This window comes from Fulvimonas yonginensis (assembly GCF_037137055.1).
Taxonomy (GTDB): Bacteria; Pseudomonadota; Gammaproteobacteria; order Xanthomonadales; family Rhodanobacteraceae; genus Frateuria_A; species Frateuria_A yonginensis.
Window position 1 is genome coordinate 1 of record NZ_JBBBNY010000009.1, and the last position, 56889, is coordinate 56889.

Below are 56889 nucleotides of genomic sequence, written 5' to 3' on the forward strand. Positions count from 1 at the left end.
CCATCGCGGGTTCTCTTCTTTTCCTTTTCAGGAACCCCCCCCGGTGGTTTTTTCTTTTTTTTTTTTTTGGGTTTTCCTCCCCTCCCCTCCCCCCCCTCCCCCCCCCCCCCCCCCCCCCCCCCCCCCCCACCATTTTACTTGGCCAGGCTGACCGTGCCCTTCATCAGGGCGGCATGGCCCGGGAAGGAGCAGAAGAAGCTGTAGTCCTGGCCCGGTTTCAGGGCGGCGGTCCCGAAGGTGGTCGAATCGGTTTCGCCACCGCCGAGGATGCGGGTGTGCGCGATGATGCGGGTGTCGCCCGGCTGGACATAGTCGTTGTCCAGGCCGGCCTTGGAGCCGTCGCCGAGCACGCCCTGCTCGTCCGCCGCGGCGGCGATCACGAGGTTGTGGCCCATCGCCGCCCTGGGCAGCTTGCCCACGTGCTCGAGCGTCACGGTGAACTGCTTGCAGGTGGCGGGCACCGTGATCTGCTTCTGGTTGAACTGCATGGCATCGTTGCCCTCGACGGTGGTCGAGCAGCCGGACGCGGCCCAGCTCGGCGCGGCGGCCAGGGCAAGCAGGGCGAAGGCCAACAGGCGTCGTTTCATCGGGTGTTTCCTCGTTTCTCGGGGGAAGCTGTGGTGGGCGTGGCGTCGGCCGATCCGGGCCTCGGGTCGGCCTCCATCAGCGGCAGCACCGCGGGGCTATCGAGGTCGTCGAACTGCTGGTGGTTGGCGGCCCAGAAGAACAGCGCCACGCCGATCAGCACCACCAGCCCGGTCACCGGGATCAGCACCAGCAGGATGTTCATGCGCGCAGCGCCGGGGCGCCGCCGGGGCGCCCCACGCGCAGGGCGTTGAGCACCACCGCGAGCGAGCTGGCCGACATGCCGATGGCCGCCAGCCACGGCGGCACCAGGCCGGCGGCGGCGAGAGGAATCGCCAGCAGGTTGTAGCCGAGCGACCAGCGCCGGCCTTGCGCCACCACCCGGGCGAAACGGCGGGCCACCGCGCGGGCCTGCCAGAGGCCGTCCAGGCCGCGGGTCAGCAGCAGGTCGGCGTGCGCCTGGGCCAGGTCCGTGCCGGTGGCGAGGGCGGCGGAGACGTCCGCGCCGGCCAATGCCGGGGCGTCGTTGCTGCCGTCGCCGACGGCGAGCGTCAGGTGGCCCTGCGCACGTGCGGCCTGCAGCAAGGCGAGCTTGTCCTGCGGCGATCGCCGGCCGACCCAGTGCGTGATGCCCAGCGCATGCGCCGTCGCCGCCACCCGCGCATGCGTGTCGCCGCTGGCGAGTACGGTGTCGACGCCATCGTCGCGCAGTGCCCGCAGCGTGGCGCCTGCCTCGGCGCGTGGCGCTTCGTCCAGATGAAAGGCTGCGACGGGCCCACGGCCATCGGCCAACAGCAGCGTGGCGGCGACGCTGGCCGGCACCGCACCGTTGCAGGCGGCCAGCGCGAAGTCGGGGTGACCCAGGCGCAGCGCCTGTCCGCCCACGTCGCCGCAGATGCCGGCTCCCGCGGCGATGCGCGGCGCGTGCACCGGCGGCGTCTCGCCGCTCCAGGCGGCGGCCAGTGCGGCGGCGAGCGGGTGCGTGCTTTCCCGCGCCAGCGCGGCAGCCAGGCGCAGGGCGGCGTCGGCCCCCAGACCTTCGCGCAACGGCTCGACCGCCTCGGGATCCAGCCGCGGCACGGTCAGCGTGCCGGTCTTGTCGAACAGGGCGTAGTCGACGCGGGCCAGCGCGTCGAGCGCGCCGGGCTCCGCCACCAGCACCCCGTGTCCGGCGAGCACGGCAAGCGCCCGGGTGAGCGCGGCCGGGCGGGTCAGTGCGAACGCGCAGGGACAGGCCACCACCAGCACCGCGAGTGCGGCATCGAACGCGCGGGCCGGGTCCAGCCAGAGCCAGGCCAGCGCCGTCGACGCGGTGAGCGCCAGCACACGCAGCACGAAGCGGGTGGCCTCGCGGTCGCCGCTCCGGTCGGAGGCGCGCGCCAGGCGTGCGCGCCCGGCCAGGCGGCCCAGACGCGCCGCCGCGGTGTGCTCGCCGCTGTGTTCCACGCGCAGTTCCGCCGCTACGCCGAGCACGACGCTGCCGGCGACCAGCCGGTCCCCGCGGCGGCGCCGGCACGGGCGCGATTCGCCCGACAGCAGCGCTTCGTCCAGTTCGGCCTCGACGCTCTCCAGCACCCCGTCGGCCGGTACGGTGCCGCCCTCGGCGACGCGCACGCGGTCGCCTGGCAGCAGTTCCAGCGCCGGCACGGTTTCCAGGCTGCCGTCGGCGCGCCGGCGCTCGGCCAGCAGGGGCGTGGCGTCCCGCGCGGCTTCGCCCAGCGCACCACTGGCGTGGCGCGCGCACAGCTCGACGTGGCGCGCCGCCAGCAGCAGGAACACGAACATGGCGACCGAATCGAAGTAGACCTCGCCGTGGCTGCGGACGGTGTCCCACGTGCTGGCGCCGAAGGTCAGCAGCACGGCCAGCGCCACGGTCAGGGCGACGCCGGGCCGGCACGCACGCAGCTCGCGCCAGGCGCCGACGAGGAAGGGCTGCGCCGAGTAGGCGACCACCGGCGCGGTGGTGAGCAGGCTGAGCCAGCGGAACAGTCCGCGCGTGGTGAAGTCGACGAAATCGACCACGCCGATGTACATCACGAAGGCATAGGTCATCACCTGCATCGCGCACATGCCGGCGACCAGCAGGCGCTTGAGCGCATCGGTCGCCTCGCCGCTGCGGGCATCCTCGACCTGCTCACGGCGCAGCGGGCGCACCGCGCAACCGACGGCGGCGAAGGCGTCGAGCAATTGCGGCAGGGCGAGGCGTTCGGGGTCCCACACCACGCGCGCACGCTGCGCGCGGGCATCGACCGCCACGCGAGTCACGCCGGGCAGAGCATGCAGGCGCTCGTCCAGGCGCAGCACCTGGCGCGGATCGGCCAGTCCTCCCACGCGCAGGGCGATCTCCGCCCGGCCATCGCGGCGGGCACGGATCACCTGCGCCGCCAGGCGCGGGTGCAGCCAGGCGGCGTGGGCGCCCAGGGCGTTCACGGCATGTGCTCCGGCACGGTGTGCGGCGTGGCAGGCCGGGGCGCGCGCGCAGCCGCGCCCCGGTCCGCGGCATGCACGGGCATGTCCAGCAGCGTGTGCGGGCGGGCCCCGTCGAGCGGCAGGTCGGCATGGCGCGAGCCGAGCACGACCGTCCACACGCAGCCGGCCAGCGAGGCGGCCAGGATCGCCGCGCCGAGCCACAGCACGGGCTGGCGGTACCAGGCGTCGGCCACCGTGGCGGCCGACGGCTCAGAGGGTCGTCCGGGTTGCCGCATCGCCTTGGTGTGAGAGGTGGTAGACGTAGGCGGCCAGCACGCGGATCTGGTCTTCGCTCAGGCGCGTGTTCCAGGCCGGCATGTGGCCCTGGCGGCCGCCGCCGATGGTGCGCACGATGTCCTCGTACCTGCCGCCGTGCAGCCAGATGCGGTCGGTCAGGTTGGGTGCGCCCAGCGCCGGATTGCCCTTGCCCTGCTCGCCGTGGCACGCCGCGCAGGTGGCGAACAGCGGCTTGCCCGCCGCGGCACGCGCCGCGTCGTGCGGCGAGCCGGACAGGCTCAGCACGTAGCTGGCGAGGTTCTTCACGTTGTCCTCGCCCAGGCTGGCCCACGGCGGCATCAGGCCGCTGCGGCCGTCGTGGATGGAGGCCAGGATGTCCTTGCCGCTGCCGCCGTAGAGCCAGTCGTCGTCGATCAGGCTGGGCGCGCCGAGCTTGACGTTTCCGTAGCCGCCGCGGCCGTGGCAGGCGGCACAGTTGTCGACGAACAGGCGCGCGCCCATCTGCTGCGCGGCCGGGTCGTCGGCCAGCTGCTCGATCGGGTATTCGCGGAAGCGCAGCACCAGTTCGTCCAGCCTGGCGTTGTTGGCCGCCTCGGCCTTCGCCAGCTCGCCGTGCGCGGTCCAGCCGAGCGCACCCTGGTGGTTGCCGAAGCCCGGGTAGAGCACCAGGTAGATCGCGCCGATCACGAACATCGCGCCGGAGAGCAGCAGCCACCACAAAGGCAGCTTGCGTACCGCCTCGCGGATGGTGCCGTGCGCCCACACGTGGCCGGTGGTCTGGTCGGGCAGCGTCGGGATCTTCACCCGCGGGCCCCACAGGAACAGGAAAAACGTGATGCCCATGTTCAGCACGATCAGGAACATCACCCACAACGACCAACCCGCGCTCACGGCTGCCTGCCTTTGCTGTCGTTCTCGTCTTCGCCCGGAATGCCCGTGTCCGGGCCCTCGGGCTTGTCTTCCATCGGAAGCTCGCTCATGCGCCTGAAGGTGGCGCGGTGGCGCTTGCGCCAGGCCCAGATCCAGATGCCGATGAACACCGCCATCAGCACCACGGTGACCGCGCCGCTGAGGTGGCCCCAGAACGGGTCCATCATCGGATGGTTCACGGCGCACCCCCGTGCCCGGCCGGTACCGGCACCTGGCCGACTGGCTCGTTCCGTATGCCCAGGCCCTGCAGGTAGGCGATCAGCGCGTCCATCTCGGTCTTGCCGGCCAGCGCCTGCCTGGCGCCGGCGATGTCGGTGTCGGTATAGGGATCGCCCAGCTTGCGCAAGGTGCGCATGCGCGCCTGGATGTCTCCGATGTCGAGCGTGGCGCGCTCCAGCCACGGGTAGGCCGGCATGTTCGACTGAGGCACCACCTGGCGCGGGTTCTCCAGGTGCAGGCGCTGCCACTGGTCCGAATACTTGCCGCCCACGCGCGCCAGGTCCGGCCCGGTGCGCTTGGAGCCCCATTGGAACGGACGGTCGTAGACCGATTCCTCCGCCGTGGAGAAGTGGCCGTAGCGCTGGGTCTCGGCGCGCAGCGCGCGGATCATCTGCGAGTGGCAGAGGTAGCAACCCTCGCGCACGTAGATGTCCTTGCCGGCCAGGCGCAGCGGATCGTAGGGCCTGACGCCCAGCGGCGCCTTCACCGCGTGCGCTTCCATGAACAGCGGTGTGATCTCGGCCAGGCCGCCGATGGAGACCATGATGGCGATCAGCATGCCGAGCAGGCCGGCATGTTTCTCGATCGCCTCGAAATGCTTGTATGCCACGGTTTTCGCTCTACTTGAGGAGTGCGGCCATGGATGGCCGCGGTCGGGCTTGCAGGGTCGAACGGCCTTTCCGTTGCGGGAGCCGGTTCGAAGCGGCGATCACGGACGAGCGCATCAGGCAAGCCCCGGCAGCGGTTGCGGGACCTGGTGCGGGTCGGGCTCGGGAACCGGCACGGGAATCGGCTTGATCAACCGCGCGCGGGCATCCTCGGCGGTGCGCCAGAGGTTCCACGCCATCAGCACCATGCCGCTCAAGATCACCACGCCGGCGACCCAGCGCGTCCAGTACGCCGGCTGGATCGCCAGCAGGCTGTCGATGAACGGATACTTCAGCGAACCGTCGGGCAAGGTGGCGCGCCACATCACGCCCTCGGTGACGCCGGCGACCCACATCGAGCCGACGTACAGCACCACGCCGAACACGTGCAGCCAGAAGTGCCACTCCATCAGCCTGCGCGAGTACATCGCGGGACGGCCGAGCGCGCGCGGTGCCATCGCGTAGAGCGAACCGATGGTGATCATCGCGACCCAGCCCAGGGCGCCATTGTGCACGTGGGCGACGGTCCAGTCGGTGTAGTGCGAGAGCGAGTTGACGGTCTTGACCGCCATCATCGAGCCTTCGAAGGTCGATCCGGCGTAGAACACCAGCGCCAGCACCATGAACTTGGCGGCAGGATCGGTCTTGAGCCTTGGCCAGGAGCCGTTGAAGGTCATCAGGCCGTTCGCCGCCGAGCCCCAGCTCGGCATCAGCAGCACCAGCGAGAAGGCCATGCCGACCGACTGCACCCAGTCCGGCAGGGCGGTGTACATCAGGTGGTGCGAGCCGGCCCACATGTACACCGAGATCAGCGCCCAGAAGTTCACGATCGAGAAGCGGTAGCTCCACAGGGGCTGCTGCGCCTGGCGCGGCACGAAGTAGTACATCATCCCGAGGAAACCGGCGGTCAGGAAGAACGCCACCGCGTTGTGGCCGTACCACCACTGCACCATCGCGTCGACCACGCCCGAGTAGATCGGGTAGGACTTCCACATCGAGACGGGGATCGCCAGGTTGTTGACGATGTGCAGCAGGCCCACGGCGATGATGAAGGCGCCGTAGTACCAGTTCGCCACGTAGATGTGGCGGATGCGCCGGCGCGCCAGCGAGCCGAAGAAAACGATCCCGAACGCCACCCACACCACGGCGATGAGTACGTCGATCCACCATTCGGGCTCGGCGTATTCCTTGCTCTGGGTGATGCCCAGCGGCATGGTCACCATCGCCAGCACGCAGATCAGCTGCCAGCCCCAGAAGGTGAACTCCGCCAGCCCGGGGAACGCCAGCCGCGCGTGGCCGGTGCGCTGCACCACGTAGTAGCAGGTACCCATCAGCGCCGAGCCGCCGAAGGCGAAGATCACGCCGAAGGTGTGGTCGGGGCGGATCCGGCTGAAGGTCAGCCAGGCCGTGTCGAAGTTGAACAGGGGCCACGCCAGCTGCGCGGCGGCGAGCACGCCGACGCCCATGCCGACGATGCCCCACACGGCCGCGGCCAGCAGGAACTGACGCACGACCCTGTCGTTGTAGTACTCGGTGTTCGGCATGGGGGAGTCCAGGAAAGCCTGCGCGTATTCTCCGGACGCCGTGCTCCGGCCCGCTTGACCTGGATCAACCCGCTGCGGCGAACCGCCGCTTCGAGAGTGTGGCCGGTTGTCGCAGCATCGCGCCGGCTACCTGGATCGGAAGCCGGTACCGCATGGGATGCGGGGCGGCGCGATGGTCGCGGGCCGCCGTGCGCCAGCGGCCGGCGAGGCATTGCAATCGCTTGACTCGAGGAGTCCCCGTGGGCCCGATCTGCCTGAGCTGGACATTCCCCTCGGCCAGGTCGGCTCCCCGGCGCCCATGCCGAACGGCGCGCGAATGCCCGCGATCACGACGCCGGCCTCGGCGGCGCAGGGCCGGCAGCCGGGACGGCGCGCCGCAGCCGTGGCGCCCGTCCTCACGCCAGATGCGATGGGCTCTCTCCCAAAGGGGAGAGGGCGAGCATGCCTATCCCTGCTGCGGCGTGCGACGCAGGTTCAGCGCATAGCCCGTCGCGAGCACCAGCGCCACCACCGCCTGCGCCAGGACCGACTGCCAGGTCGGGTAGATGCCCAGCAGCTCGATCCGCGGCAGCGGCGCGACGTGCACGCCGATCCAGCCGGCCTCCTGCAGCGCGGCGATGCCCTTGCCGGTGAGCACCACCGCGAGCAGCGCGATCAGCACCGAACTGGCCGAGAAGAACTTGCCCAGCGGCAGCCGCCGGCTGGTACGCAGCAGCACCCAGGCCAGCACGGCGAGCGTCAGCGCGCCGACGGCGATGCCGCCGAGCAGCCAGGTGCGGGGCCCCTCGTTCCACATGGCCACGTAGAACAGGATGGTCTCGAACACCTCGCGGTAGACCGACAGGAAGGCCAGGCCGAACAGGAACCACGCGGAGCGGTCCAGCGTCGCCGCCATCTTCGCCTTGAGGTAGGCCTGCCAGCGGCCGCCCACGCTCTTGCGGTGCATCCACAGGCCGACGCACAGCAATACCGCGGCGGCGAACAGCGAGGAGAGTCCCTCGGTCAGCTCGCGGCCGGCGCCGCTGATCGCCACCGCATAGCTCGCCACCGCCCAGGTGGCGAAGCCGGCCAGCAGGGCCAGGGTCCAGCCCGCGTGCACGTAGCGCAGCATGGCGGGGCGCTCGGCCTTGCGCAGGAAGGCCAGCAGCGCGACCACCACCAGCAGCGCCTCCAGGCCCTCGCGCACCAGGATGGTCCAGGCGCCGACGAAGGCCGAGGCGGCGTCCGCGGAGCCGCCGGCCAGGGTGGCCTGGGCGCGCTGCAGCAAGGCGTCGGCGGCCTGCTGCCGGGCCAGCACGTCGGCACCGGCCGCGCCGCCGCCGACCGCGCTGCGGTAGGCGCCCATCGCCGTCTCCAGTTGCGCGCGCAGGGGACCGTCGCGCGCGTCCAGCTGCGGCTCGACCGGCTCCACGCCGTCGAGGTAGGCGGACAACGCCAGCCGTTGCGCCTCGTCGCGTTCGCCGCGCTGCCACGCGGCCAGGCTCGCGGCCAGCTTCTCGCGTGCCAGGACGAGGCCGCCGGCGGATTGCGGCAGCGCCTGCGGATGCGCGCGCAGGTAGCCCAGGATCGCGCGCGCCTCGCGCTCGCCCAGGGCGGGCGCGAGCTGCGCCACGCGGGCGCGCGAGAGGTCGTCGAGGTTGGCCAGCCGGGCGCGCGCCGGGGCGTCGCGCTTCCAGGCCTGCGCCCCTTCGGCCGCCTCCCCGGCATAGGCCAACGAGCCCACGTAGTAGGCCAGCGACCAGCGGTCGTCCACCGGCAACTGGCCGGCATAGCCGGCCATGGCCGTGCCCTGGACTCCCTGGCTGATCGCCTCGAACAGCGAGAGCGTGCTGCGCTGGTCGGCACGCGCGCGGTCGGTGAAATCGATCGGCGGCGGATCGAGCGCGGCGGCAGCCGGGCCGTTGCCCTCGCCGCCGGCGCCGTGGCAGGCGGCGCAGGTCTGCCCGTACAGCGCGGCGCCGCGGGCGAGGTCGGGTGCGTGCGCCGGTGCGGTGGGGACGGGGTAGGCGGCAAGCAGGCCGTCGGCCAGCGCATGCGCCTGCGCCGCCACCTCGCGCGTGCCCGCCCTGGCCTCGATCAGCTGCACCAGCCGCGCGGCCTGCGTCTGCAGCTCGGCCGATGCGGGTCGCGGCGGCAGTTGCGCCAGGCGGCGCTGCACGGTGCCGGCGAACTCGCGCATCTCGGCGTATTCGGAGGCACTGCTCACCTGGCCGTCGCGGACGGCGCCGGCGTAGTCGGTCGCCAGGTAGTCCAGCATCTGCCAGGTCTGGCTGACCGTGGCCGGTGCCGGTGCCTCGGACGGGCTGTCGCTACGCGAAGGAAGCGGCTGGGCGTGGAGGGGAAGGCCGAGGGCGAGCACGGCGGCCGCCAGCCATCCTGCCGGTTTGTTGAGAATGCCTATCATTAGCCAAGTATAGGCCGCAAACGAAGCGCAGGGGCAGGACACCGGGAGGACGGGTGTGCACTCAGGCCGGCCGTCCTTCGCTTCCGCTTTGTTGCGAGTTCTCCGCGATCGGGCTCGCCTGCGGCTCCCGCTGGCCGCCGGCGGGTCACTTGTCCTTGCTGGCGCAAGGAGAAGTGACCAGAGCCATGGCCTGGCGCCACCCGATGGGAAATAAGAGCCGGGTGCCCTCGGGCGTTGCCGGGTGGGGTGGTCGTTCCTGCTGCCGCTGCACCGCGAGCCAGTCGCTGGTGGGCGGCTCCGGCCGAGTGCTTCTCTGCTGGCGGGGGGCGGGCGCCTTCCGGAGCCTCGGCACGCACCCGTGAAAAAAGGCCGGGCCCATGGCGGGGCCCGGCCTTCCGTGTCTTGGTCGATACGGCCTGGCGCCGCCCTACTTCGCGACCACCCGCACCATTTCCAGGCACTTGTTGGAGTAGCCCCACTCGTTGTCGTACCAGCTGACCAGCTTGACGAAGGTGGGGTCGAGCGCGATGCCGGCGTCGGCGTCGAAGATCGAGGTGCGCGCGTCGCCGCGGAAGTCGGTGGCGACTACCTTCTCCTCGGTGTAGCCCAGGATGCCCTTGAGCGCGCCCTCGGACTGCGCCTTCATCTCGGCGCAGATCTCGGCGTAGCTGGCCGGCCGCTCCAGCTCGGCGGTGAGGTCGACCACCGACACATCCGAGGTCGGCACGCGGAAGGACATGCCGGTGAGCTTCTTGTTGAGCTCGGGGATCACCACGCCGACGGCCTTGGCCGCGCCGGTGGAGGACGGGATGATGTTCTCCAGGATGCCGCGGCCGCCGCGCCAGTCCTTGTTGCTCGGTCCGTCCACGGTCTTCTGCGTGGCGGTGGCGGCGTGCACGGTGGTCATCAGGCCGCGCTTGATGCCCCACTTGTCGTTGAGCACCTTGGCCAGCGGCGCCAGGCAGTTGGTGGTGCACGAGGCGTTGGAGATGATCGCCTCGCCGGCATACTTTTCGTGGTTCACGCCGTAGACGAACATCGGCGTGTCGTCCTTCGACGGGGCCGACTGGATCACCTTCTTCGCACCCGCGTCGATGTGCTTCTGGCAGGTCTCCTTGGTCAGGAACAGCCCGGTGGACTCGATCACCACCTCGGCGCCCACCTCGTCCCACTTCAGGTTGGCCGGGTCGCGCTCCTGGCTCAGGCGGATGCGCTTGCCGTTGACGACCAGGTGCCCGCTCTCCACGGCGACCTCGCCCTTGAAGCGGCCGTGCACCGAGTCGTAGCGCAGCATGTAGGCCAGGTAGTCCGGCTCCAGCAGGTCGTTGATCGCGACGATCTCGATGTCCTGCGCGAAGTTCTGCACGGCGGCGCGCAGCACATTGCGGCCGATGCGGCCGAAGCCGTTGATGGCGACCTTGATGGCCATGGGCAAGCGTCCTCTTGAGGTTTCGATGAAACGGCGGGGCGACGCGTAGTCGCCGAAACGCCCATTTTAGCGCCGAAAGGGGTCACGACGCCGTACAACGTCCCGCCCGCTTGCGCCGCAGACAGGCTGCCTGGGCAGGTATCGACGCGGCACGACGCCGCGGTCGCTTGCGCCGCGCCGAGGCGCGTACTACTTGTGGCGGCAGGGCGTCCCGCGACGAGGGAGGCAAGGCCATGCAGGCAAAGATCACGCCGTTCTTCCATGCGGCGACCTCGACCTGGTCCTACCTGGTGCGCGACCCGGCCAGCGGCGAGGCGGCGATCATCGACCCGGTGCTGGATTTCGACTCGGCCAGCGGCGAGGTAGGCCATGCCAGCGCGGCGACGTTGCTGGCCGCGGCCGCGAACGAAGGGGCGACGCTGCGCTGGCTGCTCGAGACGCATGCCCACGCCGACCACCTTTCGGCCGCCGCCTGGCTGCGGGAGCGCACCGGCGCGCAAACGGCCATCGGCGCCGGCATCGTGGACGTGCAGGCGACCTTCCGGTCGCGACTGGGGCTGGCGCCGGACGAGCCCTACCTGGACGGCCGCGCCTTCGACCGCCTGCTGCACGACGGTGACGTGCTGCCGCTGGGCCGCCTCGCGATCCGGGTGATCGCCACGCCCGGCCACACCCCCGAGAGCGTGAGCTACCTTGTCGGCGACGCGGTGTTCGTCGGCGACACGCTGTTTTCCCCGGCCGCCGGTGCGGCACGCTGCGACTTCCCGGGCGGCGATGCGCAGGCGCTGTTCCGTTCCGTGTGGCGACTCTACGGGCTGCCGGCCCGGCGGATGTTCCTCGCCCACGACTACCCGCCGTCGGGGCAGGCGCCACGGGCCGAGGTGCCGCTGGACGAGCAGCGCAGGGACAACATCCATATCCGCGAGGGCGTCGAGGAGGCCGCGTTCGTCACCGCGCGCCGCCAGCGCGACGCCGGCCTGCCGGCGCCGCGCCTGCTCTGGCCGGCGCTGCAGGCGAACATCCGCGGCGGGCGCCTGCCGCCGCCCGAAGCCAACGGCGTGCGCTACTTCAAGCTGCCGCTGCGGGAGGCGTGAGGACAGGCTGTGGCACACTCGCCGGCCTTTCGCCAGCGTGTGTCGCGATGACCCTGCCGTTCCGCTCCGTCGCCTGCCTGCTGCTCGCCCTGCTGCGGGTTCCCGAGGCGCATGCCTGGGGGCCGGACGGCCACCGCATCGTGGCCGAGCTGGCGCAGCGCCATCTCAGCCCGGCAGCCGAGGCGCAGGTCGAGCGGCTGCTGGCGCCGGAACACACCCGCCGACTGGCGGACGTCGCCACCTGGGCCGACGAGCTGCAGGACGATCCCTCGCAGCAGCGCTTGTGGCACGCCACCCGCGCGCTGCACTACGTCAACTTCCACGACCGCAGCTGCGATTACCAGCCGCCGCGCGACTGCCCCGACGGACGCTGCGTGGTCGCCGGCCTCGCCCATTACGTGGCCGTGCTCGGCGACCGCCGGCAGAGCGACGCGCGTCGGCTCCAGGCGCTGAAGTTCGTGGTGCACTTCGTCGGCGACATCCACCAGCCGCTGCATGCCGGCTACCGCGACGACAAGGGCGGCAACCTCTACCAGGTGCGATTCGAGGGCCACGGCAGCAACCTGCACAAGGTGTGGGACTCGGGCCTGCTGGGTACGCGCAGGCTGGCCTGGCAGGACTACGCGCGGCAGCTCGACGCGCGCGGACCGGTCGCGCTGCCGCCAGCCGCAGCCGCGTCGTACGCCGCCTGGGCGGAAGCATCCTGCCGGGCGACCCGCGACATCTACCCCCCGGCCCGCACCCTCGGCGACGCCTACGTGGCGCGCTGGAGGCCGCTGGAGGAGCAACGTCTGCGCGAGGCCGGCCGGCGCCTCGCCGAGCTGCTCGAGCGCACGCTCGACTGATCCGGCGAACGACCCGGTTGCGCTGCGCTGCGCGCCTCCCGTCGCACGCCGCCGGCTCGCGCGCCGGCGCCGTGGCCCGAGAAGGCCGGGGCCGGGCGGTTGCGCCCCGTCACACTGCATACGATTGCACCCCGACCGCGCCGTCACCGGCATCTGCTAGCCTCGTGGGATGAACGCCGAACAACCCCTGCGCCGTACCAAGATCGTCGCCACCCTGGGCCCGGCCACCGATGCGCCGGGCATGCTCGAACGCCTCATCGCCGAAGGCGTGGACGTGGTCCGCCTCAACCTCTCCCATGGCCAGCCGCAGGACCATCGCGCGCGGGCCATGGCCGTCCGTGCCGCGGCGGAGGCCGCCGGACGCGAGGTCGGCATCCTGGCCGACCTGCAGGGCCCCAAGATCCGCATCGAGAAGTTCGCCAACGGGCCGGTGGAGCTGCAGCCGGGCGATCCGTTCGTGCTCGATTGCGCCCCCGGCGCGCCGCCCGGCGACGCCACGCGCGTGGGCGTGAGCTACCACGAGCTGCCGAACGACGTGGCGGCCGGCGACGTGCTGCTGCTGGACGACGGACTGGTCGCGTTGCGCGTGCTCGCGGTCGAGGGTGCGCAGGTGCGCTGCGAGGTGCTGATCGGCGGGCGGCTGTCCGACCGCAAGGGGCTCAACCGCCAGGGTGGTGGGCTCTCGGTCGCGGCGCTGTCGGACAAGGACCGCGCCGACATCAAGCTGGCCGCGGAAATCGGTGCCGACTTCCTGGCGGTGTCGTTCGTGCGCTCGGCGCAGGACATGGAGCAGGCGCGCCGGCTGCTGCGCGAGGCCGACGGTCACGCCGCGCTGGTCGCCAAGATCGAGCGCGCCGACGCCATTGCGGTGCTGGGCGAGATCATCGACGCCTCCGACGCGGTGATGGTCGCGCGCGGCGACCTGGGCGTGGAGATCGGCGACGCCGAGCTGCCCGGCCTGCAGAAGAAGATCATTCGCGAGGCGGTGGCGCGCAACCGCGCCGTGATCACCGCCACGCAGATGCTGCAGTCGATGGTGACCGCGCCGATCCCGACCCGCGCCGAGGTGCTCGACGTCGCCAACGCGGTGATCGACGGCACCGACGCGGTGATGCTGTCGCAGGAGACCGCCGCCGGCGCGCACCCGGACATCGCCGTGGCGGCCATGCGCCGCATCTGCCTGGGCGCCGAACGGCAGTTCGAGCCGAAGGAGGAGCTCAACGGCATCGCGCACCGGCTCGACCGCGCCGACCAGGCGATCGCGCTGGCCGCGATGGTGCTGGCCGGCCAGCTCGGCGTGCGGGCGCTGATCGCGCTGACCGAGTCGGGCGCCACCGCGCAGTGGCTTTCGCGCTACCGCAGCGCGGTGCCGATCTTCGCGCTCTCGCCCAGTGCCGATGCGCGCCGGCGCATGCTGCTGCTGCGCGACGTGCAGCCGGTGGCCTTCAACGAGGTCAGCCAGAGCAGCGCCGCCAACGCGCGCGAGGCGGTGCGCCAGCTGTTCGCGCTGGGCAAGCTGGCCGAAGGCGACCGCGTGGTGCTCACCCAGGGGGACCGTGTCGGCGCTGGCGGCGGCACCAACACGCTCAAGCTGCTGCTGGTGGGCGCCGAGGGCATCGTGGAGAGCCTGCGCGACCTGTAGCGCGCCGTTGCCGGTGCGGCATGGAAGGGTGGCCACCAGCGCCCAGGTAGGAGCGAGCTTGCACGCGATGCTTTTTCTTCACTGCGGGGCGCCAAGAGCCAAGAGCATCGCGAGCAAGCCCGGTCCTGCAGCGTTGGTGCTCAGGGCGGGTCCACCGGACGCTTCTGCTCGGGACGACCGCCTGCCATCGGCGCGGCACGGCCCAGGGGTGTGGGAGCATCACGGGCCGCCCGGTCCCCACGGCGCTACACTGCGGCCCCACGTCCAGGAGGTTGCCATGAAACCGACCGTCCGCCGCCTCGCGTTCGCGACCCTGCTGGCCGCCGGCTTGCCGGTGGCGGCGCAATCGCTCCAGCGGGTCGATCCGCAGCATCTGTACGACTACTGGATCCTGCTCAACCAGAAGGTCGACATCGACATTCCCAACAGCGCGCGCATCAACGAGCCCGGCTGCGCCGCGGTCAGCTACATGATCGGCTCCGACGGCGTGCCGCGTAACCTGAAGGTGGAGAAGGCGGTACCCAACGCCGACTTCGGCAAGGTGGCGCTGAGCGCGGTGTCCAACTTCCGCTATGGCCCCGCGCTCGCCAACCGCAACAGCGACCCGGTGGCCACCTACTACGTGGTGCCATTCAACGCGCCGGACGACAAGGCCGGGCAGCAGAAGGTGATGGCGCCCTGCCACCTGCCGGGCTACGAGGGCTGAGGCGCCCGGCCGGGCCGTCACGACGGCTTCGGCACATCTGGCTATAATCGCGCGCTTTGACCGCCGCCGGCCCGCCGGGACGGCCGCATCCATAGCGGTGACACCGCCTCGTACGCACGGAGTCGTTCATGAGCATTGAAGATCTTGAGAGCATCGCCCTGGCGATGGTCGCGCCAGGCAAGGGTATCATCGCGATCGACGAATCGACCAACACGATCAGGAAGCGCTTCGAGGCCGTCGGCATCGAGAACACTGAGGAGAACCGCCGCGCCTACCGCGAGCTGCTGCTCACCACACCGGGCCTGAACGAGCACATTTCCGGCGCCATCCTCTACGACGAGACCATCCGCCAGAAGACCCGCGACGGCGTGCCGTTCACCGAGGTGATGAAGAAGAACGGCATCATCCCCGGCATCAAGGTCGACAAGGGTCCGGTGCCGCTGGCCGGCTTCCCGGGCGACGTGGTCACCGAGGGCCTGGACGGCCTGCGCGAGCGCCTGGCCGAGTACGTCAAGCTCGGCGCGCAGTTCGCCAAGTGGCGTGCGGTGATCAACATCTCCGAAGAGAACCCGAGCTCCACCGCGATCGAGGCGAACATGCACGCGCTGGCCCGCTACGCGGCGCTGTGCCAGGAGGCCGGTCTGGTGCCCATGGTCGAGCCGGAAGTGATCATGGACGGCGACCACACCATCGAGGTCAGCTACGAAGTCCACGAGGCGGTGCTGCGCAGCCTGTTCAATGCGCTGTACGAGCAGAACGTGATGCTGGAGGGCGTGATCCTCAAGGTCAGCATGGTCATCCCGGGCAAGAATTGCGCCGAACAGGCCCAGGTCGAGGACGTCGCCGAGGCCACCGTGCGCGTGCTCAAGAGCACCGTGCCCGCTTCGCTGCCGGGCATCGTGTTCCTCTCCGGCGGCCAGACCGACGAGCAGGCCACCGCGCACCTCAACGCCATGAACCGCATCGGCCCGCACCCGTGGCCGCTGTCCTTCTCCTACGGTCGCGCCATGCAGCAGGCCGCGCTCAAGCTCTGGGCCAAGGACATGAAGGGCAATTACGCCGAGGCGCAGAAGACCGTCGCCGCGCGTGCCAAGGACAACGGCCTGGCGGCGCTGGGGCAGTGGAACGGCTGACCCGACCGCCGAGCCGTTTCGGCAGAGGGGCGCCATCGGGCGCCCTTCTTTTTTTTCGCGTGCCGTGACGCGCTCCCGCGATCGTGTTGGAGCGAGCTTGCTCGTGATGCTCTTTTTCCTTGTGCTTCGCTGGGGGCTTGCTTGCGGGGCGTTCCGTTCTTCTGTGGCGCTGCCGCGGCTCGCCTGCGGCGGGCTTTCGATCGCCTGCCGGCGCTCGAGTGACTTCTCTTTGCTGGCCCAAAGAGAAGTCACCAGGAGAAACGGCCTGGGTGAGCCCGGGGTGAGGCAAAAGCTAGGAGCCGTTGCGGCCAGCAAGGTGCGCCTGGCTCTTAGAGGGGCTATAGCGGCTACATCGCGGGCGCTCGGGAACCGGGGCCAGGGCGGCGCCCTGCCGCGTGGAGGCTGAGGGCGTGCGATGCGCAGCGAGCCTGTCCATCGCCTCGGTCATCGAGCGCTCGCGGGTCGCCGCAGTAGCTCCTCTGGAAGCGACCGCGTCGCCCGGCAAGGCGTACGGGCGCCTAGCTCTTCTTCCTCATCGAGTTGCCCCAGGCCATTTCTCTTGGTGACGTCTCTTGGGCCCGCGAAGAGAAGTGACCCGCTGGCCGGCAGGCCAGCGGAAGCCCGCCGCAGGCGAGCCCGGTCGCGGAGAGCCACGGAAGAACGACACACCCCCGCGAGGCAGGCCTTCCGCGAAGCGAACAAAGAGCAAGAAACATCGCGAGCAAGACTCGCTCCTACAGGCATGCGGTGCTCGGCGGAGAGGGACCAGCAAGCACATGGGTGAGCGAACACGGCAAGACCAGCCACGGGCGCCCTGGCGCGCAAATCATTGCCATCGCGAGCCCACGCCTCACCCCAACTCTCCCCGGCAAGGAGAGGGAGCCAATAGCCTGAGCGGCGAAGCCAGTGGACTGGCAGGCAAAGGAAAGCCGCCGCAGCCCCATGTCGCGGAGCGCACGAGGGTGACCACTGCCGGCGCGTCGGTGCAAACAAGGCGAGCCGCACATGGGTCGTCCCCGAGGGATGCGCAACAAACGAAAGGGGCGCCAATCGGCGCCCCTTTCATCCGGGTACGAGGGCGCGTCCCTGCGCCATGGTCTCCATCAGAACCGGTATTCGGCACTCACCGAGACCATGTTGGTGCTCAGGTCCACCTGGCTCTTCTTGGCATCGTAGTGGTCGTAGTTCAGGCCCAGGCTCACGTTGTTGCTGAAGTCGTAGCCCACGCCCGCACCGGCGTACCAGCTGGTGTCGTCCAGGCTCTTGCGGACCGGGTTGACGTCGTTGCTCAGGCCGTGGCCCTTCCAGCTGTACAGACCACCGCGCGCGCTGACGTACCAGTTCTGCGCCAGGTTGAAGTGGCCGTTCACGCCGGCGGTCCAGCCGTGCAACTGCGAGCGGCCCTGCTCGATCACGTCGTTGCTGTTGAAGATGTTCTTGACGTGGATGTTGCCCAGGTCGTTGTAGCCGGCTTCCACGCCGATCGCCACGAACGGGTCGACCGACCAGCGGTAGCCGCCGCCAATGGCGTAGCCGGTGTCGTGGTCGTTGTAGGGGCCCTTGTCGATCGAGGTGCGGCCCACGTTGCCGTTGACGAACCAGCCGTCGGTGTGGGTCGGCGCGCTCTGCGCGAACGCGGCGGGAACGGCCAGCAGGCCGGCGGAGGCAAAGGCGAGGGCAAGCAGCGTCTTCTTCATCATGGAAGATTCTCCTGTTGTTGTCGGCGGCCGCGGGGAGGACGGCCGTGCGCGCCGGTCGGGGGGAAGGCGACGCGCAGTTCCTTGGATGCGGTCGTCGGCCGAAAGATTCAATGCGCATGAGCGCTTCGGTAATTTGTCGTTAAGCTTCGCGCCGCCTCGTCAAACAGACGTCCAGACATCCAATCGCCAGGAGGTTCAGAAGCGATACTCACCGGTGAGCGAGACGATCCCGGTGGAACGCTTGGGTCCGTCGACCCGTGCGCCCGTGGCCGGATTGGTGTAGTGGCCGGCGTTGGCATGGAAGTAGTCGTACTGCACGCCGATGCCGAAATGCTGGTCGATGTCCCAGCCGGTACCGATGCCGGCATACCAGCTGCCGCGCCCGGCGCGGTCGCCGTCGGTGAAGCCCAGTTCCTGGGCGGCCGTGTCGTAGTAGCGGTGGTTGTTGTCGTTGGCCCGGAACCAGCCGGCATGCGCCCCCAGGTACCACTGCGGGGTCAGGGCGAGGCGCGCGTTGGCGCCCACCAGCCAGCCGCGCAGCGCGTTGGTGGTCGAGCGCTGGTTCACCGGGTCCGAGTTGAACGCGTTGCGCAGGCGGTAGTTGCCAAGATCGGTGTAGCCGGTCTCGACGCCGAGGCCGATGTCCTGGCCGACCTTCCAGCGGTAGCCGCCCAGCACGCCGTACCCGGTGCGACGTCCGCGATGGCCGTTGAAGAAGTTGAAATCGCCCGCGTCGCTGCCGAAGCCGCCGTTGCTGTTGCCGCTGGTGCGGCCCACGTTGGCGTCGATGAACCAGTTGCCGCTGCCGACTGCCTGGTCCGGCTGGTACTTGCCTCCCGCCGCATCCTGGGCGTGGACCGGGGTCACCACGAGGCCGGCGGAGGCAAGGCTGAGGACTAGGAGCGTCTTGTTCATGGAATTCTCCTGCGCTTGGGGATCAGGACGTCCGGCCGTCGGGGGGCACCGGACGGCGCGCACGGGGCATGCGCGCCGGGGATTGAACCCACGCGAGCCTGAAGTTCCGCGGTATCGGCGGCCCGGCGGTTAAGGGCGAATTAATCGCGCTGCCGCTGCGCCGCTCGCCTGAGCACGCGACAGTGACCATGCGATCGGCGACAATTGGCGCTTTGCCGCTTGCCCGGAGACTCGACCGATGACCACCCGCCGCGAACTCGCCAACGCCGTGCGCGCCCTTGCCATGGACGCCGTGGAGGCGGCCAAGTCCGGCCATCCGGGCATGCCGATGGGCATGGCCGACATCGCCGAGGTGCTGTGGAACGATTTCCTCAGGCACAATCCGGCCAACCCCAGGTGGTTCGATCGAGACCGCTTCGTGCTCTCCAACGGCCACGGTTCGATGCTGCAGTACGCGTTGCTGCACCTGGCCGGCTACGACCTGCCGATGGAGCAGTTGAAGCGTTTTCGCCAGCTGCACTCCAAGACCGCGGGCCATCCCGAGTACGGCCACACCCCCGGCGTGGAGACCACCACCGGCCCGCTGGGCCAGGGCCTGGCCAACGCGGTCGGCTTCGCGCTCGCCGAGAAGGTGCTGGCCGCGCACTTCAACCGCCCCGGCCACACCATCGTCGATCATCACACCTATGTGTTCCTGGGTGACGGCTGCCTGATGGAAGGCATCTCGCACGAGGTCTGCTCGCTGGCCGGTACCTGGGCCTTGGGCAAGCTGGTGGCGATCTACGACGACAACGGCATCTCCATCGACGGCGAAGTGCACGGCTGGTTCACCGACGACACCGCCAAGCGCTTCGAGGCCTACGGCTGGAACGTGATCCGTGGCGTCGATGGCCACGATCCCGACGCGGTCAAGCGCGCGCTGGCGCAGGCCACGGCGCAGCAGGACAAGCCCACGCTGATCTGCTGCAAGACCATCATCGGCTTCGGCGCGCCGCACAAGCAGGGCAAGGAGGAAAGCCACGGCGCGCCGTTGGGCAAGGACGAGGTCGCCGCCGCACGCGAGCAGCTGGGCTGGCATCACCCGCCGTTCGAGATCCCGGCCGAGATCTACGCCGGCTGGGACGCCAGGGCCAAGGGCGCCGAGCTCGAGCAGGCCTGGAACGCCAGGCTCGAGGCCTATGCCCAGGCGTACCCGGAGCTCGCCGCCGAGTTCCGGCGCCGTCTGGCCGGCGAGCTGCCGGCCGATTGGGCGGCGAAATCGCAGGCCTACATCGCCAAGATGCAGGCCGAAGGCCCCGAGGTGGCCTCGCGCAAGGCCTCGCAGATGGCGCTGGACGCGTTCGGTCCGCTGCTGCCCGAGCTGATCGGCGGCTCGGCGGATCTCGCCGGCTCCAACCTGACCAAGTGGAAGGGCAGCAAGGACGCCGGCAACGGCGACGCCAGCGGCGGGCAGGGCAACTACGTCTACTACGGCGTGCGCGAGTTCGGCATGACCGCGATCGCCAACGGCCTGGCGCTGCACGGCGGCTTCATTCCCTACGACGCCACCTTCCTGGTGTTCTCCGACTACGCGCGCAACGCGGTGCGCATGAGCGCGCTGATTCCTTCCCACACGATCCACGTCTACACGCACGACTCGATCGGCCTGGGCGAGGACGGCCCCACCCACCAGCCGGTCGAGCATCTGGCCAGCCTGCGCCACATCCCGAACAACCAGGTGTGGCGCCCGTGCGACGCGGTGGAGTCGGCGGTGGCGTGGAAGGTCGCGATCGAGCGCAAGGGCAACCCGGCCTGCCTGGTGTTCTCGCGCCAGAACCTCAAGCACCAGCAGCGCACGGAGCCGCAGGTTGCCGCCATCGCGCGCGGCGCCTACGTGCTGGCCGACCCGGCCGAGGCGAAGTTCAAGGCCATCCTGATCGCCACCGGGTCGGAGGTGGAGCTGGCCATGGAGGCAATGCGCACGCTCGCCCAGCAGGGCGTGCCCGTACGCGTGGTCTCGATGCCGTGCACCGAGGTGTTCGACGAGCAGCCGCTGGAGTACCGCGAGGGCATCCTGCCGTCCTGGTGTCGCGCGCGCGTGGCGGTGGAAGCGGCCAGCGCCGACTACTGGCGCAAGTACGTGGGCCTGGACGGCGAGGTCATCGGCATGACCGGCTTCGGCGCCTCCGCACCGGCGCCGCAACTGTTCGAGCACTTCGGCTTCACCGTCAGCCATGTGGTGGACGCAGTCAAGCGCGTGATCGGCTGACCACCGCGGCCCGGCGAGCCTTTCCCCGCCGAGCGGGGAGAGGTGCCGGCAGGCGGATCAGGGAGTCTTGCCGCAAGCGCGGCCCTCTCCCTGGCAGGGAGAGGGCGCCGTTCCTCGCACGACGGGCCGGCGGTGCTCCCCGTGCTTCCGGGGAGGCGCACGTCAGGCGCCGAGCAGCGTGCCCAGCTCGTCCGGGGTGGCGGCGATGGCCGTGGCGCCGGCCTGTTCCAGCTCCGTACGGCTGCCGAAGCCCCACAGCACGCCGATGCCGCGCACGCGGTTGGCGACCGCGCCTTCGATGTCGAAGTGGCGATCGCCGATCATCACGGTTTCCTCCGCCCGGGCGCCGAAGTCACCCATGGCGGCGGCGATCAGGTCGGCCTTCTCGCTGCGCGCGCTGGACGGATCGGGACCGTAGAGGCGCAGGAAAGCGTGGCCGAACGGCAGTTGCGCCAGGATCGGCGACGCGTGCCGGTGCGGCTTGCCGGTGACGATGGCGAGCTGGTGGCCGGCATCGAGCAGGCGACCGACCAGCGGCTCGATGCCCGGATACACGCTGTGCTCGCGCCAGCCGTGCGCGTCGAAGCGCTCGTGGTAGTGCTCGACCGCCGCCTCGATACGCGCGGCGTCGTGGTCGAGCAGCGGCGCGAAGCTGTGCCGCAGCGGCGGGCCGATCCAGCGGCGCAGCTCGTCCGCCGTCGGGATCGCCACGCGCAGCCGCTCCAGCGCGTGCTTCACGCACGCGGTGATCCCGTGCTCGGAGTCGATCAGGGTACCGTCGAGATCGAACAGGCAGAGCATCAGGCGTTCGCACGCGCCTTCAGCGCGGCGACCGCGGGCAGCTCCTTGCCTTCGAGAAACTCCAGGAAGGCCCCGCCGCCGGTGGAGATGTAGGACACCCGGTCGGCGATACCGTACTTGTCGACCGCCGCCAGCGTGTCGCCGCCGCCGGCGATGGAGAACGCCCTGGAGCCGGCGATCGCGTGCGCCAGCGTCTCGGTGCCCTTGCCGAAGGCGTCGAACTCGAACACGCCCACCGGCCCGTTCCACACCACGGTACCGGCCTGGGCGATCAGCTCGGCGTACCGGCGCGCGGTCTCCGGGCCGATGTCCAGAATCATCTCGCCGTCGGTGACCGCATCGACCGGCTTGACCGTGGCCGGCGCGTTGGCCGAGAACTCCGGCGCCACCACCACGTCCACCGGCAGCGGCACTTCGGCGCCACGGTGCTTGGCGTCGGCGATCACCTTCCCGGCCGCATCGATGAGGTCGGGTTCGTACAGCGAGTTGCCGACACGGTAGCCGGCGGCGGCGATGAAGGTGTTGGCGATGCCGCCGCCGACGATCAACTGGTCGACCTTGCCGATCAGGTTCTCGAGCAGGGTGAGCTTGGTCGAGACCTTGGAGCCGGCGACGATGGCCAGCAGCGGATGCGCCGGATGCTCGAGCGCCTTGCCCAGCGCATCCAGCTCCGCGCACAGCAGCGGGCCGGCCGCCGCCTGCGGGGCGAACCGGATCACGCCGTGGGTGGAGGCCTGCGCGCGGTGGGCCGTGCCGAAGGCGTCCATCACGAACACGTCGCACAGCGCGGCGTACTTCCTGGAAAGCGCCTCCTCGTCCTTGCCCTCGCCGACGTTCATGCGGCAGTTCTCCAGCACCACCACCTCGCCGTCGGCCACCTCGACACCGCCGAGGTAGTCGCGCACCAGCCGCACCGGCGAGCCCAGCTTTTCGCCCAGCCAGGCGGCCACGGGGGCCAGCGAGGACTCCTCGTCGAATTGGCCTTCCTTCGGGCGACCCAGGTGCGAGATCACCATCACCCTGGCGCCGGCGTCGCGGGCCGCCCGGATGGTCGGCAGCGCGGCATCCAGGCGCTGGGTCGAGGTGATGCGGCCGTGCTCGATCGGCACGTTCAGGTCTTCGCGGATCAGCACGCGCTTGCCGCGCAGCTCCAGATCGCTCATGCGGGTGATCGTCACGGCGCAACTCCTCGGCAGGGAACGGTTCGGAAAACCAACGGATGCGCCGTTCCGGCGGCGCGAACCGCCTATTGTCCGGCGCGACCCCCGGGGATGCAACGGCGCGCGGCGCGGCCCAAGGAAGCGTCGGTTTATGCTGGGCGCTTTCCCACCGCGGCGAGACCCCCCTATGGCGTCGGAACTGCTGACCCTGTACGGCTACTGGCGCTCCAGCGCCGTCTACCGCGTGCGCATCGCGCTCAACCTCAAGGGCCTGGCCTACGAGACGCAGCCGGTGCACCTGTTGCGCGACGGCGGCGAGCAGCACGGCGAGGCCTACCGCGCGCTCAACCCGCAGCAGCTGATTCCCTGCCTGCGCGATGGCGAACGCGTGCTCACCCAGTCGATGGCGATCATGGAATACCTGGAGGAGACCCATCCGGAGCCGCCGCTGCTGCCCGCCGACGCGCGCAGCCGCGCCCGCGTGCGTGCGCTGGCGCTGGCGGTGGCCTGCGACATCCATCCGCTCGGCAATCTGCGCGTGCTGCAGTACCTCGAAGGCGAGCTGGGCGCCGGCGAGGACGTGAAGCTCGCCTGGTCGAGGCACTGGATCGAGAGCGGCTTCGACGCGCTGGAGGCGATGCTGGCGGGCAGTTCCGCCACCGGCCGCTACTGCCACGGCGACGCGCCGGGCCTGGCCGACGCCTGCCTGGTGCCGCAGGCCTACAACGCGCTGCGCTGGAAGCTGCCGCTGGAGCGCTGGCCGACGATCGCGCGCATCCACGCCGCCTGCAACGAACTGGACGCGTTCCGGCAGGCCATGCCCGAGCACCAGCCCGACGCGCCGTAACGCGGGCGATTCGCTGCCATGCGTCCTCTCCCCGCCGGGAGAGGGGCGCAAAGAAAAGGGGCGCATCGCTGCGCCCCTCCGTTCTTGCCCTGGCGGGCCGGCTCAGAAGCCCAAACCGTACGGATCGTTCCCGGCCAGTTCGGTCGCCTCCGCGCCGCCGCCTTCGGACAGGCGGATCTTCAGCGCCAGGCCGTCGCGCGAGTCGGCCTTGGCCAGCGCCTCCTCCAGCTCGATGCGGCCGCTCTTGTAGAGCTTGTACAGCGACTGGTCGAAGGTCTGCATGCCGTCCTGCAGGCTGCGGTCCATCGCTTCCTTGATCTCGTGGATCTGGCCGCGGCGGATCATGTCCCGGATCAGCGGGGTGTTGAGCAGCACCTCGACCGCCGGCACGCGGCGCCCGTCCTTGCCGATCACCAGGCGCTGGCTGATCACGGCGCGCAGGTTGAGCGCCAGGTTCATCAGCACGTTCTTGTGCGCCGATTCGGGGAAGAAGTTGAGAATGCGCTCCAGCGTCTGGTCGGCGTTGTTCGAGTGCAGCGTGGCCAGGCACAGGTGGCCGGTTTCCGAGAAGGAAATGGCGGCCTCCATGGTGTCGGTGTCACGGATCTCGCCGATCATGATCACGTCCGGCGCCTCGCGCATCGCGTTCTTCAGCGCCTCGTGGTAGCTGTGCGTATCCAGGCCCACTTCGCGCTGGTTGATGATCGACTTCTTGTGCCGGTGCAGGTACTCGATCGGATCCTCGATGGTGAGGATGTGGCCGGGCGAGTTGGAGTTGCGGTGGTCGAGCATGGCGGCCAGCGTGGTCGACTTGCCCGAGCCGGTCGCGCCGACCACCAGGATCAGGCCGCGCGGCTCCATGATCAGGTCGCGGAAGATCGGCGGCAGCTGCAACTGCTCGATGTTGGGGATCTCGCTCTTGATGGCGCGGATGACCATGCCCACTTCGCCGCGCTGCTTGAAGACATTGATACGGAAGCGTCCGGCCTCCTTCACCGCCAGCGCCATGTTCAGTTCCAGGTCGCGCTCGAACTGGGGCACCTGGCCCTCGTCCATCAGCGAGTAGGCGATCTTCTTGACCATGCCGCCGGGGAGGCCGGTATTGCCGAGCGGGTAGAGCTTGCCCTCGACCTTGATGTTCACCGGGGCGCCCGTGGTCAGGAACATGTCCGACGCGCCCTTGTCTACCATCAGCTTGAGGAAATAACCGATATCCACGAAGGACCCCTGCTTTTCGCGTTGCAAACAACGATTATGCCTGCCCACAATACGTGGCGACACTGCACGAGGAATGAGTGATGGTGCACATCTTTTCCCGGCCACCGGGGCGCATCAAGCGTATCGGCCGGGTGGCGGGCGTCTTTACCCTGGCGCTGCTGGCCGGTTGTGCCAGCGTGCCCCCGCCGGATGCCTCGATGAACCAGGCCCAGGCGCTGCTGCAGTCGGCCCGCGACGCCGGGGCGTCCGACTACGATCCGGTGGATCTGGGCTTCGCCCAGGCCAAGTTCCAGCAGGCGCAGGCGGCGATGGCGGCGCACAAGTACGCCGACGCCGCCAGTCTGGCCGAGGAGGCCCGCGCCGACGCCGAGCTGGCGCGTACCCGCGCCCAGCTGGGCGGCGCCCGCGCGCAGATCCAGTCCAAGACCGAGGAAAACGCGCGCCTGCGCCGGCAACTGGAGCAGGCACCCGCGCAGGCCGCGTCGGCGCCGCCGCCGGCCGGGGGCGACGGCGCCCCGGCCACGTTGCAGGACATGCCGGCACCGTCCGCCTCGGTGCTGTCGGCACCGTTGCCGCAGGGCGACGGCTTCCAGCCGGTGCCCGCCCCGCAACAGCAGCCGGATCCGTCGCAGGACCAGGGTAATCCGCCATGAAACGCCTGAGCATCGCATTTTCCCTTGCCCTGCTGGTGGCCGGCCCCGCCCTGGCCAGCCAGGACGACATGGACGTGAGCCGGCTCAACGCCAGCCTGGACCAGCTGGCCAACGACCCCACCCTCGGCACCTACGCCCTGGCCGAGCAGGCGCTCGCCCGTGCCGCCATCGCCCGCCTGGAGGAGGCCGGCCGCAGCGAGCGCGCGCATGCGCTGTACCTGGCCGAGCGCCGCGTCGACCTGGCCAAGGCCGCGGCGCAACTGCAGGACGCCCGCAACAAGCTGGCCCAGCTGGACCGCGAGCACGACCAGATCCTGCTCGAGGCCAGCCGCCGCGAGGCCGAGGCTGCGCGCATGGAGCTCGAGCGCCAGCGCATGCAGTACCAGATGGCGCAGGAGGAGGCCGCCCGGCTGCAGCAACAGGGCATGGAGGCCTCGCAGGCCGCCGAGCAGGCCCGGGCCGAAGCCGAGCGCGCCAAGAAGCTGGCCGCCGCACAGGCCAGGGTCGCCCGTGCGGCACGGCGCGAGGCCGAACTTGCCGCCCAGGCGGCGCGCGCGATGCGCTCGCAGATCGAGAGCGGCGAAGGTTCGACGGCGCCCGCCGCAAGCACCGCGCCGGCACCCAAGCCGAGCAAGAAGCACACCAAGGGCGACTGACCGCGCGGTCGCGCCCGGTGCGCCGGCCGCGAGCGGGCTCAGCCGTGGCAGGCGAGTGCCGGCGCGGCTTTCGCGGGTGGCTTGCGTGGCCCGGAACGCGAGAGTAGGGTCAAGGCTGCCCCGGGACATCCGCCCCCGGGGCTCATTGACCTGAACATGCGCCCATTCCCCTTGCACCCTCCATTCCCTGTCGCGCAAGCGCATACGGGGGCGTGGGCGCGCCTGCTTCATCCGCCGCGGGTGCGCCGATCACGCGCCCGCTCTTTTCGCGAGGAGGTCGGATCATGTTCGAAAACCAGCAGCGTGAGGATGTGGAAGCCTTCATGAAGGCCGACGCCGAGTTCCGTCGGCTCTACCAGCACCACCGCGAACTCAAGAGCAAGGTGCATGACGCCGAGATCGGCGTGCTGCCCATCGACGATGTCACCTTGGCCGGCATGAAGAAGGAGAAGCTCCACGCCAAGGAGCGACTGCAACGCATGTGGGATGCGCGCGCGCCACTGATGCACTGATCTCCCCCTCTGTTTCCACGACGGCCCCGGCCCTTCCCCGAGAAGCGCCGGGGCCGTTTTCGCTGGAATCCAGGCATCCCGGGTGTCCGGCCTGGTCGGCCGCAGGGCCTCGTCGTCAGCGCCCGCACGCTGTGGCTCGGTTATCATCCGGCGCTTCGCCAGCGCGCTCGCGCGGCCAACGACGGAGTCGTCATGACGGTTCACCAAAGCGTGCTGGAGTTGATCGGGCGCACCCCGATGGTGAAGGCCCAGCGCCTCGACACGGGCGTGTGCGAGCTGTTTCTCAAGCTGGAGAGCGCCAATCCCGGCGGCTCGATAAAGGATCGCATCGGCCTGTCGATGATCGAGGGGGCCGAGCGCGCCGGCAAGATCAAGCCGGGCGCGACGCTGGTCGAGGGCACTGCCGGCAACACCGGCCTCGGGCTCGCCCTGGTCGCGCAGCAGAAGGGCTACCGCCTGATCCTGGTGGTGCCGGACAAGATGAGCCGCGAGAAGATCTTCAACCTCAAGGCGATGGGCGCCGAGGTCGTGCTCACGCGCTCGGACGTCGCCAAGGGTCATCCGGAGTACTACCAGGACATGGCCGAACGGATCGCCCGCGAGACGCCCGGCGCCTACTTCATCAACCAGTTCGGCAATCCGGACAATCCGGCCGCGCACATCGCCACCACCGGCCCGGAGATCCTCGAGCAGATGGACGGGCGCGTGGACGCGGTGGTGGTCGGCTGCGGCTCCTCCGGCACCATGACCGGCCTCTCGCAGTACTTCGCCGAGCACTCGCCGGGTACCGAGATCGTGCTGGCCGATCCGGTCGGTTCGATCCTCGCCCAGTACATCAACGAGGGCACGCTCTCGGACAAGTCGGCCAGCTGGATGGTCGAGGGTATCGGCGAGGATTTCCTGCCGGTGATCAGCGACTTCTCCCGCGTGAAGAAGGCGTATGCGATTTCCGACAAGGAGAGCTTCCTCACCGCGCGCGAGCTGCTGGCGAAGGAAGGCATCCTCGGCGGTTCCTCCACCGGCACGCTGGTCGCCGCCGCGCTGAAGTACTGCCGCGAGCAGGCCGCGCCCCGACGCGTGGTCACGCTGGTCTGCGACACCGGCAACAAGTACCTGTCCAAGATGTACAACGACTACTGGATGCTCGACAACGGCTTCATCGAGCGCGAGCAGCGCGGTGACCTGCGCGACCTGCTGCTGCGTCCGTTCGCCCAGCGCGACACCGTGGTGGTGGGCCCGAACGAACTTCTGATGACCGCCTACACCCGCATGAAGCTGTACGACGTCTCGCAGCTGCCGGTGATGGACGGGCAGAAACTGGTCGGTATCCTGGACGAGTCCGACGTGCTGATGCACGTGCACGCCGACGAGTCCCGCTTCCGCGATCCCGTCTCCACGGCGATGATCACCTCGCTGCAGAAGCTGGACGTGCATTCGCCGATCCAGGCGCTGCTGCCGGTGTTCGACCGCGGGCACGTGGCGATCGTGGTGGACGGCGAGCAGTTCCTCGGCCTGATCACCCGCATCGACCTGTTGAACTACCTGCGCCGCCGCGTGCACTAAGGGATCCGCGACGCGGATTTCGCGCCACCGTAACTAGACTCGAACAGGTCCCCAAGGAAGCCCGCCCCATGTGTGGAATCGTTGCCGCCACCGCCCAGCGCGACGTCGCGCCGCTGCTGATCGCCGGCCTCAAGGCACTCGAATACCGCGGCTACGATTCGGCCGGACTGGCCGTGCTCGACGGCGGCGACATCCGCCGCGTGCGAGCCAAGGGCAAGGTGCGCGAGATGGAGGCCCTGTACCTGGCCGACCCGTTGTGCGGCGGCACCGGCATCGCGCACACGCGCTGGGCCACCCACGGCGTGCCCAACGAGGCCAACGCGCATCCGCACATGGTCGGCCGCGTGGCGCTGGTGCACAACGGCATCATCGAGAACTACGCCAGCCTGCGGGCGGAGCTTTCGGCGCGCGGCCACGTGTTCACCTCCGAGACCGACACCGAAGTGATGGCGGCGCTGATCGAGGAGCGCATCGCCGGCGGCATGACCTTGTGCCAGGCGGTGCTCGCCACGGTGCGTGCCTTGGAGGGCGCCTACGCGATCGCGGTGATCAGCCGCGACGAGCCCGGGCACGTGGTGGGCGCCCGCCGCGGCGCGCCGCTGCTGGTGGGCCTGGGCATCGGCGAGAACTTCCTCGGCTCGGATGCGCAGGCGCTGATCCAGGTCACCAATCGCATGGTCTACCTGGACGAGGACGACGTGGTGGAGATCACCCGCGACAGCGTGCAGGTCTACGGCCTGGACGGCACACCGGTGGAGCGCGCGGTACACCAGAGCGAGCTTTCCGCCGACGCGGTCGAGCGTGGCGAATACCGCCACTACATGCAGAAGGAGATCCACGAGCAGCCGCGCGCGGTGAACGACACGCTGGAAGCGCGCATCGGTCCGCGCGGCGTGCTGCCGAACATCTTCGGCGTGGGCGGCGACGAGCTGCTGGCGAAGGTGAAGGGCGTGCACATCGTCGCCTGCGGCACCAGCTACCACGCCGGCCTGGTCGCCCGGTACTGGATCGAGGAGCACGCGGGGCTGCCGGTCAACGTCGAGGTGGCCAGCGAGTACCGCTATCGCGACGCGGTGGTGCCGGAGGACACGCTGTTCGTGGCGATTTCGCAATCCGGCGAGACGGCCGACACGCTGGCCGCGATGCGCGAGTCGCGCCGGCGCGGCTACCTCGCCACGCTGGCGATCTGCAACGTGCCCGAGTCCTCGGTGGTGCGCGAGGCCGACCTCAGGCTGATGACCCGCGCCGGCCCCGAGATCGGCGTGGCCTCGACCAAGGCATTCACCACCCAGCTCGCCGCGCTGGCCCTGCTGTGCCTGAAGCTCGCCGAGCAGCGCGGACTGGACGGGGCGCGCTACGCCGAGCTGTGCGCGCAGCTTGCGCACCTGCCGCGCGCGATCGAGGATGCGCTGAAGCTCGAGCCGCAGATCGTCGAGCTGGCGGCGCTGTTCGTGCCGCTGGAACATGCCCTGTTCCTCGGCCGCGGTGCGCAGTTCCCGGTCGCCCTCGAGGGCTCGCTCAAGCTCAAGGAAATCTCCTACATCCACGCCGAGGCGTATCCGGCGGGCGAACTCAAGCACGGGCCGCTGGCGCTGGTCGACGAGGCGATGCCGGTGGTCGCGGTGGCCCCCAGCGGCCCGCTGCTGGACAAGCTCAAGTCCAACCTGCAGGAGGTGCGTGCCCGCGGCGGCCGGCTGATCGTCTTCGCCGACGGCAACGCCTCGATGGAAGCGGGCGAAGGCAACGGCATCACGCTGCGCATCGACGGCGGCGGCGACCTCATCGCGCCGGCGGTGTTCACCGTGCCGCTGCAGCTGCTCGCCTACCACGTCGCCGTGCTGCGCGGCACCGACGTGGACCAGCCGCGCAATCTTGCGAAGTCGGTGACGGTCGAGTAGAGGCGCCCGCGCTTCGCGGCCAGCGGTGGCTGGCCGCCGCCCGTGGGGTGGCGGCTACATCGGGCCGTGCTCGACCTGCCGCTCGCGCTGCATCAGCGTCCATTCGGCGTGCTCGGTGAGTGCGGCGTGGCCGAGTGCGCGCAGGATGGCGCGCTGCTCGGCGGGGTCGGTCGTGCGGTCGAGGGCCGTGCGCGCCGCGCTGAAGATCCGTTCCATGAAGCGGTACTGCTTGAGCAGCACCTTGTCCGCCTTGCGGTAGGCGTAGGCCTCGCGCACAGCGGCGATGATGGAGAGGATGCCCATCACCGCCACCAGCGTGGCTTTGGCCGCGTCGTCCAGGCGCAGGGCGAACACCGCCAGCAGCACGCTGATCGACACGCCGCCCCATAGGCTGACCGCGCCGATCGCCTCGGTGATGCGATGCAGGCCGGCGCATTCGACGCTCTTGCGTTCGTAGTAGTGCAACTGGCCCGAACGGCCGGGCCGGCCGACCCATTCGTCGATCACCGCCGCCAGCGCAGTGGCATCGGCGCGCGGCGCGCCGCTCGGCGGGAGGCCGGCCGCACGCATCACGTTGCGGATCCAGCCCAGTTCGACGTTCTGCCGCTGCAGGAAGTCGTCGTGCGCGAAGGTGTGGTCGCGGGTCAGCGAGATGCCTGCGCGCCGCCAGTAGGACTGGATGCGCAGGCCCTCGGCGAGCGCGCGGTAGTCCAGGTACTTGCGATGCCAGCCGCGGCGCTTGGCGACGACGGTGACGCCCATGCCCAGCGCGAACAGCAGCAGGAACAGGTAGATCAGCCCGTTCTGCGCGTGGAAGTGGGCGTAGCAGGTGAAGGCGATGCCCATCAGCGCCGCAAGGGTGTAGATCGTGCGCATGGCCAGCAGTACCCGACGCTGGAAGTGCACCGCCAGCCAATCGGCCTCGCGGAAGGTGCATTCGATGCCCATGCGAGAGGCCGTGGGCGTGCAGGTGCCGGCCGGCGCGGGTCCGGTGCCGATGGCGGCGGCATGACGCAGGCATTCGTCGTTGAACTCGGCCATGCGTTCGAACATCTGCCGAAAGGCGGCCGGCATGCGCGGCTCGGGTGCGTCGGCGGCGGCGTGGCACCAATGGGCCTCGACCGGCGGGCGCCGCTCCGGTGGCACGTCGGCGCGCGCGCAGCGGACGTGGAAGAGCAGTCGCTCGTCGCCCCCGAGCAGGTGGCGCGGGCCGTGTTCCGGGCGGGGCGGGCCAGGCAGCACGCCGGTGAGGTGGTAGCGGACGATCTGCGCGGTGCCGCCCAGGCGCGTGGAGGCCTGGCCGTCCCAGATCGCGACGAGGATGTGGCAGTGGCTGGCGATGAAGGCGCCGGCTTGCGCGTACTGCCGGTCCCGCGCGGTGCCGGGGCTGCTGACGTCGCGGCGGGAGTGGCCGCAGAGCGTGGGCAGCGCGATCACTTGCGCCTGTTCGCACAGCGCCTCGAAGGCGAGGCGCGCGTCGGCGTCGGTGAAGTCCTCCACGTACAGGGCGCGGGCCAGCGGCAACGGTGCGATCAGCCTAGCGCCGAGGCGCAACCCTTCTTCGGCCACCAGCTGGTCGCCGCCTTCGGCCAGCGCAGAGAGCACTACCAGTTCCAGCGACGGAAAGCTCCGGCGCAAGGCCTCCATGAAGCTGCGGACGCACTGGCGGATGGCCGGCACGTCGGCGGAGGGGAGGTCGCGGTGGCTGGTCACGCCGATCACCAGGGGCGTCATGGAGGCTCCAGGCATCAACCCGATGTGCCGCGGCGGCCACGTGGCCACCGCGGCGTACGCGCCTGCTAGGTGTTCAGTTGCTTCACCTCGTTGTTCTTCAGCGACGGGTTGCTGGAGGTGCTGGGCGAAAGCAGCGTATCAGTGGAAGCAAGCGTGTCGGTCTGGCTCAGCGGCTCGAGGTCCGGCTTGGCCGCCGGCTTGGAGGGTTGCGTGGCGTCTGTGGGATTGAGGGGCTTGGACATGGGAGCCTCCGCGAGGCGGGGCGGCCGGTGCGGCCGCTGCATGCGTTTACGTCGCAGGCCGTTACGGTGCGGTGACGTATCGGTCGTTTTGGCCACAGGCGTGCATCCGTGCCGGGGCGGCAGAAGCCGCCGTGACCGGATCGGACCGTCCCTGGGCGGTCAGCGGGCTTCCGCCCATGCACCTTCCCCGAGCACGCTGTGCAGCCTTTGTTCGAACGCCGGGTTGGGCGGATAGGGGATGCGCGCCGCCTTGAGCCGCCGCACCAGCGACGGTTCGCGGTAGCCGGCCTGCCACAACTGCTGCACCGAGGGGCGTGTGTCGGCCGCGCGCCCGAGTGCCAGCAGCGTCTCGATCCGCAGCGCGAGCAGGCGCACGTCTCCGGTGGCGCCATGTGTGTCGTCCAGCCGTTGCAGGACGTCGCGCCGCAACCGGCCGGCCACGGTCTCCGGTTGCAGGTCGGCGAACTGCAGGGTGGCGCGGGCGTAGGACAGCAGCAGGCCGCGCTCGTCCGGCTGGTCGCCCAGCAGGGAGGCGAGCGCGGATGCGGCCGCCTGCGCATCCGCCCGCGCGGCTCCGGCGTGGCCGTCCGCCTGCAGCAGGGTCGCCCGCTCGGTGCGCGCCTCGGCGAGATCCTGGCGCCAGCCGGTGTGAGCCGGATCCTGCCGTGTCAGCCCCTCGAGCACGACCACTGCCCGGGTCAGCAGCGTTCCCGCGGCCGCGGGCTGCCCCTGCAGGCGGCGCAGCCGGCCGAGCTGGGTCGAATACAGCCCCACCTTTTCCTTGAAATGGCTTTGCGAGGGATCGAAGCGGTGCAAGGCCTCGACGGTGGCCAGCGCATTCGTCAGCGCCCGGTCGGCCTGCTCCTCGGCTCCGGCCAGCAGCAAGGTGCGCCCGAGGATGGCGCGGACGCGGGCGGTGTTCTCGCGCTGGTCGTTGTCGTCCGGGTGGGCGTCGTTCAGCCGGGTCTCGATCGCATCGTCCGCGGCGTATTCGCGGATGGCCGACAACAGGTCGCCGTGCATGAGCGCCAGCTTGCCGAGGTTGTTGTGCGCCTCGCCGAGGTGCTCGAGCCATTCGGCCTTGGGCGAGCCCAACCCTGTCAGCGTACGGCAGCGGGCGAGCATGCGCCGGTAGTGCACGGCGGCAGCATCCAGGCGACCGCGCGCCTCCAGCACGTGGCCGATGTCGTTGTCGAGCGAGCTCAGCTCGAACAGCACCTCGGGATCGTCGTGGGCCGGCGCCCCCATGTGTTCCAGCGTGGCCTGGGCCGCGCCGAAGAACCGCTCCGCCGCATCGAGGCGGCCGCGGTACCATTCGGCCATGCCGGCGAATGCCTGTATCCGGGCGTAGGCGATCTGCCGCGCGCGGTCGTGCGGGGCTGCCTGCGCCAGTCGGCGGGCCAGCGGCATGGCCGCCTGGAAGGCACGCATCGCCGGGGCCAGGCGGCCCTGGTCGAGCCGCACGCTGCCGATCTTTTCCAGGGCTTTGACGCGCTGCTCCAGCGCATCGTCGGTCACGTCGGTCGAAGGCAGCGCGCGGAAGTAGGCGATCGCCTTGTCGTCGACCGCCTCCATGACGTCCAGCCGCTGCACCTGGGCGAGCTTGTCGTTGAGGTCGCCGAGCATGAAGCCGATCAGGTCCTCGGCCTGCTTCTGGCGGCGCTCGGCGGCGCGCCGCGCGAGCGTCGCATCGATCGCCAGCAGGCCGGTGACCAGCGTGACCAGCAGGGCGAGGGCGGCTATGGCGGTCAGCCGGCGGTTGCGCCGTTGCAGCTCGCGCCGGCGCAGCTGGTCGTACTCCACGTCGAGCAGGCCGGCGATCAGCTTGAGCCTGGCGTCGTGCTTGCCGTCCTTGCCGGGACGCACGTCCGCGGCGAGCGGCTCGACGTCGCTCGCGCCGGGCCGCTCGTCGTCGGGCGCCGGCTCACCAAGGGCCGCGGGCAGGCACTCCTGCGATGGCTCGCCGGCATGGGGCTCACCGGCCACGATCAGGCAGAAGATGCGCCCGTCCCGTCCCAGCCGCCGGAAGGTGCGCACCTCCTCGTTCACCCAGCGCGAGCGGGCGGAGGCGGGCGAGCAGATCACGATCAGGTTGGCCGCACGTTGCAGCGCCTGGTTGACCTTGCCGCCGAGGTCCGCCGAGCTGGCCAGTTCGTCGCGATCGCGGAAGACCGGCGCCAGCCGCCGCGGGACCTGGCCTGCCGCCGTTTGCCGCCCGACCAGGCGCGACGGGACGCGGTACGCCTCCAGGCCCCGGTGCAGCCATTCCGCCCACGCCTTGTCGTGGTGGCTGTAGCTGATGAAGGCGCGATAGTGGAACGCCTCCGCATGGGGTGCCTGGTTCATGGGTCACGACCCTGGCTCGAGCCGCGCGGCCCCCTGCGCGTCGGCAGGAGGCGGAACCTAGCACGGGGTGCGTGACGCCGGTCTGATATGGAGCCGCGGCCAGCCCTCAGGCGCGGCCGTAGGCGTCATCGAAGCGGACGATGTCGTCTTCCCCCAGATAGCTGCCCGATTGCACCTCGATCAGCTCGAGCGGCACCTTTCCGGGGTTGCGCAGGCGGTGCACGCTGCCCAGCGGGATGTAGGTGCTCTGGTTCTCGCCGAGCAGGAACACCTTGTCGTCGCAGGTCACCTCGGCGGTGCCCGACACGACGATCCAGTGCTCGGCGCGGTGGTGGTGCTTCTGCAGGCTGAGGGCCGCGCCGGGCTTGACCACGATGCGCTTGACCTGGAAGCGCTCGGCAGCTTCCAGCGAGTCGTAGCTGCCCCAGGGCCGGTGCACCACGCGGTGCAGCGAGTGTTCGGTGCGGCCGGAGCGCTTGAGCTCGTCGACGATCTTCTTCACCTGCTGCGCGGCATCGCGATGGGCCACCAGGGTGGCATCGGGCGTGCTCACCACCACCAGGTCGTCCACGCCCACGGCGGCGATCAGATGTCGGTCATGCGAGCGCAGCAGGCAGTTGTGGCTGTCGAAGGCCAGCGTGTCGCCTTCGCGCAGGTTGCCGTCGGCGTCGCGCTCGCCGGCCAACCACAGCGCGGACCAGGAGCCGATGTCGCTCCAGCCGCAGGACAGCGGAACCACGGCGGCGCGGCGGGTCTTTTCCATCACGGCGTAGTCGATGGAATCCTCCGGCACGCGGGCGAAGGCGTCTGCGTCGACGCGCACGAAGTCCAGGTCGCGCCGTGCCGCTGCATGTGCCTCGCGCACGGCGGCGAGCATCGCGGGCGCGTGCGCCTGCAGCTCCTCCAGATAGCGTGCTGCGCGGAACAGGAACATGCCGGAGTTCCAGTCGTAGCCACCGTCCGCCAGGTAGCTCTCGGCCGTAGCCAGGTCGGGTTTTTCGACGAAGCGGCCGACGCGGAAGGCGTTGCCTTCCAGCGGTTCGGCGCGGCGGATGTAGCCGAAGCCGGTTTCCGGGCGATCCGGCCGGATGCCGAAGGTAACCAGCCAGCCCGCGCGGGCGAGGGGCAGCGCCGTGCGGACGGCCTCCACGAACGGTCCGCTTTCGCCCACCAGATGATCGGCCGGCAGCACCAGCAGGGTGGCGTCGGGGTCGTGCTCCAGCGCGGCCAGAGCGCCCAGCGCGATCGCCGGCGCAGTGTTGCGCGCGAGCGGTTCGAGCACGATGGTGGCGTCCTCGAAGCCGGCCTCGCGCAGCTGTTCGGCGGCCAGGAAGCGGTGGTCGTCGGCCGCCACCACGATGGGTGGGGCAAGATCGGGCAGCTCGCGGGTACGTACCAGGGTCTGCTGGAACAGCGTGCCCTGGCCGGTCAGGGCGAGGAACTGCTTGGGCAGGTTGCTGCGTGAAACCGGCCACAGCCGGGTACCGCTGCCGCCGCTGAGGACGAGGGGAATCAACATGTCCGGTTCCTTGGCCTCGGCTACGAGGCCGCTGATCAACCTGCGAGCCGGTCCATGACCTCGCGCAGGCCGTCCCGCCAATCGGGCAGACGAACGCCAACATGCCGTTCGAGGGCGGCGTTGTCCAGCACCGACCAGGCCGGCCGCCGGGCCGGCGTGGGGTAGTCGGCCGTGGCGATGGGCACGACGCGCGGCAGGCGGGGGATCAGATGCCGCGCGTAGGCTTCGTCGAAGATGGCACTGGCGAAGCCGTGCCAGCTGGTGTGGCCGCTGGCGACCAGATGGTGCGTGCCGCGCAGTTCGTCGCGTGAGCCGGGATCGGCCAGCCAGCGGTCCAATGCCGACAGGCTGGCGCGCACGATCAGCGCCGTCGAGGTCGGCGCGCCCTGCTGGTCGGCCACCACGCGCAGCTCGTCGCGCTCGGCGCCCAGGCGCAGCATGGTGCGCAGGAAGTTGTGGCCGTGCGGTGCGTAGACCCAGGCGGTGCGCAGGATCAGGTGATCGGCGCCGCTCGCGCGCAGCGCCACTTCGCCGGCCAGCTTGCTGCGACCGTAGGCGCCGAGCGGCCCGGTGGGCGCGTCGACGGCGTACGGCGTGCTCGCCATGCCGTCGAACACGTAATCGGTGGAGTAGTGGATCACCAGCGCACCGTGCCGGCGTGCCCAGGTACCCAGCTCGCCCACGGCCTCGCCGTTGATGCGCATGGCGAGGGCCTCTTCCTGTTCCGCGCGGTCGACGGCGGTATAGGCGGCGGTGTTGACGATCACGTCCGGCGAGACGCGGTCGAGCAAGGCATCCAGGCCCGGCTCGGCGAGATCGGCGGTTTCCGCCCGCTCGCCGTTCCACAGCGTGCCATCACGCGTGGCCGCAACCAGCTCGCCGCGCGCCGCGAGGCCCTCGTCTTCCGCGAAGCTGCGACCCAACTGGCCGTTTGCGCCGAGCAGCAGGATCTTCATGGCGTATAGCTGGGCAGGCGCTCGGCCTGCACGTCCTTGAGGAATGGCGCGCGGGCGTCCTTGTCCGACAGCAGCGGCGCGCTGAGCGGCCAGTCGATGCCGATCTCGGCGTCGTCCCAGCGGATCCCGGCGTCGGCTTCGCGGTCATACAGGGCGGTGCACTGGTAGGCGAAGGTCGCGAACTCCGACAGTACGCAGAAGCCGTGGGCGAAACCCTCGGGAATCCAGAAGTGGCGGTGGTTGTCGGCCGTGAGCATCACGCCCGCCCAGCGCCCGAAGGTCGGCGAGCCGCGGCGGATGTCCACCGCCACGTCGTAGACCTCGCCTTCCAGCACGCTGACCAGCTTGCCTTGCGGGTTCGGCCACTGGTAGTGGAGCCCGCGCAGCACGCCGCGCGCCGAACGCGACACATTCGACTGTACGAAGCGCCGGTCGATGCCGGCCTCGCGGTACTTGGCCTCGTTGTAGCTCTCGTAGAAGAAGCCGCGGGCATCGCCGAACACCTGCGGCTCGATCACCACGGCTCCCGGCAGCGCGGTCTGCGTGACCTTCATCGCACGGCACCCTGGTGGATCAGGTTCTTGAGATACTGGCCGTAGCCGGTCTTGGCCAGCGGTTCGGCCAGGCGCAGCAACTGCTCGCCGTCGATCCAGCCCTGCAGGAAGGCGATTTCCTCGGGGCAGCACACCTTCAGGCCCTGGCGGTGTTCGATGGTCTGGATGAAGTTGCCGGCCTCCATCAGTGATTCGTGCGTGCCGGTATCGAGCCAGGCGTAGCCGCGACCCAGCTGCTCCAGATGCAGCTCCCCCTCGGTGAGGTAGCAGCGGTTGAGGTCGGTGATCTCCAGCTCGCCGCGCGCCGAGGGCTTCAGCGAGGCGGCGAAGTCGCAGGCGCGCTCGTCGTAGAAGTACAGGCCGGTGACGGCGTAGTTCGACTTGGGCTCGGCCGGCTTCTCCTCGAGCCCGACCACGCGCCCGTCCGCATCGAACTCGGCCACGCCGTAGCGTTCGGGATCGCGCACCCAGTAGCCGAACACGGTCGCCCCGCGCTGGCGGCCGGTGGCGCGCTGCAGGCGCTCGGTCAGGCCCACGCCGTAGAAGATGTTGTCACCCAGCACCAGGCAGCTCGGCGCGCCGGCCAGGAACTCGCGACCGATCAGGAACGCCTGCGCCAGGCCGTCCGGCGAGGGCTGGACGGCGTAGCGGATGTCCATGCCCCACTGCGAGCCGTCGCCGAGCAGCCGCTGGAACAGCGCCTGCTCGTGCGGCGTGTTGATCACCAGCACTTCGCGGATGCCGGCGAGCATCAGCATGGACAGCGGGTAGTAGATCATCGGCTTGTCGTACACCGGCAGCAGCTGCTTGCTGATGCCCTGGGTGATCGGATACAGCCGCGTGCCGGAGCCACCGGCCAGGATGATGCCCTTGCGTGCGCTCATGTGCGTCGTCTCCCTACGATCCCAGGCGTTCCATCCGGTAGCTGCCGTCCAGTACCCGCTGTACCCAGAGCTGGTGCGCGAGATACCAGTCGACCGTCTGCGCGATGCCGCTCTCGAAGGTCTGCGTGGGCGACCAGCCGAGTTCGCGCTGCAGCTTGGACGAATCGATGGCGTAGCGCCGGTCGTGCCCAGGGCGATCCTTGACGAAGGTGATCAGCGATTCGCGCGGACGGCCGTCGGGCAGCGGGCGGCGCGCGTCCAGCAGGGCGCAGATGGCCTTCACCACGGTGATGTTCTCGCGCTCGGCGTTGCCGCCGACGTTGTAGGTCTCGCCCACGCGACCGGCTTCCAGCACGCGCCGGATGGCGCTGCAGTGGTCACCCACGAACAGCCAGTCGCGCACGTTCCTGCCGTCGCCGTAGACCGGCAGCGGTTCGCCGGCCAGGGCCTTCTGGATGGTCAGCGGGATCAGCTTCTCGGGGAACTGGAAAGGGCCGTAGTTGTTCGAGCAGTTGGTGGTGAGCGTGGGCAGGCCGTAGGTATGGTGGAACGCGCGCACCAGGTGGTCGGAGGCCGCCTTGGAGGCGGAATAGGGCGAGTTGGGCGCGTACGGCGTGGCCTCGGTGAACTTGCCCTCCGGGCCGAGCGAGCCGTAGACCTCGTCGGTGGACACGTGCAGGAAGCGGAAGCCCTCGCGCGCCGCTCCCTCCAGGCCGCGCCAGTAGTCGCGCGCGCATTCGAGCAGCCCGAGCGTGCCGACCACGTTGGTCTCCACGAAGGCGGCCGGGCCGTCGATCGAGCGGTCCACGTGCGACTCGGCCGCGAAGTTGACGATCGCCTGCGGCCGGTGTTCGGCGAGCAACCGGGCCACCAGGGCGCGGTCGCCGATGTCGCCCTGCACGAACAGGTGCCGTTCGTTGCCCTCCAGCGAGGCGAGGGTGTCCAGGTTGCCGGCGTAGGTCAGCTTGTCCAGGTTGACCACGCGCAGGCCGTCGGCGACCGCCTGCAGCACGAAATTGGCGCCGATGAAGCCGGCGCCGCCGGTGACGAGCAAGGTTTCCATAGTCCCATCCGTGTCTCCAAACTCCGCATTGTGCCATCGACTGCTTAGTTAAGGATCACAACTAAGAAAAAAACAGGCTTCGCGGTTAAGATGTCCCCCCCTTTTCTACCCTCCCGGCTGCGCCATCCATGAACAAGAAAAAGGCCGAATCTTTCGGACTCGGAACTCGGGCGATCCACGCCGGCCAGCATCCCGACCCGAGCACCGGCGCGATCATGACGCCGATCTACGCCACCTCGACCTACGTGCAGGAAAGCCCCGGCAAGCACAAGGGCTACGAGTATTCGCGCACGCAGAACCCGACCCGGATGGCCTACGAGCATTGCGTGGCGGACCTGGAAGGTGGTGTAGCCGGCTTTGCCTTCGCCTCCGGCCTGGCGGCCGCCGCGACGGTGCTGGATCTGCTCGACTCGGGCAGTCACGTGATCGCCATGGACGATCTCTACGGCGGCAGCTATCGCCTGTTCGAGCGGGTGCGCAGGCGGTCCGCCGGGCTGGACTTCGACTTCGTCGACCTCAACGACGCCAAGGCGCTCAAGGCCGCACTCAAGCCCAACACCCGCATGATCTGGGCCGAGACGCCGACCAATCCGATGCTCAAGCTGGTGGACCTGGCCAAGGTCGCCGCCTTCGCGAAGAAGCACGGGCTGATCCTCGTGGTGGACAACACGTTCTGTTCGCCGATGGTGCAGCGGCCGCTGGAGTTCGGCGCCGATTTGGTGCTGCATTCGGCCACCAAGTATCTCAACGGCCACTCGGACATGGTCGGCGGCGTGGTGGTCGCCGGCAGCCAGGAGCTGGCTGAACGGATGGCTTTCCTGCAGAACTCCGTCGGCGCCATCGCCGGCCCGTTCGACGCGTTCCTGGCCATGCGTGGCCTGAAGACGCTGCACCTGCGCATGCGGGCGCATTGCCGCAGCGCGCTGGAGCTTGCCCAATGGCTGGAGAAGCACCCTGCCGTCGAGCGGGTCATCTACCCGGGCCTGAAAAGCCACCCGCAGCATGCGCTGGCTCGCCGCCAGATGGACGGCTTCGGCGGCATCATCTCGATCGAGGTCAAGGGCGGCTTGCGCAATGCACGCCGCATGCTCGAGCGCTGCGAGCTCTTCGCCTTGGCCGAATCCCTTGGTGGAGTGGAGAGCCTAATAGAACACCCGGGAATCATGACCCATGCCTCTGTGCCGCCGGCGACTCGTAAGCGCCTCGGCATCAGTGAGGGTTTGGTCCGCCTCTCGGTGGGGGTCGAAGACCTAGGTGATCTGCAGGATGAACTGGCACACGCCTTGAGATGAGCCACTCAGCAAAGGTAGGAAAATATATGGGTTTCCTCATCGGTATGCCGAGACACCAAGGTCTTGTCGCCACCGTCGTGGCTCATCGCTCGCTCGTAGCCGAGCTGACGCGCCGGGAGATTCACGGCAAATATCGGGGCGCCAATTTCGGCATGCTTTGGGCCTTGTTCAGCCCGTTCCTGATGCTGGCCGTCTATTCGCTGGCTTTCGGGAATATTTTGAAGAGCCGTTGGCCCCAAATCGGGGAAGGCGCTCATAGTTTCGCACTTATTCTTTTCATCGGTCTTATCATCCACGGGTTCTTCGGTGAATGCATAAGCCGTGCGCCACAACTAGTAGTTCAGAATCCAAATTACGTCAAGCGTGTGGTGTTTCCGTTGGAGGTGCTGCCATGGCCGATGGTTTTGTCTGCATTATTCCATCTCTTTACAAACCTCGCTGCTTTTATTGTCCTCCAGGCATTGGTTGATCACCGTTTCGAGTGGCAGGTCCTGTTATTTCCGTTTACAGTTGCGCCGCTCGCGATTTTGGCGCTCGGAGTGTCGTGGTGGCTGGCGGCGCTAGGCGTCTATCTCAGGGACATTGGGCAAGTGACCAGTGTGTTGGTAACCGCACTTCTGTTCACTTCGACTGCAATCATGCCTTTGTCTGCAGTTTCGCCGAGTGTGCGCTGGATGTTTAATCTGAATCCACTCAGCTTCATTATCGACCAGTCCCGAGGAATAGCGCTCTGGGGGCAAATGCCCGACTGGTGGGGTCTGGGCGTCTATGCCCTCGCGGCTCTGGCATTTACCTATTTGGGGTACTGGGTCTTTCTGGTGACCAAGCGGGGCTTTGCCGATGTCCTCTGAGGTCTCCATTCGAGTCAGCGAGGTCGGCAAGTGCTTTCCGATCTACGCGCGGCCGCATCACAGGCTGCTGCAGATGCTTTCGGTTGGGGAGGCAAAGCACCGTTGGTACAATGAGTTTCACGCGCTTTCCCGCGTGAGTTTCGAGATTCACAAGGGCGAGACCGTAGGCATCATGGGCCGGAATGGCTCTGGCAAGTCCACTCTTCTTCAAATTATTTGTGGGACCCTGGCGCCCTCTTCCGGTCAGGTCGAAGTAAATGGCCGAGTTGCCGCACTCCTCGAACTCGGGGCAGGGTTCAATCCGGAATTTACCGGCAGAGAGAATGTTTTCCTGAACGGTACGCTGCTTGGTCTCTCACGGCAGGAGATTGAGGCAAAGCTCGACGAGATACTGGCTTTCGCGGATATCGGTCAATTCGTCGACCAGCCAGTCAAAAGTTATTCCAGTGGTATGTATATCCGTTTGGCCTTTGCCGTGGCTATCAACGTATCGCCGGACATCCTCGTGGTGGACGAGGCCCTCTCGGTCGGCGACGAGGCCTTCCAACGCAAATGTTTCGCCCGGATCGAGAAAATACGAAACCAGGGTGCAACTATTCTCTTCGTATCCCACTCTGCGGGCACCGTACTGGAGCTCTGCAACAGGGCCATTATGCTGGATGGTGGCGAGTTGCTGGCCGTTGGCGCGCCAAAGGAAGTGGTCTCCCGTTACCAGAAGCTTCTCTATGCCCCCACAGAAATGGCGGAGGGCATTCGCGAGCGCTATCGCAAGGAGCTACACGTCTCGGTAATGTCGTCCGGTGCCGAGCCGTCGAGGCCCATTGCGCACGATGGCATAGCGCTTGCTCCGACGTCCGACGTACCTGACGCCTACTACGATCCGGGTCTGAGATCCCGAAGCGAGCTGCGTTTTGAATCCCAGGGGGCCGCCGTTGAGGATCCCCACCTCGAAACCCTCGGGGGGCAGAGGGTCAACGTGGTCAGGTCCGGCACGGAGTATGTGTTTTGTTACACGGCGGCTTTCAACCGACCAAGCACCGGGGTTCGCTTTGGCATGTTGATCAAGTCTGTGTCTGGGCTCGAGCTCGGCGGTGGCGTTACGTCAAGTAGCCTTGATGCGATCGACGTTGTCGAGCCTGGCAGTTCAATCACGGTCCGGTTCAGGTTTCGGTGCTTGCTCGCCCCAGGGACCTATTTCCTGAACGCGGGCATCCGCGGGCGGATTGGGGAAGAGGAAACCTTCCTCGACCGGGTTGTCGATGCCACTATCTTCAGGGTGCTGCCTGATCCGGGGCGGCTAGCGACAGGCTTTGTCGATTTTCACGTACAACCCCAGATCGAGATCCTCGCATCCGGAGGTGTGTCATGACTGTAGGTACGACAGACGGCGCAACGGCCCTGTTGGTACTCGGGATGCACCGTAGTGGAACTTCGGCGGTGACCCGGGTGTTGAACCTCTTAGGCGCACACCTGGGCGCCGATCTCCTGATGGCCCAGGCGGATAACAAGCGTGGTTTCTGGGAGCACGCCGAGGCGGTAGCTATTCATGAACGCCTGCTCACCGCACTTGGGCGCACGTGGCACGACACGAGGGAGCTACCGCATGGCTGGCTCGACTCGGCAGCAGCCAAGACGGCCACCAGTGAAATCGTTTCGCTGATCGAACGCGACATGAAGGAAAAGCGGCTCTGGGCGGTAAAGGATCCCCGCATGTGCCGCTTGGCTCCCATCTGGATCGACGCTTTGCATAAGCTGGGCATTGACACCAAGGCCGTGCTCGTCGTTCGGGAACCTTATGAAGTTGCCAGCTCCCTGCACATGAGGGACGGCTGGAGCTATGCCCATGCCTACCTGATGTGGGCAGAACACCTGCTGGACGCATATCGTGCCACCGTCAGTGTTCCCAGGGCCCTGCTCACCTACGACCAACTAATGGATGGTTGGGAACAGCATCTGACGCGGCTTGGGCGTGAACTCGCGGTGGCCTGGGATCCCAGTATCCAGGAGGCGCGCCCTTCCATCGAGGCCTTCCTGACTCCAATGGAAAGGCACCACCGCACATCCGAGCTGCATGTCCCGATTCCACCGGAGCGGTTGCCGCCCGCATTTCTCCAGAAACTATATGAGGCTTGTGCAAGGGCCAGCCAGGAGGCCGGTTGGAGCGGCCTTGAAGAGCTCTCCCAGGTGTTCTACGAAGTGGCAGGATTGTTTGTCGGTCCCATGGGCGAGCTCATCCGAGACCGCGACAAGGCCGCCCAGGCCCGGGCTGCTGAGGAGGCTTTGGCGCTCGAACGGCTCGACATCATTCACCGTCTGCAACCGGAGCTTGAGCAATCACATAGAGAACGTAGCAGGTTCGAGGTGCTGGCAGTTGAGAGGTTGGAGCGCATCCAGCAGCTGGACGACGAGCTCGCCAAGTGCACGAAGGAGTGCAGCAGATTCGAGGTGATTGCGGTCGAGCGGCTAGAGCGGATTCAACAGCTGGACGTCGAACTCGCTGACGCAACAGAAGAATGCAGCAGGTTCGAGGTGCTTGCGGTCGAGCGGCTGGAACGCATCCAGCAGTTAGATGCCAAGCTCGCGCTGTACGCAACAGAGCGCAACAAGTTCGAAGCGATTGCTGCCGAGCAGCTCGAGCGCGCGCGGCAGATGGAAAGCGAGCTTTCTCAATCCACAAAAGAACGTAACAAATACGAAGTGCTCGCGGTCGAGCGACTTGAGCGCACTCGACAGCTGGAAGCGGAACTTGCGCACGCCATAAGGGAAAGTGCACGCTTCGAGGTGCTTGCAGTGGAACGAGCAGAGCGCATCCACCAATTGGAAGCTGAGCAGGCTGGTATCCTTACCAGCAAGCAGGAAGCCGAAAGGCTGGCTGGGGAACGTCTCTCGCACCTGCAGCAAGTGGAGGCGGACCTGGCGGCACATTTGGAAGAGGTGCGACAGCTTCGAAGGCAATTCGATCAGCTGCGCGCATGGGCGGGTAGTCGTTGGTGGCTCTTGAAGAGGGCCATACGTCCTGTTGCGAGCTGATGCCGCTCGTCTACTGCCGTAGCACTGGTTGTCCATCGACCACGGAAGTTTTTTTGGCATGGAGTGACGTGTGAATCTGCTTGAGAAAGTCAGTTGGTACTACCGCAACCGTGGCCTCAGGGCCTTATTGGTGCGGGTTGTGCAGGGTAGACAGCCCTCGCCAGCCGAAGTGCTTAGTGGAAGCGCAGGCATCCCGCCGAAGGCCCCTCCCAAGCCAAGCGACACGCTCCTGTCCGCATCCTCGCTATTGGCAAATCGGTTTCCTTCCATTCAGCCTTTGCGAGTTTACACGGTACCTGGACGCGAACCGCGGTTGAACCTAGTAACCGACAGCATAAACGCCGGCTCCCTGTTTGGCGGGGTTGGGACCGCGATTATCTTGGCCACCATGCTTGCATCCAGGCGCGGCGCAAAGCTGAGAGTGGTTACGCGAACTGAAGCTCCCGACGAGCAGGGCTTCTCCCAAGTCCTGGAATGCAATGGCTTGACGACGCCAGGAAACGTCGAGTTCGTTCATTTGAACGTGAATGACAGCAAGAGCCAACTGGATGTTTGCGAAGGCGACAGATTCCTGACTACTTCCTGGTGGACGACGGCATCTGTTCTGGGCAGTGTTCCTGCTGGAAGAGTCGATTATCTGCTGCAGGAGGACGAGCGGATGTTCTATCCGCTCGGCGATGATTGGCTCCGCTGCAACGAACTATTGCAGCGGCGCGACATCCGGTTCGTCATCAACACGGAGTTGCTGTACAGACACTTGGTAGACAACGGTCTGGCGCATCTTAAGGATGTCGCCGTGTGGTTCGAGCCGGCCTTCCCTAAACAGGCCATCCAGGGCTCTATGACTACTGCCTCCTCCGGCAAGCGCAATCTATTTTTCTATGCTCGCCCCAACAACCTTAGGAATCTCTTCTACCGCGGCCTAGAGGTGCTCGATAGGGCAGTGCTGGAAGGGATTATCGATCCTCGGCGCTGGGAGGTTATCTTCGTAGGAAAGGACGTTCCTAAGGTCCGGCTCGGTGAGAAGCTCGAGCCCGTGGTGCTGCCTACGATGGGGTGGCGCGATTATGGCCGGTTCATCTCCGAGGTGGACGTTGGTCTGTGCTTGATGTGCACTCCGCACCCGAGCTACCCGCCGCTGGACCTCGCGGCAGCGGGAGCGTTTGTTCTAACAAACAAATTTGGTCTTAAGCAAGATCTGCGACAGTATTCGGATCGAATTGTCTGTTCCGAGCTCGACACGGTATCGCTACTTGAGGGGCTACGAACCGTGATCGCGATGGCTGAAAGCGAAGCACCACAGCCGCGAGAAGAAGCCAAGGTTTCCCGCTCGTGGCCAAGTAGCTTGAAAGCTGCCGTGGACCATCTGACCTAATGCAGGGAGCGCCCAATGTTTGTCGTCACCGAGCCGCCGTATTCGTACCAAGATCCTTGGGCGATTCCGTTTTCAGAGCGCTTTCGCGCGTTGTGTGTCGGGCGTAGGCGCGTTGCCTATTTTTATGAGCGCCCCGATACGAGCACCTTTCGTTATCGCGTCTACAACATGATCCAAGTGCTCCATGAGCTAGGTGGAGACATCGGCGCCAGCTTCTTCGGCAATGACGACAAGGACGAATTGACGCGCGTAGTTGACGCAGCCGACGTCATTGTCATCTGCCGCGCCCGCTATAACGAGCATATCAACCAGATGATCACCCGAGCCCACGCACAAGGGAAACGGGTGCTCTTTGACGTGGACGATCTGGTTTTCAATACGGACTACGTCCACCTGATCCTAAGAACCTTGGATCAAGACATCGAGGTACCTCAGGCTTGGGATCACTGGTTCGGGTTGATAGCGCGCATCGGAGCCACGCTGCGCATGTGCGATGGGGCGATTACCACCAACGCGTATCTGGCGTCCCAAATCCAGGAGTATTCCGGTCTCTACGCCGACGTTATTCCGAATTTCCTCAACAAGGAACAGCTATGTATCTCGGACCGCATCTTCCAGGAAAAGATGGGCGCCGGGTTCAAGCGTACTCGGGAGGTGCACATCGGATATTTCAGTGGTACGCCGACGCACAACCATGACTTTGCAGTCGTTGCCAAATCCCTGGCGCGCATCATGCGTGAGGACCCGAGGGTTCGCCTGCTGATCGTTGGCTTCCTTGAGCTAAAGGAAGGGCTCGAGATGTTCACCGACCGAATCGAGTTCTACGGCCTGCACGACTTCGTGAACCTCCAACGAGTGATGTCACTTGTGGAAATAAACATAGTCCCGCTTATGGACAACGGGTTCACTAACTGCAAATCCGAACTGAAGTATTTCGAGGCGGCCGCGGTGGGGACTTTAACCATCGCCACGCCGATCCACAGCTACAAAAATGCCATCACACATGGAGAGAACGGATATCTGGCGGAAAGCACGACGTGGACGGACCGCATACGTGAGTTGATAAGCAACCTGGATGGATATCAGCCGATGGCTGAAAGGGCACATGCCCATTCCATGCAGGAATACGGATGGTTCAACCAACTTGATCGTCTGGAAAGGGTGCTCTTCGGCCAGAAGGTGCTACAACCAAGCCAATCGTCACACACGCGCGAGCTTACTGCCTGGGGGCGGGATCAGTTTCGGCCGGCACACGCGACATCCTTTTGAGTAGGGCGGAGCCAACCTCACGTGAATTGGCCGGGGAGGCACAAACCCTCCCGCCCCTGGTTACCTGATGCTCATGGCCTCACTGGGGCGATGCGCCGCGAGGGCCAAAGCGGCGAGACCAATGGCCACGGACATCAGCCACCCAAAGAAATATGCTCCATGATCGATGCTAAGGATCTGGCGGATTGCAAGGATCCGGTGCGTCGCGACAGACAGCGTGAGGGAGGTTTTTTGAGCAACTCCGTTGATAGAGACGGTGCCAAAACGGGTATCCGCAGTAAGCCAGGCCGTAGGAGAATGCCCGGGCTTGGCGTCGATGCTTGACAGGCTGAGCTCGAATTCCGTTTCCCGCATCACTCCCTTCCTGGGGCAAAAGTATTTGAACTGGTTATCACCTAGACCAGCGGACTCCACCATCCAGCGCTCTTGGTGCTCCCCCTGTTTCCACGAGATTGCCAGTTTGCCCTCGTTGCGCCGTGCGTACGTAGCAAATTGGACCCCAATGCAGAGGTGTTGTCTTGTAGTGCCGAGCACGCTGGACGAAGGGATATGTCCCTTCTGTATCAAGCGGCTGCCACTGATGAACTCTCCCGCGGGTACCTGTCCGACTGGGGCGCTAGCCGAAAATTCACGCGTAACCCGAAAGGGAGTGAGCACCAGCAGCGCCAAGATGAGAAATAAGATGGATGAGCGCATGCGAAAGCTTAAAGCTGATCGTAGAACTTGAGGACGTGGTGGAGATAGAAATAGTCGCAAAGAAGCATGGCAAGTAGGGATCCGTAGAGAGTGAGCTTGGCCAGCCTTTGTCCTCGAAGCGGCCACGCCAAAGCGATAACGAGGAAGGGCAGGGCCGGATAGAAGTAGCGCCCTTGCGCAGCCCGTAGTTCACCATAATAGTCCGCCCTGACGTGTTCGTAGAGCACCAGGGAAAAAAGCAGCGTGCTAGCGCTACCCGCTGCAAGGAGCCATGAGCGGGGTTCGCCACGAAGCGCGCTTGGAAGGTGAACGCAAAGCATCGAAACTAGGGATGCGAACAGAAAAAAACAGTCGACGGCAGCCAATTGGCTGCGACCCATAGTCAGCGCGGCTAGTATCGCGGCAGTCGCAGAAAAAGCGGCGATTGCCCAATGCCCGCCCTGTTGCCGCCTGAGGGCACTGAGGAGCGCGTACGTTGAACAAAAGCAGAGACTGATCAGGAACCAGGAAAGCGCAGGGCCGGACGCTTGTATGGCCGTAGGCGACCTATGGATTTTACCACCGGCGTCAACGAAGAGGCCGAAATAATTAATAAGCGTTTCCTGCCAGAACGGCTGTACATGCATGTATTCAAAAAAGCCGATTGGCAGTTTGGAATGCGCTTCGGTCGCCAGCGGAAGCGGTTGATGCAGCAGCATCAAATTGCGCGACATCCAGATGCAGATGGGAAGGAACATGCACGTCCAGAGCAATGCTGCCTGTTTCACAGTGACCCAGCTAGATCGGGTTTGTTTTCTCCAAATCAGATAGACCATAGAGAAAAAGAGAGGCAGGGCCATCGCCAGTACCGTCACCTTGGTGATCAGGCCCAAACCTATCAGCGTCGCGCACCACAGCGCATATCGAATGTCGGTCGTGTCCGTCCAGCGCACGCAAAAAACGGTTGCCCAAAAAGCGAGGCATGCGACGAGCGTGTCATGGGAAACGCCGGATGCTTGCAGGAGAAATGTTGGCGTGCAACCCACGAAGATGCCGCAGGCGAGCGCAAGGGCGGCGTTACCTGTCACCTCAAGAACGAGATACATGGCCCCGAGGACAGCAAGCGCACCGAATAGCGCACTTACCAAGCGTACGCTTCGCACCTGGAATTCAAAACCGAGCCCGGCAGCACGTGTCGCCACCAGTATCGGTGCGGAAAAGGCATAGTAGAGGGGGGGGTGCTGCGCGATCCAGTTCGAGACTGGCTTCGTGTTCGAACGACCTTGGGACCGTGTCACATCGATCGCTATAGTCGATTTCCCGAGGAGAGGAAGGTGGCCTTCCGCTACTTCCTCGACGTAGGAATAGTGCCCGATCTCGTCTGGAATATTCCATAGGGGCGTGACGAATAGGCCGTACGCTGCGTACTTTAGAAAAAAAAACAACGCGATTGCCAGCATGATCGCGGAACTGGGGGATTTCCCGAACGATAGAGGCTTCATGCTTCCGCTAATTCTCACCAGTGAGCAAACTGCCTTTAGTTTCTTGTCACGAATCTATTGCGAAGTCCGCGAATCGCGTAGGCTTTCTCTTTTAAGATGTAGGTGTATCTGCTCTAGCAGCTTCCGGTTGGTTGCGATCAGATCGCCGATCAAGCCCATCATGTAGAAAAGCATTCCAAGCGTAATGCAAAGCGATGCCAAAACGACCGATTGAACATGGCCTTCCCCGCTCTGGCTGAAGTAGAAATAGAGAAATCGAATGCCGGCAGCAAGCCCTGCCAGGAGGAAGGCGGTGCCCACACTGACAAACAGCGCTAACGGTCGGTATATCACGAATACCCTCAGGATCGTGACGAGCGAGCGTTTGATGTAGCTGCCGATGCTCTTTACCAGGCGTGAAGGCCGAAGGTCGCCGTTCGTTCGGATTGGTACGGACGCTATTCGCAGGTTGCTAAGGCCCGCCTGGATGATGGTTTCCAAGGTATATGTATACGCATTAAAGACGTTTAACCGCATGGCTGCGTCGCGTGATATTGCCCGGAACCCGCTGGGGGCATCGGTCACGTCCGTCCTGCTAGCAATACGGACCGCCCAGCTGCCAAGCCGCTGCAGCTTCTTTTTGAGCCATGAGAAATGCTCTGTCTCGTCGATCGGCCGTGCGCCGACCACGATATCCGCTTGGTGGGAAAGTATCGGGGCGGTAAGTTTTGGAATATCCGCGCCACAGTATTGATTGTCCGCGTCAGTGTTGACTATGACGTCGGCGCCAAGCCGCAGACATGCCTCGAGACCGGACATGAAACCGGCTGCCAGGCCCCGATTTACAGGGTGGCGTACGACATGGTCTACCCCATGCGCCAGGGCGACCTCTGACGTATTGTCTGTCGAACCATCGTCGATCACCAGCAATTCAACCTTATCGAAACCCTCGACCTCGTGCGGAAGTTCTGCCAGCGTTATGGCAAGAGTCTCGGCCTCGTTAAGGCAGGGAATCTGAATAATCAATTTCATGTGGATTCCTTCTTGGGACAGCGATCCCTTGTTGAATTTGCAGCTTCGGTTTCCACGCCCGGTGTTGGAGGACTGGTGAGCCGTTATGCTGCCTAGCACCTGTCGATGGAAACCCGCTCATATCCTTTGGCGAAGCAGCACAATGCCGCCCCAGGCGAAATTTGCCAGGTCCCCGACAGTAGTAGCGATGCGCAGCGTGATGATCAACAGAACGGCTTGTGCTGGCGGAAGTACTCCCGCCAGCCATGCGCTTAATATCGCTTCCCGCACGCCGAGTCCAGCCGGGGCGCCAGGCGCGATGAAACCAAGAATCCAGCTGCTCGCGAAGGCTCCGATGAAAAACAACGGCCCGGGTACGTGCATCGCCTCCGGCGCGAGTGCGGCAGCCACGAGCCACAGGCCGAATCCAATAAGGATCAGGCCGCTCATGTACATCGAATAGCAGACGGCTGCACTGACGAGATCGAGGCGCAACGGGCCAGAGCAGGATCCCTCTGGGTCCTTGCCGCGCAGACGAGTAAGTGTTTCGACGACGCGAGGCGCGAGCAACAGCAACGCAGCGGCGCCCAGGGTGATCAAGACGAGAAGAAGGCCGCGGTACCGCGCAAATGGCCAGTGGGTGAAGGGCTCCGGCGGCGACCACAATAGTGTCAGCGCGCCCACGTGCACGGCCGCCACCAGAGCGAGCACAAGTTCATAGGTCACGGAAAGAATCGCTGGGGTGACCTGTATGCCCACACTTCGCGCCAGGGCTACCCGCCCGAGGTGGTGGGCAATGTTGCCCGGCAGATATTTGCCGAATTGGGTGGCCGCTAGAATCGGAAGAAGGCGTCTCACGGGATGCGGCTGCTTCATCGTGGCCAGCATCCTTACCCACGCCAAGGCAGTCGTGCTGATTGACGCCGCATAAAGAGCTGTCAGGGCCGAGGCGGCGTAAACCACCTGGCGGTCGAGCAGGCCCGAGAGGTCACGTCCGGCAAGAGCTCTCCAGGCATAGGCGATAAAGTAGCCCGTAGCCACGATGGCGAGGAGTACACTCAGACCTTTAGCCAGGCGCGTTTTCATGCGCGCTGCGCCATGGTTGGCTCCGGGGCCTCAGGCAGCAGCACGTACGAATTGCTCCCAGGTCTTGCCCAGCCCGGTCCGCAGATCGGTCTGGGCAGACCAGCCGTAGAGGCCGCGGGCAAGCGACGTATCCATGGCGATACAGGCTGCATCAACCGCACGGCTGCGATCGTAGGAGCGCTGAAGGCGCCGACCGCACACTGTCTCCATTTCCGCGAACAGGTCGTTCAGCGAGACACTCGTTCCACTCGCGCAGTTGACGACCTGCAGACCGCTCGCCATGGCGGATGAAAGGATGGTCAGGCAAAGGCGTATAACGTCGTCGATGTAGATGTAGTCTCGCCGGGCGCTTCCATCGCCCCAGACGTGCAGTACTTCCCCGCGTAGTATTTTTCCAAAAGCGGCTGGGATAATTCCGAATCCTGCCCTTTCCGGCTGGCCGGGCCCGTAGACGTTCGAGGGGCGCAACGCGACCGCCTTTCCGGCGAACTGGTCGCACCACGCAGATATGAATGCTTCGGCCGCCAGCTTGCCTGCGCCATGGTAAGAGCGGGGATGCACGCGCGCTGTCTCGGCCGAGGGCTCGTCTGCGTCGGCATAGAGCGAACCGCCGGATGAAAGGAACAGAAGCTCGGTGTCGGGGTGCTCCTGAAGGGCATGCAAGAGGCAGGCTGTAAGGTGCAGATTGGTCTCCACCTCCCTCAGCGGTTGCGCTGCGGACGTCCCGGGCGTGGACGTGGTGGCCAAGTGGACCACCGCTCTGCTGCGCTCGAGCAGTGGCCGGAAATCCTCCGGATGGCGAAACTCGCCCGTCACGGTCTGGACCGCGGGGTGGTTGAATCGCGCGGCACCACGGCTGGCGGCTATGACAGAGTCGCCACGTGCACACAAGGCGTCCACCAGGGCACGTCCTATGAACCCGCTACCGCCCAGCACCAAAACGGCGTCACTCATGGCTGGCGGCACCAAGAAGGCGTTCGTAGATAGTCACGTAGCGACGAGCGCAGTCGTCCCACGTACCGTAGTCGGCCATCACCTGCTGTCGGGCGGCCTGTCCGAACGAGGCATTGGCATGTGGATGTTCGAGTTCCTCGAGTGCCGCCGCATAACCGTCCATCGAATCGCACAACCGGCCAGTGAGGCCGTCGCGCACCACTGTCTCGTGTGCTGGCATCCGAGAGGCGATGATGGGTAGGCCGGCAGCCATTGCCTCGAGCATGACCTGAGGACGGCCTTCCGCATGCCGGCTCAACGTGATCAGGCCACTGGCCCGCGGGAACCAACTGTTGGCGAGTTCCTCGGGAGAGGCGGGGCCATGGTAGTGGACCCAATCTGGCACCGACACCTGTTGTTCCATCGGACCGAAAAGATGTAGTTGGCGTCTGCCATCGGCAAAGAGCGGGCGCGACCAGTCGAAAAGCGGGCCAATCTTGTCGGCGGTCAGGCGAGCAACGACCAGCCACCGTCGGGGAGCTTCTTGCTCGGGGACGCGCTCGACGGCATACCAGGCGGGATCGATCCCGAACGGTACCGGGCAGACCTCCGCGATGTCCCCGAAGGACTGTGTGAGCGCTGGCAGCATCCATTCTGCATTGGGACAAATCGCCGTGCGGCGGCCCCGCATCATCCTGCGCAACATCAGGCGCATGAATGGCAGACGCAGCAACTTGAGGTCGTTTCCCAAAACAGTTATCAGGGCCGGTTTGCCGTTGCGGGGCAAGGGCAACGCCGATTGCAACCAATTGATGTGGTAGACGTCCACGCGAGGTTCGCGACGGTAGGCTGTGGCCAGGAGGCGAACCAGCTTCACGGGTGCCATCGTTGCAGCCAATCCACCGCTACGCATCACGTGCGAGATGCCCCCACGGTCCACCAGATTTCCCAGCCAGCGCGATTCTTGGGGAGTGCTTACGGCCCGCGCGGCCGGCGGCAGTTCACCCGGAGGGGCCCAAATGTTCAGCTCGAGCGACGGCACGCGCCCCAGCGCGAACGCCATGTTCCTTATGAACACGCCACGCCAGCCCGCTTTGTCCTGAGGGTACATGGTGCTTACGAAAAAAACTCGCATCGACGGCGTCCGTGGCTAGGTGGCAAATGGCGTGATCCCTGGAAAGCATATATGCGTGTGGTCAATCGGTAAGCACCCCGCCTTCCCCTTCGGCCATCGGTTTGCGCAACTCGGCATGATGGCCCATGGACGCGTTAGGCCAATCGGGCCAACAGGCAGCCAGCGCCCAGCACGTCACATTGACCAGACAGATCATCAGTAGCGCTAGCGGCAAGAGCAGGATCCGTAGAAGCGGATGGCAGCCATTCACACCACCGGCGATCGCTAGGCAAGTCATCAGTCCGGCAGCCCGCAGAGCATGCCCCGAACGTCGCAACTCCACGACCTGGAGACCAGCGCGCTCCGCGTCCCTGCGCAACCCGTATCGGGTGTAGCGCTGGAAATCGAACGGCTCGTTGTGGACCGGGTAGAGGAAAGGCATCGAGATCCAGGCGGATCCACCCGGCCGCAGAACCCTCGCAATCTCCCGGACAGCGAGACCGGGATCGGGCACGTGCTCGATTACTTCCAGGCAAACGACACCATCGACGGCGGCGTCCGTGACAGGCAGTGCGCAGGCGTCGGCAAAGATATCAGGGCGTGCCGCGTAGAACTGATTGCCGGTCGCAGGATAGTCCAGCGCCACGTAATCCACATCGTTGCCGAGATGCGACGCGATCCATCGGTCGGCTGCACCCACATCAAGAATCCTGCCCTTCGCGCTTCTGAGGCTAAAGGGCACTTGGCGTCGGCCGAGCAGCCACTGAGGATGAAGCGGGGTGCTGCGGACCAGCCGCGCCAAGTCGCGTAAAGAACTCACGTATGCCCCTCGAAGATCACGTGAATGGCAGGAAAGTTAGCCACAAACGGCAGCCGGGAGGCACTAGCCAGTCCTTGGCCATGGAGGACTCCTTTTTGGCAGCAAGGCAGCGAGAACCCAAGCGCCCCTTTTTGGGGGCGTATCCTTGCGCAATCCGACCTGCTGGATATCAACCGATCGCCTGCTCGAGCTCCGGAATGATCTTGAACAGATCACCCACCAGGCCGATGTCCGCCACCTCGAAGATCGGTGCCTCCGGGTCCTTGTTGATAGCGACGATGGTGCCGGCGTCCTTGATGCCGGTCAGGTGCTGGATGGCGCCGGAGATGCCGATGGCCATGTACAGCTCCGGCGCGATGATCTTGCCGGTCTGGCCGACCTGCATCTCGTTGGGCACGTAGCCGGCGTCCACGGCGGCGCGCGAGGCGCCGACGGCCGCGCCGATCTTGTCGGCGAACTTGTAGATGATCTCGAAGTTCTCCTTCGAGCCGACGCCGCGGCCCCCGGAGACGACCTTGGTCGCGCTCTGCAGGTCCGGGCGATCGCTCTTGCCCTGTTTGAGTTCGACGAAGCGGGTGTGTGAGGGCAAGGTGACGTCCAGGTTCAGCGCCTCGACCGGTGCGTTGTTCGCGCCACTGGCGGCCACCGGCCAGGAGGCGGTACGGATGGTGGCGACCACGGTCTGCGCCGGGTCGGCCTCGACCGTGACGATGGCGTTGCCCGCATAGATCGGCCGCTTGAAGGTGTGGCTGCCCTCGACCGCCATCACGTCGCTGACCTGCACCACGCCGAGCAGGGCGGCCACGCGCGGGGCCAGGTCCTTGCCGAAGGTGGTCGAGGGGGCGAACACGTGGCTGTAGCCGGCGGCGGCCCTGGCCACCTGCGGCGCCAGCACGGCGGCGAGCGCGTGCGCGTTCTCGGCACGGGTGGTGGTGAGCACACGGCTGACGCCTTCGATCTTGGCGGCCTCGGTGGCGATGGCGTCGGCGTTGTCGGCCAGCACCAGCACGTCGATGGCCTCGGGCTTGACCGCCACGGCGGCGCTCACGGCGCGCGCGGTCGAGGGGTTGAGCTTGCCGCCCAGGTGTTCGGCGATGACGAGGATCTTGCTCATGTCTTCTCTCCAGTTCCCGGCGGCCGCTTACAGCAGGCCCTTCTGCTTCAGGGTGGCGACCAGCTCGGCCGCGTCCTTCACCATCACGCCCTTGCTGCGCTTGGGCGGCGCGGCGTAGTGGGTGGTCTTCAGGTGGTCGCCGCCCTCGACGCCGAGCGAGGCGAACTCGATCACGTCGATCGGCTTGGACTTGGCCTTCATGATGTCCGGCAGCTTGATGAAGCGCGGCTCGTTGAGGCGCAGGTCGGTGGTGATGACGGCGGGCAGATCGGCTTCGATGGTTTCCAGACCGGCGTCCACCTCGCGGGTGACGTTGGCCTTGCCGTCGGCGATCTCGACCTTGCTGGCAAAGGTGGCCTGCGGGCGGTCCCACAGCGCGGCCAGCATCTGGCCGGTCTGGTTGGCATCGTCGTCGATCGCCTGCTTGCCCATGATCACCAGCCCCGGCTGCTCCTTCTCGACCAGCTTGAGGAATACGCGCGCGGCGGTGAGCGGTTGCACCGCCTCGGCGGTGGTGACGTGGATGGCGCGGTTGGCGCCCATCGCCAGGCCGTTGCGCAGGTGCGCGGTGAGGTCGGTCGGGCCGATGCCCACGATCACCACTTCCTCGGCCACGCCCTTCTCGCGCAGGCGCAGGGCTTCTTCCAGGGCGATGTCGTCGAAGGGGTTGGCGGAAAGCTTGACACCCTCGGTCACCACACCGGTGCCGTCGGGCCTGACCTGGATGCGGACGTTGTAGTCCACCACGCGCTTGTAGCCGACCAGAATCTTCATCGCGGTTCCTTGACTATCTCGGCCCCAGAGGGCCGCCAAAACCGACATTGTACCCGCATAGCCTGGTACACGAAGGTGTGAAGGCGGCGGTCAGCTGCTCCGCTGGGCGAATGGATAGGGGGTCGACGGAGGCTCGTCGAGGCCGCAGAGGCTGGCGGAACTGGCGACTTCGAAGCCCTGCATTTCCACCGCAGCTGCAAATAGGCGTTCGGCAGCGTGGGCCAACGTGCCGTCTGTTTGTCCAGACTCGTTTTCGAATTCGTCCATGCTCAAATGCGAATCCAGCAGCACGCGTAACGCTGCCGTCCGCACCCAGAACATGGTGCCTGCAATAAAGCCGGTTTCGGCGATGGAAACCCGTATTCCCGTGCGGGCGGCAAGAAAGGCCACATTCGCCCGGTTCGCTCCCCAGAAATCGGATACCGCCTGCCGGTGGCCTTCCGGGTACACGAGACCCAACGTGGGCTGGCTTCGATAAGCATCCAGGATGCGCGTCGCGCGTTCCGGCGACACGAGCTTGCTGAGCAGTTCGCGTCGCCATTGCCCTCCGTTGGCGCGATGCACGGACCGCTTGGTGTGCAGCTTGAGCACCACCTCGACGCCTTCGTCGAGCAGGCGGTTGGCAACGTGCAGGAACGGCAGGATGTCGCGCCCGCGGTTCTCGAAGACCTCCACCTCCGCATCGACGCCGAGGCCTGACAGGCATGCGTG

51 protein-coding genes (1 of these 51 only partly in view) are annotated in these 56889 nt (G+C 67.0%); 18 read left to right on the forward strand and 33 right to left on the reverse strand.

Translation table 11 applies throughout. From position 1 onward, the window contains the following. Positions 1-134 precede the first annotated feature (134 nt). From azu to gap, 10 genes are all read right to left on the reverse strand, one after another. Complete coding sequence (gene azu / locus WAT24_RS11985) at positions 135-587, reverse strand: azurin (RefSeq protein ID WP_336808114.1); 453 nt, start codon at positions 585-587, stop codon at positions 135-137. Then, positions 584-790, reverse strand: a complete 207-nt coding sequence (gene ccoS / locus WAT24_RS11990; protein ID WP_336808115.1) for a cbb3-type cytochrome oxidase assembly protein CcoS — start codon at positions 788-790, stop codon at positions 584-586. The genes azu and ccoS overlap by 4 nt, the downstream gene beginning before the upstream one ends. Beyond that, the gene (locus WAT24_RS11995; RefSeq protein WP_336808116.1) at positions 787-3015 is read right to left on the reverse strand and encodes a heavy metal translocating P-type ATPase; all 2229 of its coding nucleotides are present in this window, start codon (positions 3013-3015) and stop codon (positions 787-789) included. Before WAT24_RS11995 ends, ccoS begins: the two co-directional genes overlap by 4 nt. Continuing rightward, positions 3012-3248, reverse strand: coding sequence for a hypothetical protein (locus WAT24_RS12000; protein ID WP_336808117.1), 237 nt, complete (start codon positions 3246-3248; stop codon positions 3012-3014). Before WAT24_RS12000 ends, WAT24_RS11995 begins: the two co-directional genes overlap by 4 nt. A 16-nt stretch (positions 3249-3264) precedes the next feature. Beyond that, complete coding sequence (gene ccoP / locus WAT24_RS12005) at positions 3265-4182, reverse strand: cytochrome-c oxidase, cbb3-type subunit III (RefSeq protein ID WP_336808118.1); 918 nt, start codon at positions 4180-4182, stop codon at positions 3265-3267. Beyond that, positions 4179-4400 (reverse strand): cbb3-type cytochrome oxidase subunit 3, encoded by a 222-nt coding sequence (locus WAT24_RS12010; protein WP_336808119.1) that lies wholly within the window; start codon positions 4398-4400, stop codon positions 4179-4181. Before WAT24_RS12010 ends, ccoP begins: the two co-directional genes overlap by 4 nt. Then, positions 4397-5050, reverse strand: coding sequence for a cytochrome-c oxidase, cbb3-type subunit II (gene ccoO / locus WAT24_RS12015; protein ID WP_336808121.1), 654 nt, complete (start codon positions 5048-5050; stop codon positions 4397-4399). The genes WAT24_RS12010 and ccoO overlap by 4 nt, the downstream gene beginning before the upstream one ends. Positions 5051-5164: 114 nt before the next feature. After that, a complete protein-coding gene (gene ccoN / locus WAT24_RS12020; protein ID WP_336808122.1) occupies positions 5165-6631 on the reverse strand; it encodes a cytochrome-c oxidase, cbb3-type subunit I in 1467 nt (488 codons plus the stop codon). A gap of 445 nt (positions 6632-7076) precedes the next feature. Then, positions 7077-8990 (reverse strand): FTR1 family protein, encoded by a 1914-nt coding sequence (locus WAT24_RS12025; RefSeq protein WP_336808123.1) that lies wholly within the window; start codon positions 8988-8990, stop codon positions 7077-7079. Positions 8991-9462: 472 nt separating this feature from the next. Continuing rightward, entirely contained in the window at positions 9463-10464 is a 1002-nt protein-coding gene (gene gap, locus WAT24_RS12030; RefSeq protein ID WP_336808124.1) for a type I glyceraldehyde-3-phosphate dehydrogenase, read from the reverse strand. A gap of 233 nt (positions 10465-10697) precedes the next feature. On the opposite strand from gap, the gene WAT24_RS12035 reads away from it, so the two are divergent. The 5 genes from WAT24_RS12035 to WAT24_RS12055 all read left to right on the forward strand — a co-directional run bounded on the left by WAT24_RS12035 (position 10698) and on the right by WAT24_RS12055 (position 15884). Next, complete coding sequence (locus WAT24_RS12035) at positions 10698-11558, forward strand: MBL fold metallo-hydrolase (RefSeq protein ID WP_336808125.1); 861 nt, start codon at positions 10698-10700, stop codon at positions 11556-11558. A gap of 47 nt (positions 11559-11605) precedes the next feature. Next, complete coding sequence (locus tag WAT24_RS12040; RefSeq protein WP_336808126.1) at positions 11606-12403, forward strand: S1/P1 nuclease; 798 nt, start codon at positions 11606-11608, stop codon at positions 12401-12403. A gap of 169 nt (positions 12404-12572) precedes the next feature. Next, complete coding sequence (gene pyk / locus WAT24_RS12045; protein ID WP_336808127.1) at positions 12573-14045, forward strand: pyruvate kinase; 1473 nt, start codon at positions 12573-12575, stop codon at positions 14043-14045. Positions 14046-14322: 277 nt separating this feature from the next. Next, positions 14323-14751 (forward strand): energy transducer TonB, encoded by a 429-nt coding sequence (locus WAT24_RS12050; protein ID WP_336808128.1) that lies wholly within the window; start codon positions 14323-14325, stop codon positions 14749-14751. Positions 14752-14879: 128 nt separating this feature from the next. Next, entirely contained in the window at positions 14880-15884 is a 1005-nt protein-coding gene (locus WAT24_RS12055; protein WP_336808130.1) for a class I fructose-bisphosphate aldolase, read from the forward strand. Positions 15885-16987: 1103 nt separating this feature from the next. On the opposite strand, the gene WAT24_RS12060 is transcribed toward WAT24_RS12055, so the two are convergent. Then, a complete protein-coding gene (locus WAT24_RS12060) occupies positions 16988-17581 on the reverse strand; it encodes a porin family protein (protein ID WP_336808233.1) in 594 nt (197 codons plus the stop codon). Between the two features lie 198 nt (positions 17582-17779). Then, entirely contained in the window at positions 17780-18499 is a 720-nt protein-coding gene (locus WAT24_RS12065; RefSeq protein WP_336808131.1) for an outer membrane protein, read from the reverse strand. A 238-nt stretch (positions 18500-18737) separates the two neighbouring features. Between WAT24_RS12065 and tkt the strand changes: the two genes are divergently transcribed. Then, positions 18738-20747, forward strand: coding sequence for a transketolase (gene tkt / locus WAT24_RS12070; protein ID WP_336808132.1), 2010 nt, complete (start codon positions 18738-18740; stop codon positions 20745-20747). 162 nt (positions 20748-20909) lie between these two features. On the opposite strand, the gene WAT24_RS12075 is transcribed toward tkt, so the two are convergent. Next, positions 20910-21548 carry an HAD hydrolase-like protein gene (locus WAT24_RS12075; protein ID WP_336808133.1) on the reverse strand — a complete coding sequence of 213 codons (639 nt, stop codon included), beginning with the start codon at positions 21546-21548 and terminating at the stop codon, positions 20910-20912. Next, the gene (locus WAT24_RS12080; protein WP_336808134.1) at positions 21548-22726 is read right to left on the reverse strand and encodes a phosphoglycerate kinase; all 1179 of its coding nucleotides are present in this window, start codon (positions 22724-22726) and stop codon (positions 21548-21550) included. Before WAT24_RS12080 ends, WAT24_RS12075 begins: the two co-directional genes overlap by 1 nt. A 169-nt stretch (positions 22727-22895) precedes the next feature. Here WAT24_RS12080 and maiA point away from each other — a divergent pair, with 169 nt between their 5' ends. Next, the gene (maiA, locus tag WAT24_RS12085) at positions 22896-23555 is read left to right on the forward strand and encodes a maleylacetoacetate isomerase (RefSeq protein ID WP_336808135.1); all 660 of its coding nucleotides are present in this window, start codon (positions 22896-22898) and stop codon (positions 23553-23555) included. Between the two features lie 102 nt (positions 23556-23657). On the opposite strand, the gene WAT24_RS12090 is transcribed toward maiA, so the two are convergent. Beyond that, complete coding sequence (locus WAT24_RS12090) at positions 23658-24773, reverse strand: PilT/PilU family type 4a pilus ATPase (protein ID WP_336808136.1); 1116 nt, start codon at positions 24771-24773, stop codon at positions 23658-23660. An 80-nt stretch (positions 24774-24853) separates the two neighbouring features. On the opposite strand from WAT24_RS12090, the gene WAT24_RS12095 reads away from it, so the two are divergent. From WAT24_RS12095 to glmS, 5 genes are all read left to right on the forward strand, one after another. Continuing rightward, positions 24854-25426: a DUF4398 domain-containing protein gene (locus tag WAT24_RS12095; RefSeq protein WP_336808137.1), complete on the forward strand. Its 573-nt coding sequence runs from the start codon at positions 24854-24856 to the stop codon at positions 25424-25426. Further along, on the forward strand, positions 25423-26082 hold the full coding sequence (locus WAT24_RS12100) for a hypothetical protein (protein WP_336808138.1): 660 nt from the start codon (positions 25423-25425) through the stop codon (positions 26080-26082). The genes WAT24_RS12095 and WAT24_RS12100 overlap by 4 nt, the downstream gene beginning before the upstream one ends. Positions 26083-26366: 284 nt before the next feature. After that, positions 26367-26594, forward strand: a complete 228-nt coding sequence (locus WAT24_RS12105) for an HP1242/YdcH family protein (RefSeq protein ID WP_336808139.1) — start codon at positions 26367-26369, stop codon at positions 26592-26594. Between the two features lie 192 nt (positions 26595-26786). Further along, positions 26787-28157, forward strand: coding sequence for a pyridoxal-phosphate dependent enzyme (locus WAT24_RS12110; protein ID WP_336808140.1), 1371 nt, complete (start codon positions 26787-26789; stop codon positions 28155-28157). A gap of 68 nt (positions 28158-28225) precedes the next feature. After that, complete coding sequence (gene glmS, locus WAT24_RS12115; RefSeq protein ID WP_336808141.1) at positions 28226-30055, forward strand: glutamine--fructose-6-phosphate transaminase (isomerizing); 1830 nt, start codon at positions 28226-28228, stop codon at positions 30053-30055. Positions 30056-30109: 54 nt separating this feature from the next. Here glmS and WAT24_RS12120 read toward each other — a convergent pair whose 3' ends face one another. The 8 genes from WAT24_RS12120 to rfbB all read right to left on the reverse strand — a co-directional run bounded on the left by WAT24_RS12120 (position 30110) and on the right by rfbB (position 39353). Beyond that, positions 30110-31789: a hypothetical protein gene (locus WAT24_RS12120; RefSeq protein WP_336808142.1), complete on the reverse strand. Its 1680-nt coding sequence runs from the start codon at positions 31787-31789 to the stop codon at positions 30110-30112. A gap of 65 nt (positions 31790-31854) precedes the next feature. Next, positions 31855-32031: a hypothetical protein gene (locus tag WAT24_RS12125; protein WP_336808143.1), complete on the reverse strand. Its 177-nt coding sequence runs from the start codon at positions 32029-32031 to the stop codon at positions 31855-31857. A gap of 159 nt (positions 32032-32190) precedes the next feature. Beyond that, positions 32191-34377, reverse strand: a complete 2187-nt coding sequence (locus WAT24_RS12130) for a TIR domain-containing protein (RefSeq protein WP_336808144.1) — start codon at positions 34375-34377, stop codon at positions 32191-32193. Between the two features lie 106 nt (positions 34378-34483). Next, on the reverse strand, positions 34484-35896 hold the full coding sequence (locus tag WAT24_RS12135) for a mannose-1-phosphate guanylyltransferase/mannose-6-phosphate isomerase (protein WP_336808145.1): 1413 nt from the start codon (positions 35894-35896) through the stop codon (positions 34484-34486). 35 nt (positions 35897-35931) lie between these two features. Beyond that, positions 35932-36852, reverse strand: a complete 921-nt coding sequence (gene rfbD, locus WAT24_RS12140) for a dTDP-4-dehydrorhamnose reductase (RefSeq protein ID WP_336808146.1) — start codon at positions 36850-36852, stop codon at positions 35932-35934. Next, on the reverse strand, positions 36849-37406 hold the full coding sequence (gene rfbC, locus WAT24_RS12145; RefSeq protein ID WP_336808147.1) for a dTDP-4-dehydrorhamnose 3,5-epimerase: 558 nt from the start codon (positions 37404-37406) through the stop codon (positions 36849-36851). The genes rfbD and rfbC overlap by 4 nt, the downstream gene beginning before the upstream one ends. Beyond that, positions 37403-38290 (reverse strand): glucose-1-phosphate thymidylyltransferase RfbA, encoded by an 888-nt coding sequence (gene rfbA / locus WAT24_RS12150; protein ID WP_336808148.1) that lies wholly within the window; start codon positions 38288-38290, stop codon positions 37403-37405. The genes rfbC and rfbA overlap by 4 nt, the downstream gene beginning before the upstream one ends. A gap of 13 nt (positions 38291-38303) precedes the next feature. Beyond that, entirely contained in the window at positions 38304-39353 is a 1050-nt protein-coding gene (gene rfbB / locus WAT24_RS12155) for a dTDP-glucose 4,6-dehydratase (RefSeq protein ID WP_336808149.1), read from the reverse strand. Positions 39354-39481: 128 nt separating this feature from the next. On the opposite strand from rfbB, the gene WAT24_RS12160 reads away from it, so the two are divergent. From WAT24_RS12160 to WAT24_RS12185, 6 genes are all read left to right on the forward strand, one after another. Continuing rightward, positions 39482-40645: a trans-sulfuration enzyme family protein gene (locus WAT24_RS12160; RefSeq protein ID WP_336808150.1), complete on the forward strand. Its 1164-nt coding sequence runs from the start codon at positions 39482-39484 to the stop codon at positions 40643-40645. Positions 40646-40671: 26 nt separating this feature from the next. Further along, positions 40672-41496 (forward strand): ABC transporter permease, encoded by an 825-nt coding sequence (locus WAT24_RS12165; protein WP_336808151.1) that lies wholly within the window; start codon positions 40672-40674, stop codon positions 41494-41496. After that, positions 41486-42865, forward strand: coding sequence for an ABC transporter ATP-binding protein (locus tag WAT24_RS12170; RefSeq protein ID WP_336808152.1), 1380 nt, complete (start codon positions 41486-41488; stop codon positions 42863-42865). Before WAT24_RS12165 ends, WAT24_RS12170 begins: the two co-directional genes overlap by 11 nt. Beyond that, positions 42862-44526, forward strand: coding sequence for a sulfotransferase (locus WAT24_RS12175; RefSeq protein ID WP_336808153.1), 1665 nt, complete (start codon positions 42862-42864; stop codon positions 44524-44526). The genes WAT24_RS12170 and WAT24_RS12175 overlap by 4 nt, the downstream gene beginning before the upstream one ends. A 313-nt stretch (positions 44527-44839) precedes the next feature. Next, positions 44840-45901, forward strand: coding sequence for a rhamnosyltransferase WsaF family glycosyltransferase (locus tag WAT24_RS12180; RefSeq protein WP_336808154.1), 1062 nt, complete (start codon positions 44840-44842; stop codon positions 45899-45901). Positions 45902-45916: 15 nt separating this feature from the next. Continuing rightward, on the forward strand, positions 45917-47170 hold the full coding sequence (locus tag WAT24_RS12185) for a glycosyltransferase family 4 protein (protein WP_336808155.1): 1254 nt from the start codon (positions 45917-45919) through the stop codon (positions 47168-47170). A 60-nt stretch (positions 47171-47230) separates the two neighbouring features. Here WAT24_RS12185 and WAT24_RS12190 read toward each other — a convergent pair whose 3' ends face one another. The 10 genes from WAT24_RS12190 to WAT24_RS12235 form a co-directional block, all read right to left on the reverse strand. After that, on the reverse strand, positions 47231-47587 hold the full coding sequence (locus WAT24_RS12190; RefSeq protein ID WP_336808156.1) for a hypothetical protein: 357 nt from the start codon (positions 47585-47587) through the stop codon (positions 47231-47233). 287 nt (positions 47588-47874) lie between these two features. After that, complete coding sequence (locus WAT24_RS12195) at positions 47875-49347, reverse strand: ArnT family glycosyltransferase (protein WP_336808157.1); 1473 nt, start codon at positions 49345-49347, stop codon at positions 47875-47877. A 54-nt stretch (positions 49348-49401) separates the two neighbouring features. Beyond that, complete coding sequence (locus tag WAT24_RS12200; protein WP_336808158.1) at positions 49402-50358, reverse strand: glycosyltransferase family 2 protein; 957 nt, start codon at positions 50356-50358, stop codon at positions 49402-49404. A gap of 117 nt (positions 50359-50475) precedes the next feature. After that, on the reverse strand, positions 50476-51423 hold the full coding sequence (locus WAT24_RS12205; RefSeq protein ID WP_336808159.1) for a lysylphosphatidylglycerol synthase domain-containing protein: 948 nt from the start codon (positions 51421-51423) through the stop codon (positions 50476-50478). 30 nt (positions 51424-51453) lie between these two features. Further along, a complete protein-coding gene (locus tag WAT24_RS12210; protein ID WP_336808160.1) occupies positions 51454-52377 on the reverse strand; it encodes an NAD-dependent epimerase/dehydratase family protein in 924 nt (307 codons plus the stop codon). Continuing rightward, positions 52370-53419 (reverse strand): glycosyltransferase family 4 protein, encoded by a 1050-nt coding sequence (locus tag WAT24_RS12215; protein ID WP_336808161.1) that lies wholly within the window; start codon positions 53417-53419, stop codon positions 52370-52372. The genes WAT24_RS12210 and WAT24_RS12215 overlap by 8 nt, the downstream gene beginning before the upstream one ends. A gap of 133 nt (positions 53420-53552) precedes the next feature. Then, positions 53553-54290, reverse strand: a complete 738-nt coding sequence (locus WAT24_RS12220; protein WP_336808162.1) for a class I SAM-dependent methyltransferase — start codon at positions 54288-54290, stop codon at positions 53553-53555. Between the two features lie 169 nt (positions 54291-54459). Continuing rightward, on the reverse strand, positions 54460-55404 hold the full coding sequence (locus tag WAT24_RS12225; RefSeq protein ID WP_336808163.1) for an electron transfer flavoprotein subunit alpha/FixB family protein: 945 nt from the start codon (positions 55402-55404) through the stop codon (positions 54460-54462). Positions 55405-55431: 27 nt separating this feature from the next. After that, on the reverse strand, positions 55432-56178 hold the full coding sequence (locus WAT24_RS12230) for an electron transfer flavoprotein subunit beta/FixA family protein (protein ID WP_336808164.1): 747 nt from the start codon (positions 56176-56178) through the stop codon (positions 55432-55434). Positions 56179-56268: 90 nt separating this feature from the next. After that, a protein-coding gene (locus tag WAT24_RS12235) for a glycoside hydrolase family 99-like domain-containing protein (protein WP_336808165.1) crosses the window boundary here: on the reverse strand, positions 56269-56889 show its end. The gene runs 1437 nt beyond the window's last position; only the last 621 of its 2058 coding nucleotides appear in the window; its start codon lies beyond the right edge, outside the window; it ends in the stop codon at positions 56269-56271.

What these genes read in the sequence shown, in the direction of transcription:
- WAT24_RS12065 (WP_336808131.1), bottom strand. Translation starts at nt 18,499, where the DNA reads ATGAACAAGACGCTCCTAGTCCTCAGCCTTGCCTCCGCCGGCCTCGTG.
- WAT24_RS12125 (WP_336808143.1), bottom strand. Translation starts at nt 32,031, where the DNA reads ATGTCCAAGCCCCTCAATCCCACAGACGCCACGCAACCCTCCAAGCCG.
- pyk (WP_336808127.1), top strand. Translation starts at nt 12,573, where the DNA reads ATGAACGCCGAACAACCCCTGCGCCGTACCAAGATCGTCGCCACCCTG.
- WAT24_RS12110 (WP_336808140.1), top strand. Translation starts at nt 26,787, where the DNA reads ATGACGGTTCACCAAAGCGTGCTGGAGTTGATCGGGCGCACCCCGATG.
- WAT24_RS12170 (WP_336808152.1), top strand. Translation starts at nt 41,486, where the DNA reads ATGTCCTCTGAGGTCTCCATTCGAGTCAGCGAGGTCGGCAAGTGCTTT.
- WAT24_RS12215 (WP_336808161.1), bottom strand. Translation starts at nt 53,419, where the DNA reads ATGGCGTTCGCGCTGGGGCGCGTGCCGTCGCTCGAGCTGAACATTTGG.
- WAT24_RS12185 (WP_336808155.1), top strand. Translation starts at nt 45,917, where the DNA reads ATGTTTGTCGTCACCGAGCCGCCGTATTCGTACCAAGATCCTTGGGCG.
- WAT24_RS12035 (WP_336808125.1), top strand. Translation starts at nt 10,698, where the DNA reads ATGCAGGCAAAGATCACGCCGTTCTTCCATGCGGCGACCTCGACCTGG.
- WAT24_RS12040 (WP_336808126.1), top strand. Translation starts at nt 11,606, where the DNA reads ATGACCCTGCCGTTCCGCTCCGTCGCCTGCCTGCTGCTCGCCCTGCTG.
- WAT24_RS12050 (WP_336808128.1), top strand. Translation starts at nt 14,323, where the DNA reads ATGAAACCGACCGTCCGCCGCCTCGCGTTCGCGACCCTGCTGGCCGCC.
- WAT24_RS12200 (WP_336808158.1), bottom strand. Translation starts at nt 50,358, where the DNA reads ATGAAATTGATTATTCAGATTCCCTGCCTTAACGAGGCCGAGACTCTT.
- WAT24_RS12095 (WP_336808137.1), top strand. Translation starts at nt 24,854, where the DNA reads ATGGTGCACATCTTTTCCCGGCCACCGGGGCGCATCAAGCGTATCGGC.
- WAT24_RS12100 (WP_336808138.1), top strand. Translation starts at nt 25,423, where the DNA reads ATGAAACGCCTGAGCATCGCATTTTCCCTTGCCCTGCTGGTGGCCGGC.
- WAT24_RS12135 (WP_336808145.1), bottom strand. Translation starts at nt 35,896, where the DNA reads ATGTTGATTCCCCTCGTCCTCAGCGGCGGCAGCGGTACCCGGCTGTGG.
- rfbC (WP_336808147.1), bottom strand. Translation starts at nt 37,406, where the DNA reads ATGAAGGTCACGCAGACCGCGCTGCCGGGAGCCGTGGTGATCGAGCCG.
- WAT24_RS12195 (WP_336808157.1), bottom strand. Translation starts at nt 49,347, where the DNA reads ATGAAGCCTCTATCGTTCGGGAAATCCCCCAGTTCCGCGATCATGCTG.
- WAT24_RS12210 (WP_336808160.1), bottom strand. Translation starts at nt 52,377, where the DNA reads ATGAGTGACGCCGTTTTGGTGCTGGGCGGTAGCGGGTTCATAGGACGT.
- WAT24_RS12190 (WP_336808156.1), bottom strand. Translation starts at nt 47,587, where the DNA reads ATGGTGGAGTCCGCTGGTCTAGGTGATAACCAGTTCAAATACTTTTGC.
- ccoN (WP_336808122.1), bottom strand. Translation starts at nt 6,631, where the DNA reads ATGCCGAACACCGAGTACTACAACGACAGGGTCGTGCGTCAGTTCCTG.
- glmS (WP_336808141.1), top strand. Translation starts at nt 28,226, where the DNA reads ATGTGTGGAATCGTTGCCGCCACCGCCCAGCGCGACGTCGCGCCGCTG.
- maiA (WP_336808135.1), top strand. Translation starts at nt 22,896, where the DNA reads ATGGCGTCGGAACTGCTGACCCTGTACGGCTACTGGCGCTCCAGCGCC.
- ccoS (WP_336808115.1), bottom strand. Translation starts at nt 790, where the DNA reads ATGAACATCCTGCTGGTGCTGATCCCGGTGACCGGGCTGGTGGTGCTG.
- WAT24_RS12160 (WP_336808150.1), top strand. Translation starts at nt 39,482, where the DNA reads ATGAACAAGAAAAAGGCCGAATCTTTCGGACTCGGAACTCGGGCGATC.
- WAT24_RS12230 (WP_336808164.1), bottom strand. Translation starts at nt 56,178, where the DNA reads ATGAAGATTCTGGTCGGCTACAAGCGCGTGGTGGACTACAACGTCCGC.
- WAT24_RS12165 (WP_336808151.1), top strand. Translation starts at nt 40,672, where the DNA reads ATGGGTTTCCTCATCGGTATGCCGAGACACCAAGGTCTTGTCGCCACC.
- WAT24_RS12060 (WP_336808233.1), bottom strand. Translation starts at nt 17,581, where the DNA reads ATGAAGAAGACGCTGCTTGCCCTCGCCTTTGCCTCCGCCGGCCTGCTG.
- WAT24_RS12075 (WP_336808133.1), bottom strand. Translation starts at nt 21,548, where the DNA reads ATGCTCTGCCTGTTCGATCTCGACGGTACCCTGATCGACTCCGAGCAC.
- WAT24_RS12205 (WP_336808159.1), bottom strand. Translation starts at nt 51,423, where the DNA reads ATGAAAACGCGCCTGGCTAAAGGTCTGAGTGTACTCCTCGCCATCGTG.
- azu (WP_336808114.1), bottom strand. Translation starts at nt 587, where the DNA reads ATGAAACGACGCCTGTTGGCCTTCGCCCTGCTTGCCCTGGCCGCCGCG.
- WAT24_RS12055 (WP_336808130.1), top strand. Translation starts at nt 14,880, where the DNA reads ATGAGCATTGAAGATCTTGAGAGCATCGCCCTGGCGATGGTCGCGCCA.
- rfbA (WP_336808148.1), bottom strand. Translation starts at nt 38,290, where the DNA reads ATGAGCGCACGCAAGGGCATCATCCTGGCCGGTGGCTCCGGCACGCGG.
- rfbD (WP_336808146.1), bottom strand. Translation starts at nt 36,852, where the DNA reads ATGAAGATCCTGCTGCTCGGCGCAAACGGCCAGTTGGGTCGCAGCTTC.
- gap (WP_336808124.1), bottom strand. Translation starts at nt 10,464, where the DNA reads ATGGCCATCAAGGTCGCCATCAACGGCTTCGGCCGCATCGGCCGCAAT.
- rfbB (WP_336808149.1), bottom strand. Translation starts at nt 39,353, where the DNA reads ATGGAAACCTTGCTCGTCACCGGCGGCGCCGGCTTCATCGGCGCCAAT.
- WAT24_RS12130 (WP_336808144.1), bottom strand. Translation starts at nt 34,377, where the DNA reads ATGAACCAGGCACCCCATGCGGAGGCGTTCCACTATCGCGCCTTCATC.
- WAT24_RS12175 (WP_336808153.1), top strand. Translation starts at nt 42,862, where the DNA reads ATGACTGTAGGTACGACAGACGGCGCAACGGCCCTGTTGGTACTCGGG.
- WAT24_RS12105 (WP_336808139.1), top strand. Translation starts at nt 26,367, where the DNA reads ATGTTCGAAAACCAGCAGCGTGAGGATGTGGAAGCCTTCATGAAGGCC.
- WAT24_RS12225 (WP_336808163.1), bottom strand. Translation starts at nt 55,404, where the DNA reads ATGAGCAAGATCCTCGTCATCGCCGAACACCTGGGCGGCAAGCTCAAC.
- WAT24_RS12120 (WP_336808142.1), bottom strand. Translation starts at nt 31,789, where the DNA reads ATGACGCCCCTGGTGATCGGCGTGACCAGCCACCGCGACCTCCCCTCC.
- tkt (WP_336808132.1), top strand. Translation starts at nt 18,738, where the DNA reads ATGACCACCCGCCGCGAACTCGCCAACGCCGTGCGCGCCCTTGCCATG.